The organism is Paeniglutamicibacter sp. ZC-3, assembly GCF_025847175.2.
In the GTDB taxonomy this organism is placed as follows: Bacteria; Actinomycetota; Actinomycetes; order Actinomycetales; family Micrococcaceae; genus Paeniglutamicibacter; species Paeniglutamicibacter sulfureus.
On the sequence record NZ_JAOYTG010000025.1, the window covers coordinates 1 to 56,363 of the forward strand.

Genomic DNA, 56,363 nt, shown 5'->3' on the forward strand with positions numbered 1-56,363 from the left:
CTTGGCGCACTTCGGCCAAAACTAGATTAGACATACTGATTGGTTTCCTGGTTCTCGCCCTACGCGATCGAGCTGACTTGCTCTGTCACCGTGGTACCGCTCCAGCCTGACACGTAGGGCAACGACACGTCGAGGCAGAACGTGAAGCCTTGTCGGTCTGGAATCCTTTCACGGACAAGGTCCTGGGCCACTGGTGGGCTTCGCGCTCTTCTGAGGGGATGTTCGGAGCTGACTCGCCAACTGGCTGGATCGACGGAGCGAGAGAACTGCTGGCCGAGTACCAGCTCCTTGCCGCTGAGAACACTCTGACGAAGAGGCATGCGGATCCGAAGGGGACTCTGCAGACCATGTTGGCTGGCCTCCAGGCATGCGTGGAGGGGGAAGCCGATTCCCGCGTGATGGGTCGGGTGCGCGCGGCCGTGTCCAACAGGGTGGCAAGGCGCGGCGAACCAGGCTCACTACGTCTCGCTGAGCTTCGGGCAGCGCAAGCTCGCACCGCGGCCAAACCGTCGCATGCGGCCATGGCACATGACGCCGCAGCCCGGATTAAAGCGACAGGCCACACCGGCGCCGTTGACGATCCCCTCGCGCTACTTCGAGGCACTCCCGCCGCGGCTCTGCCCTCCGTGCGCAAAGCCACCCGTCAAGCAACTCAGGCGCCGCTGCCGGATCTCCTGCGACAGGGGATCGTGCGATCGGCGGAGTTGCTGGCCGAACTGGCTCCACAGCTCACCGCCGAGACGGTGGCCTCCCGGTACTCAGACGCATCGGCCGGGGTGCTGGCCAAGCGCCTCTACCGGGCATTCGCCAACCGGCGCAGCCTGCTCTTGCTCAACCATCAGTCTCAAGTGACCATCGATGCGCTTCCCTGGTTCAACCTGTTGGAGCAGGCAGGCGTTCATGAGCAAAAACAATCCCTTGCTCACGTCCAAGGATTGGAGCTCGCCGCACTCGCCCTGGACCACTTTCCGGGAACTTTGCTTCCCAACTCCCTCATTCGGGAACTCACCCGTCTCTTCGGAATCGCGTCCAAGGGTGTTCCGCTGACCTACGAGTTGGCCTCGGATATCTTCATGGGTTCCTTCAGCCCGGTCTTCCAACGGGCAGCTCAAGAGGCCGCCACCGTGGTTGGCGACACCATCTACGCCCACTACTACGGCATCGATTACAGAGAAATCCTGGCCATGGGGAGCAGGCCCGCGACGCCTTCCCGAGCACGACGCATGCCCCGCACCGCGGTTCCGGAATTCGACACCCTTGTTCGCTCCCGCGCTGGCATCGGCCTAACCCGCTGGGACTACGATGTCGCCGCCAGCGGAAAAGCCATCGAACAGGCGCAAATCCTCACCACTCACAACCTTGCCTCATTGGTGAACGCGGGGATCTCGCTCGACTGGGGAGTCCAAGCACGCGAAGCTTGGAAAGCCACCAAGAATCACCTCGCCAAGGTGACTGGGGCAAAGCACCTGCATCACCAGAAGAATGCTGCCTACGGATGGCGGCAAACCGTCTTCTACCTCGCGCTATGCCCCGTTGAACAGGTGGCCGCCTTCATGGACGATCAGACCCTCACTCAAGGGCTGACTCCCGAAGCCACGTTCAAGGCAGAATCGATCCTCCAAGGTCTCATGGAAACCATCGAAACCGGCGCACCCGCGGAAGGTCCCTTCCTGGGCTGGGTTGCCCGACCGAAACGTTGATGACGAAGGGATCCGCAACTCCAGCGGACTTGATAGTGATGAGTTTCCGAGCTGGCGCTCGGTTTAGGCCAAGCTGCCAGCAGTTGCGAGTAATAAACTGATTCGGCGTCAGAGATTCAGAGCCCGAGTTAACGGCCTCTCGAACCATTTCCTGTCTGCGTCGAGATAGGCGCAGAGGGTCTTGACCAACGTACTGCCTGTAGAACCGGCGTCGCGTAAAGGGCCGAAGACCTTTTCAACTATTTCGTTCGCCCCGCTTTCCGAGCGTGGAGAGATCGAAAACGCAGCGTTCTCGTAGTGCACCAGGCCTTCGGCCTTGTTTCCGATGGATTCATGCGCCCATTGGGCACGCAACACCGCATCCCCTGCTTCGCTGAGGTCGGCGAGCTGCGGAGAATTCCCCGCTCTGACGTTAGGGAAGAAATGGAACGACGCCGTCAGGACGACGGCGCGCAGTTCCTTGCTTAGGACCATTTCAAGGATCCAGATACAGAATTCCCGGTTTACATCTTAGAAGATCTTCCTCAGGCGGGAGACGATGCTTTACCGTCATTCTTGGCTGGCTTGGAAGCACCGTACTTCTTCTCGTAGCCCTCACGAAGTTGGGCAACGAGAACCTTTTCCGCAGTGGTAATGGGGTCGGCCTTGCCTTGTTTTATCCGGTCCTCTAGCGCGCTGACCTGCATGGGCTCTCTAGCCATCGTGATGCACCTCCGTTTGCTCAATTGTCCCGCACGAGGGGTGGAGTGTCCACGTCGCCAACTGGGTCCCTGCTCTCCACACCTTCACCGGAAACAGCTTCGGTCACGGCAAGAATGAGTCGGTATTCAGTCCTGGTGGCTTCGGACGATAGTGCAGTCAGGGCTTCCAAACCGATGATGCGGTCAACATACTTGTCGGACCTGGCGAGCGTGAGGGCCCATTCGGCCCGGTCCCACCATTCCTGCCGTTTGGCTGCCGTGCGCGATGTCCTGGCTCCGAGCAAGGCGGCCCCATAAGCGATCCCCGCTCCCCCTAGCGCGAATATCCCGGCCACGGGAGGGCCGGACCAAAAATCTCTCCAGAAGGGATCGTCCAGGACAAATGGTGGAAACAAACGGCCGATAACCGCCCCTGCGACGGCAGCGCCAAGAAGATAACAAACGAGTTTCCACCTGGGGCCCCATGTCATTTCGAGCCCTTTCCCGCCGACAGAGCAGCCATGTGACACCTTCCCGGGATTCGCAGGTACGTGAACAGATGCTGTGTCGGCGGCCAGTTGTTTCGGCAACGTTTGGCGCAGTTGCCTGCGTTGAGCTTTCTAATGTTTCTTGAGGGCCCTCCGCCGCAGCTGGTGGAAGGGCGGCCACCCGAACACCTGGAAAGCCACCTGCCAGATGATGTCAAGCATCCACCACCGGTAGGCGCCCATGCATCGCGCGGCCACGTAGTCATAAGGGAAATCTATCTCATGCCCCCGACATTCTCGGCGGCCGAATATTAAGGAACGTGGGCTTCGCCGCGGTTCCCAGTGCGTGACCAGTCTCGCGATGATCCCCGAGATCCAACGTCGGCATCATTTCCCGCAGGGCACCGCCCTGACCTCGCGTCAGCTGCACGGAACGACTTTGGCAGCCCGGCGACTCGATGACAGCCACCGTGTGGATGGCTCGTAACTCTGCTGGACCGTTGAAAAAGTGCGTATGTCCCGGGTGTGTCTATGAGTCTTTTGCACTATGGGCACGTGGTTTGGAATATTCGGAAGATACCGAAGTCGGCGGGCATTGTAGATGCGGCAGCACTCTGCGAAGCACGTACTAGACGCATGGTCGCCGGTTCATAGATGGAAACGCCGACTTCGCGTCCTGATGAAGGGTGCTGGCTCCACGGAGGGTTTACCGAACGGTAGACGAGCGTGGTTCGGATCCCCAGTACTCTCGTACGCCAAATATTCCCCTACCAATGCGCGGTTCAACCGCAGTGAATCCGCGGTTTCTGAGCACTGCCCAAGCATTACCGCAGGAAAGACACAAGATCGATGATCGCTCGGCTGGGTCCGGCTAGTCTTCAAATGTCGGAGCGAATCACACGGCCCATCAACAGGTGCCGCCCCAGGGATTCGCATCTCTCGACGACATCCCTGTCAAGCACATCCTGGTGCACCCTGCCCGCGGGCTTCCATGCCCCGGCCACATCGAAAGAGAATCCTCCATGCGCAAGTCCCACAAAATCCTTACCGCTGTTGCCGTCGCCGGCATCGTCTTTGCCGGCGGTTCCGCCTTCACAGGAACCGGTCTCTCGACTACTGCCGGCGAAACCCAGTTCATCGGCGGACAGGTATCGCAGCAGGTCACCGGTGCAACACTGGCCACCGTGGACTACGATTTCACGAACACCACCCAAGAGTCCATCAACAAGATCAACCTGAGCTTCGCAAACACCGAAGATGGCAAGCCGGTAGTGGTCACCACCACCGGCGGCGCGGGCGGCACTTTCACGTGCGGCAATGTCGTCGCCAACGCATCCGCTTGCACATTCGCACCGACCACCACGGAGACCGGCTACACCGGACTGACCGGGCTCAGCATCACCGTCGGGGAACTCGACGCCGCATAGTCCGTCCATCGCTCATGGTCATGGTCCGCCCCCCAGCGGACCTTGACCATGAGCGATTTCTCTCCATACCAAACACCACCGACCGGAAGGAGCACGGTGCCAAGTTTTCCACGGCTCCTCGCGAGTGCCGCGAGCGCCCTCGCCGTGCTGGGCATCCTGCTGGCCGCGATTCTGTTAGGCAGTGGCCAGGCAGCGTTCGTGAACACTTACGGGGTGAGTATGAACCCCCTCTACCACCAGGGCGACCTCGTCGTCGTCTCGCGCGCCGAAAGCTACTCTGTCGGTGACATTGCCGCCTACCACCTGGTCAGCGGAGAGGTGGCGCTCCACCGGATCATCGCCGGAGATGCCAATGGCTTTACCCTCAAGGGCGACAACAACGAATCGGTCGACGTCGACCATCCCGCGGCCGTCGACCTCATCGGCAAGGCCGTCCTGCACATCCCCCACGGCGGGAAGGTGCTTCAGATACTCACCACGCCCCCTGTACTCGGCTTAGCAGCCTTTGCGCTGCTCGCCGGAGCCGCCCCCAGCCTGAACCGAAGCCGGCGTCGCCGCGCAGCAAGGAAAGAAACCATGTCGTCCAGCGCCGCCTCGCAGAAGACCCGCCACACCGTGCGTGCAATGTTCGAAGCCCCATTCACTCCTTGGACCGCCACTGCGACCGCCCTCGGCGTCGTGGCCATGGGTCTCGGGATCTGGGCATGGACCGGTCCCGCCGATGCCCCCGCACGTGCGGGGACCGAAGCGCACATGGACTTTTCCTACAGCGCAGCGGTTCCGCGCACCCCGGCCTACGACGACACCACCGTCAGGTCCCCGGACCCGGTCTTCCGGCAAGTGGCCGACAACATGAAGGTGCATTACACCTACCAAGGCCCAGCCGCGACCATTGCACCGGTCGCCGAACTGTCCACGCCCGGAGGATGGCATACCACGGTCCCCCTGGGTGACCCCACTGAGGTGAGCAGCGGAACCCACCGCGGGACCGTCAAATTGGAAGTAGCTGCTCTGGAAGAACGTGCCGCGCGGGCCGCCAAAGTCACGGGTCTGCCGGCCAGCCCCCTCACCATCATGGTGGTCCCAGCCGTAACGGGCGACGGCCAGGACTTCAGGCCGGCGCTGGAACTGTCGGTAACGCCCCTGCAGGTCGCCCTGGTGGATCCCGCCGCTCTTTCCGTCGCTGGGGAGAAGCTCGAAACCGCCGCCCCGCGTGCGCTGACACTGGGCACCTGGCAACTCTCGGCCGGAATCTCCCGCGTCATTGCCCCGGTATTGCTTCTGCTGGCACTCGCGGCGCTGATGGCGATTGCGGCGAACGCGCGCCGACGCCCTTCCCGCAGCGAAGCGGAAAACATTCGCCGCCGCTGGCCATCCCTTGTCATCCCCGTTCAGCCGGTCCCATCGGTCACTGGGCGTCCCGTCATCGACGTCGTGGATTTCCCCACCCTGGCAAAACTTGCAGAGCGCTACGGCCTGCTGGTCCTGCATTGGACCCGCAGCGGAATCGAGACCTTCATCGTGCAGGACGACAACACCACCTACCGCTACCGCAGCGGGGACGGTGTAGGAGCACAACCAGTGGCAACGCCCGCCGAAACCGCCTGAACGGCGCGTCTGCCGTAGGAAGAACTCAAGGCACAAGGCAAGCGCAGGCACCCAGCGCGACGCCAAACTAAGGCGGGACCCGATCACCATCGGGTCCCGCCTCCGCCAGTGGACCGGCGACCTCACTGCAAATGGTCCCGCACGACCCAGGTCCACGCCGGAGGCCTTGCCTCCGGCCGGAATCATCTCCATGAGGCCGGGTATTCAGCTCGGGCCGTGTCGCGGACGCGGCCGTGTAGAGGAGATGGTTCATGGCGAGGCCGTCCGGTGTCCGCAGAGCCCTCGCCGTGAGCCAGTTCAATGCCCTAGGGTCGCTCCGTGCACAGCATGTAGTTGTACTTGGCGATGGCAACCTCTTCGACAGTGCACGACGCAGCAGCAATGAAAGGCCAACTGGTTGCTCCATCGATCCGGGAAGCGCCATGATGACGCTTCTGCTAACTGAACACTGGCCCAGCATTCGGCGTGGGGTCCGCGGTGTCGCTTCGCGGTTGCCTCAACTTCAAGCCGGAAGCAAGAGCCACGCCCGAGAGCGAGCTGGCGCGCGCCCGAGTGGCTGACCCAAAACCAATTCGACTGTCCTTTGCGACACCGCAGTTCAGTGTTGCGAGGATACGCTTCGACCCTTTCGTCTAGTGGATTCAAATCAGTTGTTGTGTAACACCGAGCCTCTGCCATAGGTTCGGTGTCATGAACGCGCCGAGAAATATGGATGCTTTTGGGGAGCTATGCGATCTGGTATTGAAGATGAAAGACCTCCAAGGTTTTCTGGAAAGCCTTGTCAGCCACGTAGCCCTGGCAATGACGCGTGTCTCCGGAGTGATGGTTGAATGTTCGGTGGTTTTGCATAGGAGCAAACGACCCGTGGCAATCGCCGGCAGCAACGATCGAGTGGTTGGCCTGGACCACGTGAATCAAGCCTTGGATGCCGAAGCATGCCTCCACGCCAGGCGTAGCGGTTTGCCGATCATCCTTGCTGACTCTTCAGATTCCCGTTGGCCCGATCTGGGGCGCGAATTAACCGATCGGGGTTTCGCCGGATTGCTGGTCCGCCCGCTGGAACTGGGACCCACGGCATCTGCCACCCTCAATTTTTTTGCTGCCCGAATCGGTGCCAACAACGACGGCATCATTCTTGACGCGATGGGTTTCGCGGATCAAGGCAGCAAGGCGTTGTGCATGGCCTTGAGGATCGCGGAAGCCGAGCTGAGATCGGAGGATCTGTCGGCCGCATTGGAATACAGGACGGCCATTGACCTTGCTCGCGGCATTATTATGGCCCAGAACCATTGCACAGCCGCCGAAGCGTTCGGATTCCTTCGCAGCGCATCAAATAACCGGAACCAGAAACTGCATGACATTGCCTTGGCGATGACCTCCAGGTCCGCCCAGTCGCCTGGACTCACACACTTCGAAGCCTAAGTGGAAACACGCACGATTCAGGACCCGGAAAATTTGGTCCGAACACGAAGATCGCGCGGTTGTCCAGATCGCATACCGGTGCCACCTATCCCGGAAAAACCGTTCCTCGAGGAGAAATGAGGCAGACCGTCCCTCTCATCCGCGTTCCTCCGAATGGCGAGCCCTGCGTGACCCCTGTCCGCTGCTCCTGCCCTGTGATCGCACCGTCTGCCGTGCCATTCCGGGCCTGCTGGTTGCAGGCACGAGCATGTTCTCACTTCCACACATGCCCATGAGACCTTCCGATCTAACGGCAGCAACCGCGGTTCTCTCCCGCATCCCGGACAACCACTGGAATCAACCCGGCACAACCATGCGGCGTAGACACGATTGCGTCTCTACACTCGGGGCAAAATCGCGCTTACATGACCGCTCAAAATCCTCCACCGGGCTACTCCCGGAATCGACCAAAATGCCGGTTTGGATCAGGTTAAGCGCAGGAAAAACGCAGCTTCCCATGGGTTGGTACAGGCTTCCCTGAGGATAGCCACAGGTTCCGTCCAAACCCCGAAATGCCTTGCTATGTTTTTTTCAGCGCGGTGCACGAAGCAGTCCGATGCACCTCGCAAAACCAAAACACCACTTCATTTCAGGAGCTCCCCCATGCTGCACGTTTACGCCACCCTCCAGACCCTCGGCTTCCGCATCAAGAACCGCATCCAGCGCGACGAAACCGGCGCCACCGCCGTTGAGTACGGCATCATGGTCGGCGTCATCGCCGTCGCCATCATCGCCACGCTCATGCTCCTCGGCCCGCAGCTGAACGCGTTGTTCGTGGAGGTTAACACCCAGCTCAAGGGGATCGGAACCACCCCGACGACCCCGTAATTCCACCCCAACAACCTCACTGTGGTGGCGGGGCACCTTCGCCCCGCCACCACAGCAAGCTTCATCCACTCAAACCAGGAAGGTCCAGGCCATGACACAGCAGAACGAACGCGGTTCCGTTGCCGTTGAATTCGCCATTGTCCTTCCGGTCCTGCTCATGCTGGTCATGGGCATCATCGAGTTCGGGCATGCCTACAACGCCCAGCTCACGCTGACCCAGGCCGCCCGCGAGGGCGTCCGGGTCATGGCCATCGCGAATGATCCGGCCAAGGCGCGCTCGGCCACCAAGAATGCCGGCGCAACCCTGTACCCCGCGCTCACGGATGGAAACCTGGCTATTTCCCCCGCAGCCTGCACGCCCGGCGCCCAGGCCAGCGTCACCATCACCTACCCGCTGTCGACCATCACCGGCATCGTCTCCCCCATCACGCTCACCGGCAAGGGGGTCATGCGATGCGGAGGCTAAGGAAATCCCCGTATTCCGAACGCGGAACGGTGAGCGTCATGACGGCCCTGCTGCTGGTCGCCCTGCTCGGCTTCACCGCCCTCGTGGTGGATGTCGGAATGCTCTATGCCGAAAAGGCCCAGCTGCAAAACGGCGCGGACGCCGCGGCGCTTGCCGTGGCGCAGGATTGCGCCCTCAGCCTAGCCAGCACCAATTGCACCACCGCCTCTCCGCTGGCTGCAGGCTACGCGAAATCCAACGCCAACGACGGGCTCAGCAACATCCAATCCGTCCAGCTGAACAAGAGCGCGGGCACTGTCACCGTGACCACAGGAGCCCAACAGGCAGGCGGCGAGGCCAACAAGGTTTCGCTGTCCTTCGCGCGCATCCTTGGCTTTGACTCGGCAGAAGTCGGCGCCACTGCCGGCGCGCAATGGGGCAGCCCGGTGGCAGGTCCCACCGTTTTTCCCGCGGCATTTTCAATCTGCCAGGTCGAAAACAGCGTCGGCGGCGGTCTCCAGCGACTGGGGCTCCACGGCGGATCCTACGCCAACCCGGGGTGCAACTACGGCCCGTCCGGCGCACCGGTCGCCGGCGGCTTCGGCTGGCTGGCCCAGATTCCCGGACAATGCGGCGGCTACATCGACCTGCTCGTCCAGGAAGGCGGCAGCGCCACCGGCAACAATGAGCCGCCCAATTGCACGACGGTCTTCAACAAATGGAGCACCGAACTCAACGCTGGCCGACGTCCAACCGTCCTGCTCCCGATATTCAACCAGGTCACCGGAACCGGCTCGGGGGCCAACTACAAGATTTCCTCTTTCGCTGCCTTCGAGGTCACCGGCTGGAAGTTCTCCGGGGGGTCCTCGCTGCCCTCCGTATTCCGCAACACCTCCGCCTACGTCGGTTCCAAGGAATGCACCGGGGACTGCCGCGGCATCATCGGCAAGTTCGTCCGCTACGTGTCCCTCGACGAGGGCCACATCCTGGGACCCGTCAACAAATATGGTGCCACCGTCGTCCGAATAACCCACTAGGAGCTTTTCTTGAAATCCCGACTTCTGGGCGGTGTTGCCGCCGCCGTCCTCGCGCTACTCGGCGCCGTCCTTGTCTACTCCTATGCCGCCAACGCCGACGCGCGCGCCATGGCGGGGCTAACGCCCACCAACGTCCTGGTCGTTCGCCACGCCGTTCCCGAGGGAACGTCCGTCGCCGACCTCGGCGAATCCCTGGCACTCGAAGCCAGGCCCGCGGGCACCGTGCCCGCCGGCGCGCTGGCCGCCTTGGACAATGTCGCCGGCCAGGTGACGGCCGCGGATCTGGCACCCGGCGAGGTGCTGCTCTCCAGCCGCCTCGTCGATCCTGCTTCGCTCCAAACACCCGGCACCGTCGCGGTCCCCAAGGGCCTGCAGGAAGTCACCTTCGCCCTGGAACCACAGCGGATGGTCGGCGGCAACATCACCGCCGGAAGCACCGTGGGGGTCTTCGTTTCCTTCGACAAGGAAGGTCTCAAGGACCCGGCCGGCTCCCCTGCCACTGGCAGGGTCTTCCACAAGATGCTCGTCACGCGATTGCAGCGCGCCGACGCCACCGCCGAATCGGCGGAGGGTGCACAGCCACTGCCTGCCGGGACCATGCTCGTCTCCCTCGCCGTGACCGACCGCGACGCTTCGAAGATCATTTACTCGGCCGAATACGGCCGCATCTGGCTGACCAACGAGCCCAAGGATGCCAAGGAAAATCACCCGCCCCAACTCATGCGCCAATCGGAGGTGTACCCGTGAGCCGTTTCGTCCTGATCTCCCCGGATGCCCAGTTTGACCAGCTCGTCCGCGCCGCCGTCGAAGGCGGCCTGCACGGTGGGGTGCGCTCCTTCCTGACCACCAGCGTGCCCACCGATCCCCGGCAATTGCTGGACTCCCTGGAGCAGGCCCCCGAGGTCCTCGTCCTGGGTCCCGGCATCCCCGTCGAGGAGGCACTCCGCCTGGCCACCGTCTTCGATGTCCAGTGCCCGGGAATCAGCGTCGTCCTCGCCGCCGACTACGACCCCGAACTCGTGGTTCTGGCCATGCGCGCCGGCATCCGCGACGTCCTGGCACCCTCGGCGGACATCGCCCAGGTCGCATCCGTGCTGGACCGCGCCTGCCAGGCGCACTCGGCACGCAGCCGCCACCACCAGCCGGCGAGCGCCGAGCCGCAGGAGAAGAAGGGCCAGGTGATTGGCGTGTTCTCCCCCAAGGGAGGCGTGGGCAAGACCACCGTGGCCACCAACATCGCCGTGGGTCTGGGCAAGATCGCGCCTATGGGCGTTGTCATTGTCGACTTGGACCTGCAATTCGGCGACGTCGCCTCCGCGCTGTCGCTGGATCCCGAGCACACCGTGATGGACGCCGTGTCCGTCTCCGCGAGCCAGGACACCCTGGTCCTCAAGGCCTTCCTGACCGTCCACCCCGCCGGGCTCTACGCGCTGTGCGCATCGAAGAACCCCGCCGACGCCGACCACGTGACCAGTGGGCACATCGAGCGCTTGCTCGACCAGCTGGCCGGGGAATTCCAGTACGTCATCGTGGACAGCGCCCCCGGTCTCACGGAGCTCGCCCTGACCGCCATGGAACGCTGCACCGACGCCGTGTGGGTCAGCGGCATGGACGTGCCCAGCGTGCGCGGACTGCGCACCGGGCTCGATGTGCTCAAGCAGCTGGACATCCTCCCCGAAACCCGCCACGTGGTGCTGAACATGGCCGACCCCAAGACGGGGCTGACCATTGGCGACATCGAGACCTGGATCGGCGCCCCGGTGGACGTGAGCATTCCCCGCTCGCGGACCGTGGCGTTTTCCACGAACCGCGGCATCCCGGTGCTCCAGGAATCCAAGTCCGACCGCGCGGTCAAGGGCTTCGCCCACCTGACCCGGCGCTTCGATCCGCAATGGCGCGCCCAACCCGCCCGCAAGCTCCACCGACGGGTGGTTGTCCGATGAAACTCTCCGAGCGGCTCAGCGCCGCGGAAAACGCAGCGCCGCCGAACCGTGCCACCAGTGTCCGCCAGCCGGCCACCCAGCGCCTGGACACCGCAGTGCCCCGGGCGGCTTCCGCCCCCATGCCCGCAGCCAAGACGGTCCTGCACTCGGCCGCGCCAGCCGACATCTACAAGCCGGCCGTGCAGGCACCGGCCGCGGGTTCGGCTAGCGCGAAGTCCGCGATCGCCCACCCGGTGGATGCCTATGCCGGGCTGAAGCAGCGTGCCGCCAAGGCACTGTTCGAACGCATGGGAAGCCGCTTCAACGATTCCACCCTGACCGAGGAGGACCTGCGCGCCAGCGCCCGCGAGGAACTGGTCCAGGTCATCGACGCCGAGAAGGTCCCGCTCTCCCCCGCCGAACGCTCGCGCCTGATCAACGACGTGGCCAACGACGTGCTGGGCTACGGTCCGCTGCAGCAGTACCTGGAGGACGAGGACGTCACCGAGATCATGGTCAACCGCATGGACAGGATCTACGTGGAGCGCAAGGGCAAGCTGGTCCTGAGCGACTCGCGCTTCAGCTCCGAGGAGCACCTGCGCAAGGTGATCGAGCGCATCGTGGCCAAGGTGGGCCGACGCATCGACGAGTCCTCGCCGCTGGTCGATGCCCGTTTGGAGGACGGGTCGCGCGTCAACGCGATCATTCCGCCGCTGGCGGTCGGCGGTTCCTCCCTGACCATCCGAAAGTTCAGCAAGATCCCGCTGACGGTGCAGGACCTGATCCGCTTCGGGACGCTGACCCCGGCGATGGCCGAACTGCTCAATGCCTGCGTCAAGGCGAAATTGAACATCATCGTCTCCGGAGGCACCGGCACGGGCAAGACCACCTTGCTCAACGTGCTGTCCTCATTCCTGCCCGAAACCGATCGCATCGTCACCATCGAGGATGCCGTAGAACTCCAGATCCAGCAGGACCACGTCGTGCGCCTGGAAAGCCGCCCGCCCAACACGGAAGGAAAAGGCGAAGTGACCATCCGCGAACTGCTCCGCAACTCCCTGCGCATGCGCCCGGACCGGATCGTGGTGGGCGAGGTCCGTGGCGGCGAATCCCTGGACATGCTCCAGGCCATGAACACCGGCCACGACGGCTCGCTCTCCACGGTGCACTCGAACTCGCCCCGCGACGCCATCGCCCGCCTGGAGACCCTGGTCCTGATGGCAGGCATGGACCTTCCGCTGCGCGCCATCCGCGAACAGATCGCCTCCGCCGTGCACCTGATCATCCAGATTTCACGCTTGCGCGACGGCACGCGGCGCATCACGCACGTGACCGAGGTCCAGGGCATGGAGGGCGACATCGTCACCCTGCAGGATGCCTTCGTCTTCGACTTCGCCGCCGGCGTTGACGATGACGGGCGCTTCCGTGGCACGCCGATCCCCACCGGCATTCGGCCCACGTTCATGGACAGGTTCCAGGACATGGGCATCCAGGTTTCGCCCGCCGTCTTTGCCGGCCGGCAACACGCCGTCGCCAACGCCTAGGAGGGCGAGATGGAACTGATGATCGGATTGGCCTTCGTGCTGCTGGCCCTGGGCCTGGCACTGGGTATCGTATTTCGGCCGGCACGGGTTGCCGTGGATCGCCGTGCCCCCGTTGACGTCTCACCCACCACCGGGCTTTCCCGGCTTGCCGGCGGAACCACCGGATTCCTCGAAGCCATGCTCGCCCGGCGCAAGCTGCGGTTCTTCAGCAGCGAGGCGCTGGAAAGCGCCGGACTGCGCCTGCGCCAGAGCGAGTTCCTGGTGCTCATGGCCTCCGCCGCGCTCGTCGCCATGGTGCTGGGCATGCTGATTGCCGGGCCTTCCCTGGGCGTGCTCTTTTTCCTGCTGGTCCCGGCGTTAGGGCACCTGTACCTGCGGCGTCGCACCGCCAAGCGCCGCCACGGATTCGGCGAGCAATTGGTGGACACCCTGCAACTGCTCTCCGGCAGCCTGCGTGCGGGGCACAGCATCCTGCGCGCCATGGATGCGGCAGCCTTGGAGTCCCCGGCCCCGACGTCCGAGGAGATGCGGCGCATCGTCTCGGAAACCAGCTTGGGCAGGGACCTGCTGGCCTCGCTGAACGACACCGCAACCCGGATGCAGAGCGAGGACTTCAAGTGGATCGCACAGGCCGTGCAAATCAACCGCGAGGTCGGCGGAAACCTGGCCGAAGTGCTGGACCAGGTCAATGAAACGATCCGCGAACGCAGCGAAATCAAGGGACAGATCGCGTCCCTTGCCGCCGAGGGCAAGTTCTCGGCCTACATCCTCATGGCCATGCCCGTGGGCATCATTGCCATGCTTATGGTCATCAGCCCCGGCTACATGACCCCGCTGTTCACCCAGCCCCTGGGCTGGGTCATGATGGGCGCCTCCGTCGTCCTCATGACCGTCGGCGGGCTGTGGATGCGCAAGATCATCGACTTGAAGTTCTGAGGACCGGAAAATGCCACTTATCGTCACCGCCGGCGCGTTGCTGGTCGGCTTCGCCATGCTCTACCTCGGTCTCGCGTTCTTCTCGGTCGACCGCAAGGGCCAGGCCGCCAGCAGGGAAAACCTGCGCCGCGGCCACGACCCGGAGGAAACCGCTGCCCGGCCGAATACCGGCCTGCTGGTGCGGATCGGCAGGCGCCTCACCCCCGAGGCGTATGTTCGCCGACTCGACAAGCTACTCTCCCTGGCCGGGCGCCCCACCTCCATGCCGTTGGACCGCCTCCTGGCGGTGAAACCCGCACTCGGGTTGGCCGGCGCGGTCCTGGGGTTCCTTTTCGGCCTGGATCCGCACCCGATCATGAAGGTCATGGGCCTTGGGGTCTTCGTCGCTGCCTACTTCATCCCCGACCTGCTGTTGATCAGCAACGGCCAGAAACGGCAACAGGAATTGCAGCTTGAACTGCCCAATACGCTCGACCAGATGCTGATCAGTGTTGAGGCTGGCCTCGGATTCGAAGGTGCCGTGTCGCGTGCTGGTGAAAACGGCCGGGGACCCTTGGCGCAGGAATTGATCCGCACCCTGCAGGACATGCAGGTCGGCCGTTCACGCCGGGAGGCGTACTCCGCCCTCGCCCAGCGGACCAACGTTCCCGAATTGCGCAGCTTTGTCCAGGCGGTCGTCCAGGCGGATGCCTACGGCATCGCCATCAGCCAGGTCCTGCGGGTGCAAGCCAAGGTCATGCGCGTGAAGCGGAGGCAACGTGCCGAGGAGAAGGCCATGAAGTTGCCGGTCAAGATCCTGTTCCCGCTCCTGTTTTTCATTTTTCCCGTTCTCTTCATCGCCATCCTTGGACCGGCGGTGATCAATGCCATCGCAACGTTCAGCGGTCAATGACCCCACGGAAGGAACCTCATGACATCGTCACCCCGAGTGGGCCGCGCAGACGCTCCCGCGGGCCAACGGCCATTGGACCCAACCACAGATCAGGCGGTCTTTAACGGCGTTTACGACGTCCTGGCCAGTTGCCAAACGCAGGATTCACGCAGATTGTCCCGGTTCTCCGGATTTGCCCTTATCTTGCCCAGTCCCAGCGGATATCCTAAGGCAATGCACACTCCGCCCACCGCCCCGCTCATGGGCCTAACCGACACCATGGCAGGGGTCGCCAGAGAAGACTCGCCAATGCCCACGTTGCCATCGCCGAACGGCCAGCCCCTGGTGGATTTTGCGGTTCTCCGGGAGCTCGAGCAGCAAGTCGACGACCCTTCGATCGTCGTGGGCTTCGTGCACGACTTCGTGGATCTGTGGGAATCGCGTTATGAACGGTTGGCCCAGGCGCTGGATCCGCTTGATCCGGATACTGCGCTGGACGCTTTGATCAGCATCAGGACTGCGGCTGCCATGGCGGGAGCGGTGCGCCTCGCAGGGGACGCGCGGGAACTGGGGGAAGCGGTCAAACGCGGCGATGAAGCGGAAGCCGTCGACTTATTGCCGGGCCTCGAGGTTTGCGGTCGGCAGACCCTGCTGGAGTTGCAGGAGCGTTACCCCAAGCCGAAGGAACAGGGCTAGGGGCGAATCATTCCTCGTCCGGATGGGGTGCCGCCAGGCGGTATCCCACTCCGCGCACCGTCAAGAGCCATGGCTGGTGGCGGGCGTTCCCGCCGAGTTTTCGGCGCAGGTTCCCAATATGCACCTCGATGGCGCGTTCATCGACATCGCTGACGTATCCGCGTCCGCCCCCGCGTGGCGTCTCACCGCGAACCACCTGGACCAAATCGGATTTCGTCCGAACCGTGCCGACGTTTCTCATGAGGTCCTGCAGCAGGTCGAACTCGCTTCTGGTCAGTGATAGCTCTGCGTCGGACAGTCGTGCCGTCCGCGCTTCGCTGTCCAGGACCAGCGCACCGTGGTGAAGTGTTGAACGCTTCCTCAGCGGGGTATGCGCCGCCGGACTTTGTGTCTCGGACTCCTGGGTGCCGGCACGCGGACGTCGCAGCATCGCCGCCACGCGGGCACGTAGTTCCCGGGGACGAAACGGCTTCGTCACGTAATCATCGGCCCCGGCCTGCAACGCGGTCAGTGTGTCCGCTTCATCGTCCCTGCCCGTCAACATGATGACATAGCAGTCGCTGGCCTGGCGGATGCGGCGGAGCACTTCATGGCCGTCGATGTCCGGCAGGCCAATATCCAGAGTCACGACGACGGGGTTTTGTTCCCGGACCAGTGCAACGCCTTCGAGCCCCGTCGCCGCCGCCCTCACCTCGAACCCGGATTGTTGCAGCACCGCCACCAAGAGGTTTCGCAAATCGGCATCATCCTCAATGACCACGACGGTCCCTTGATCCATGGTCCGCTTCCTTTGCCCTAGGTGGATGCTGAATACGAAATACACCTCCCCACGGGCTACCCCTAAACAATTACCAGCCGTTCTGTGAAACTACAAGTGAAATGCGTGGTTGGCGGTCACGGCGATCCCCGGGCAATAGGGATTCGCGCCGAATCCCGCGTTCCCGCCGGCACGGTTGATCGACCGTGCCGACGGGCATGGCGCACCGATGGCCCGCCGACCGTCAAAAGCCTATGCACCCCTGGGGCCGCGGTTCTAGACTGGCCGGACGAAGGCGGTGGGCCGGGGCGTGTGATGTCCGGCCCGACGCCCCCAACTGGAGGAGAACGCATGACGAACGTGAACCCCGAAAACGCCGAGGACGGAACTTCCGGCCTGGATGACGTCATTGATCCGGAAGGCTCTGCCTTGCCGCCATCGTCCCGGCGCGGCCATGCCAAGGTCCCGGAAGGCCTGGATGACGATGACTTCGCGGCAGCCGAGCAGCAAGAGCGGGTGGCAGCCGGGCTGGAGGACTACAACCCGGCAGATGTGCCCCCGGCCGCCGACCCGGTCCCCGCCGGTTCCTCGGAGGAAGCCGAACGCGCCCAACGCGGACTGAACGACACGAGTGAAAAGGAGAATCCACATGGCTGAACGTGGAAGCGATAAGCACAGTGCGGAGCTCGACGAGCAGATGAAACAGGAAGCCGAGGGTGGCCTTAAGGGCGTCAAGCCCAGCCACCGGGAAGAGTTCCGCCAGAGCGAACCCTTCACCGACGAGACCGATCCGGCTCAAGTACAGGAGGCCACGGAGCGCGACGACCTCGCCTCGGACTCCCCCACGTCGCGCAACTCCGAATCCGGGGATGACTAAGACGGCAGGTCAATAAAATGACAGGCCAATAAAATCGAGTATGGAACGTCGGCGGGTCCCCGGGATTCTTGTGTCCCGGGGACCCGCCACGTCCAAGGCCAGGGAGCCTGGACGCTTCGACTGCCGGACCGAGAGTGCAGACGGTGCCTACGTGCCGGCGCCCCTGGCCTCAAGCACCGGGAACCCCAACTCCCAGACCGTTTCCGGGGACAGGGTCTCCTCCGCGTGCAGGGAGACCACCGCGTAGATCCCGCAGGCCTTGGCGACGGCCTTGACCCAGGCGGCGCTGTCCTCGGCCTTGCGCCCGGCATCCACCGCCACCCAGAGCTGGTCGGGCGCCAGCACCTCCAGCAGCTGCACTTGCTTTGGCAAGGCCAGCAGCGGATTGATGGCAACGGAAACCAGCAGCGGGACGCCGTCGGCCACGGCGTTGGCGCGCGCCCGCAGGATGCCGCGCCGGTCAAGGATCGGCCTGCGGGCCAAGGCCTGCGTATCGAACTTCTGGGCCAGCTCCCCCGCGTTGCGCCGCAGCGCTGTGCCCTCGTCGAGTTCGCCGGCTGCCATCCCGGCATCCCCCCAGAGTCCGATGACCACGACCAGGTCCCCGGGGCCGGCCAGCGGCGAGGGAACGATCTCGGGACCCGGCCCCGCAGCTTGCGCAGCCGGATTCCCCGGCGCACCGGACGGGTGCGTTGGTCCGCCTGCGGCGCGGGCGCCGGTTGCAGGTTCCAGGGCGAAGGCCTGGCTGTCCAACAGGCGGTCGAAGTCGGGGCGGCCGGGCAGCGGCGTCAGTCTGCCTTGGTCGGCGAACACGGGCAACTGAGGCGCCAGGCGCAGCTCGGCCTCATCCGCCCGCACCAGCAACCCGTCGATGCCGCCGGCCACGGCCGGGGAATCGGGCGTCAAGGCGGGGGCAGTGAGAGAACGTGGTGCCGGGGACGTGGGATTTCCGGCTACCTGTTCCGCAATGGGCGGAGAGGAAATAGCTGCTTTCGACAACCCGGGCTTCGATGGACGAGGTTTGGAGGCTGGCTCCAGGGCGCGCTGTGGCGCCGGTTCGTCCCCGGGCTCCAGTACGTGCCCGTCGGGTGCGTGTTCGTCCGGCACCTCGATGATGGCCTCGAGGTGCGACTTGGCCAGGAACCCGCCGATGCCGCCGACGGTGACCCGCTCGGCGGAGACGATGCGGGCATGGGGTCCGTATTCGGCCATGGCCTGCTCGTGGATGTCGGGCAGGCTGGCACCCTCAAGCCGAAATCGCATCGGCACCGCGCACCACCCCCACGGTCTCGATCTCTGCCCCGCCGGCGGTGGCCTCCTGGTAGGAGAGCACCGGAATGGAACCGGGGGCGGCGCCCAGCAGGCGGCGCACCGCCGGGCGCAGCGCCGGGGCGCAGACCAGCACCGCGGAGAGCCCGCGGGTTTCCAGCTCCCCGGCGATCTGCTTGACCGAGGCCAGCACCGCCTCCAACCGGGCCGCATCCAGCATGATCTGGCTTCCTGCCTCCGAGGGGCGCAACCCCTCGAGCATGCCTTGTTCCAGGACGGGATCGATCATGACCACGCGCAGCGTGTTCGACTCCAGGTAGCCGGCGGCGATGGCCGGGCCCAGTGCCGTGCGGGCCGCCTCGATGAGGCCTTCGGGGTCGGTGCTGGCCTTGGCGCGCAGGGCCAGGGCCTCGTAAATGCGTCCCAGGTCGTTGATGGGCACGGACTCGATCAGCAGGCCCTGCAGCACGCGCTGGACCTCGGCCAGGGACAGCGGGGAAGGCACCAGTTCCTCCACGGCCGAGGGGTTTGTTTCGCGCACCGCGTCGGTGAGCACCCGCACGTCCTCGCGGGTCAGCAGCCGTGCAGCCTGCGCCTGGACAATCGAGGATAGGTGGGTGACGATCACCGAGACCCGATCGATGGTGGTGGCCCCGGCCATCTCCGCATTGTGCCGCAGTTCGGCGGGCACCCACTTGCCGGCCAACCCGAAGACCGGCTCCACGACCGAGGCCCCGGGCAGCGAATCCAGATGCTCGCCCAGGGCCAGCACCTTCCCGCGCGGCGCGGTGCCGCGCCCGGCCTCCACCCCGGCGATCCGGATGGTGTAGGTGGCGGGGGGCAGGTCCACCGAATCGCGGGTGCGCACCGGCGGCAGCACAATGCCCATCTCCATGGCCACGCGGCGGCGCAGGGCGCGGACCCGGGCCAGCAGGTCGTCCCCTCCCCCGTTGACCACGTCCACCAGGTCCGGGGCCAGCTGGATCTCCAGGGCGTGCACCCGCATCTTCTCGATCAGGTCCTCGGTGGTTTCGGTCGGGACCACGGCGGCCTCGTTTTGCCGCGCCACTTCCGCCAGGGATTCGGACTTGGCCAGGTTGGACTTGATGCGCTGGGCGGTGAGGATCAGCAGGGCGCCGATGAGGATGAAGGGAAGCTTCGGCATCCCGGGCACCAGGGCCAGGGCGATGGCCGCGGAGCCAGAAATCAGCAGCGCGGTGCGCGACTGGGCCAGCTGCCTCGAGGCGGTGGAGCCCATGTCGGCCGAGGCGTTGGAGCGGGTCACGATCATGCCGGTGGACACGGCCATGAGCAGCGCGGGGATCTGCGTGGCCAGGCCGTCGCCGATGGTCAGCAGCGCGTAGGTGTTAAGCGCCTCGCCGATGCCCATGCCGCGCTGCAACATGCCGATGGCGATGCCGCCGACGAGGTTGATGATGATGATGATCAGCCCGGCGATCGCATCGCCCTTGACGAACTTGGAGGCACCATCCATGGCGCCGTAGAAGTCGGCCTCCGCGGCGACCTCGGCGCGGCGCTCGCGCGCCTGGGAGTCGGTGATCAGCCCGGCGTTCAAATCCGCGTCAATGGCCATTTGCTTGCCGGGCATGGCGTCAAGGGTGAAGCGGGCCCCGACCTCGGCAACGCGCTCGGCACCCTTGGTGACCACGACGAACTGGATGACGATCAGGATCAGGAAGATCACGCAGCCGATGATCAGCGAACCGCCCACCGCGATGGAGCCGAAGGCGGCAATGACTTCCCCGGCGTACCCGTTGCCCAACACCAGACGGGTGGAGGCGACGTTCAGGCCCAGGCGCAACAGCGTGGCGACCAGCAGCAACGAGGGGAAGACCGAGAAGTCCAGCGGACGCTTGACGAACATGGTGGTCAGCAGGATCACCAGGGCCAGCAGGATGGACACGGCGATCAGCACGTCCAGCAATGCGGCCGGGACCGGGACCACCAGCAGCATGATGATGCCCACCACGCCCAGCGGCACGGCGATCTTGGAGAGTGAAGCAAATTTCATTGAGGTCTTGCTCCTTGGGACTGGGCGGTTGGCCTGCGATTGGTGGTGGCCGGGGATGAATTCTTGGAAAGGCGGAAGGGGCCGGGCGTCATCAGGTGCCGGCCCTTCGTCCGGGGCCGGGGTTGGCGCTCGCTGTCGCCGCCACCGGCACGGTGTGGACGCCGGCGGCGTTGCCGCGGGCCTTGAGCGCCATGACGAAGGCCAGCACACGCGCCACGTCATTGTAGGAATCGGCGGGGATCTCGTCCCCGATCTCGCACACCTCGTGCAGGGAACGCGCCAACGGAATGTCGCGCACCATGGGCACTGACTTCTCGGCAGCTTCCTCGCGGATGCGTGTGGCGATGTTGCCCGCGCCCTTGGCCACGAGGCGAGGTGCTGACTTGCCCGGTTCGTAGCGCAACGCAACGGCGACGTGGGTAGGGTTCACGACCACCACGTCGGCGTCGGCGATGGCCGCGATCATGCGGTTGCGGCTCATGGCCATCTGCCGGGACCTTCGCTGGGACTTGATCAACGGGTCCCCGTCGGTGCGCTTGTTCTCATCGGTGACTTCCTTGCGTGTCATCCGGGTGTGCTTGCGGTTCCGGCGCATGACCACCAGCACGTCGATGGCCGCCAGCACCAGCCCGGCGATGACCGAGGCGCGGATCAGCGAGGAGGCGCCGTCCGATCCGGCGGCCAGCAGCGAGGACAGCGACAGGGAGCCCGATTGCAGGAGCAGCGGCATGAGGGAGGCGACGACGAACCAGAGCACCAGGCCAATGACGGCGACCTTCAGCAGGGCCTTGAGTCCCTGCCAGAGCGCCTGGAGCCCGAAGACCCGCTGGACGCCGGTGACCAAGTTCAGGTTGGCGGGATCCAGCTTGAACTTCTTGAAATTGATCCCGCCCTGCAGCGCGGCAATGACCACCACGACCACCAGCACCACCACGAAGAGCGGCAGCAGCGTGCCGGATAGCGAACCCAGCCCGGTGCCCAGCGCGTCGACGGCGGCCTCGGGGTCGGGGGCGGCAATGATGCCGCGCACCGCCTCCAGCTGGGCACGGCCCGCCGTCTCGGCGGCCACGAGCACCCCGGGCAGCATCAGGGCAGCTGCCCCAATGCCCAGCCACGCGGCAAGGTCCTGCGAGCGAGTCATCTTGCCCTTCTCGCGCACCTCCTTCATGCGCTGGGCGGTGGCCTTTTCGCTGCGCTCCCCCGAATCCTGGCTCACGCTCCGCCCACCCCCGAAAGCAGGGACAGGGCTGCCCGCACCAGCGAGGAGACCAGTGCGGGCAGCACCACGAACACGGTGCCGACCAGCGCGAGGGTCAGCATGATCTTCAGCGGGAAGCCCATGGCGAAGGCGTTCAGTGCCGGGGCGGCGCGCGTCAGCAGGCCCAGGCCGATGTCGGCCAGCACCAGCACCACCAGCAGCGGGCCGGAGATCTGCACGGCCGCCACGAACATCTCCCCCACCGCGCCGACCAGGGATTCGGCCACGTAGGGCAACCCGATGCCTCCGCCCAGCGGGATGACGGCAAAGGAGCGGAAGAGTCCGGCGAGCACCAGCTGGTAACCATCGGAGGCCACCAGCAGGGCCAGTGCCGCGAAGTGGAAGAAGCGGGTGAACTGGGCGCCGTTGATCATGGACTGTGGGTCGAAGCCCTGGGCCATGGCGAAGCCGCCGAAGAGATCGATGAGGCTGCCGGCGGACTGGATGGCGGAAAACACGACCATGACCATGAAGCCCATTGCAGCCCCTGCCACCAGTTCGGCAACGATGGCGCCCAGGAACGGGCCGGTGTCCAGGGATTCGTAGCCGGCGCCCAGTCGCGGGGTGACGGCCAGGGCCAGCCCGATGCCGAGCATGCCCTTGATCCGCAGCGGGATGGCGTTGTGCGAGAACGGCGGGGCGATGACCAGGAACGCGGTGACGCGCACCGCGGCGAGCATCATGACCTCCAGCCAGGCCAGCGGCACGGTGGCCAGCATGTTTAGCCGCCTCCCAGCAGGGCCGGGATCTTCTCGAAGAGCTCGTGGGTGAAGAGCACCATTTCGGAGATCATCCAGTGCCCGCAGACCAGCAGTGCGATGGCGACGGCGGCGGCCTTGGGGACGAAGGAGAGGGTGATTTCCTGGATTTGCGTCATTGACTGGAACAGGGAGATGGCGAAGCCCACCACCAGCGAGGTGATGAGCACCGGGGCGGAAAGCTTTGCGGCCACCAGCAGCCCGGAGAAGCCGATGTCCAAGACGGCGTTGGGATCCATTAGCCACCACCGATCCGGTAGGAACCGATGAGCGCTGTGATGACCAGGCCCCAGCCGTCCACCAGGACGAAGAGCAGGATCTTGAAGGGAAGGGAGATCATCACCGGCGGGAGCATCATCATGCCCATGGACATCAGCGCCGAGGAGACCACCAGGTCGATGACCAGGAAGGGCACGAAGATCACAAAACCGATGATGAAGGCTGCGCGCAGCTCGGAGATCATGAAGGCGGGGATCAGCGTGGTCAGCGGGACGTCGGCGGGCGTGGCGGGGTTGGGCATTTCCGCGGCCCGGGTCATCAACGCGATGTCGGCCTCGCGGGTGTGCGCCAGCATGAATTCGCGCAGCGGCACCACGCCGACCTCGAGGGCCTGGGTGAGGTCGATGGACCCGTCCAGGTAGGGCTGCACGCCTGTCTCGTTCATGGCGGTGAGAACCGGGGCCATGATGAACAGGGAGAGGAAGAGCGCCAGGCCGGCCAGCACCTGGTTGGGCGGGATGGTGGGCAGCGCCAGGGCATTGCGGGTGAAGGCCAGGACCACGAAGATCTTGGTGAACGAGCTCATCATCAGCAGCAGGGCCGGGGCCACCGAAAGCATGGTGATGGCAATGAGGGTGACGATGGCGGAGCTGGGGGTGCCGTTGGGTCCATTGATTTCAACGGACAGCCCGCCGTTGTCCCCCGGGTCCCCGGGTTCAACGGGCGCGGCAAGGGCGGCGGAGGCACTGATCCAGGAAAGGGCAAGCAGCAGAGCCAGCAGCAACCCGGCCAGCACTGCCATCCGGGCGCGGGAGGGCAGGGAAGTGCGAAGCGATCTCATGCGCCGCGGCCAGACCGGACGGCGGCAACGGCCCGGCGCCAGGTGTCAGGCGACAGGATCGATCCGGCAAGCGCTCCCGAAGGCGTGGATGAAAGCACAGCCGGCGTACCTTGGTCATTCACAGCCGGCCCGTTCGTGCCGGAATCATTGGCCGGCATGCTGCCCTGCCGCATGGAATTCAGGCTCGCTGCGAAGGCGCGCGAGCGCTCGGCCATGGTGGGCTGAGCGCCGACCTGTTCCAGGGCATCTGTTTCCACTGCCTCGGGGGCTTCGAAGGAATCGAGCACGCTGATCGAGGACTCGGCCACGCCCAGCAGGTAGCGCCGGCCTTGGACGTCAAGCAGCACCACGGAGGACTTCGGGCCCAGGCCCTGGCGCTCGACCACGGAAAGCTGCGAGGCACGCGGGGAACCAAAGCGCGTCAGCACGCGCTTGCGCAGGTAAAACAACAATCCGAAGACCGCCGCGAGCGAGACAATCACCCGCAATACCAAGAAGAAACTTTCCAAAACTACGCCAGGCCCTCGTTCACATCAAGGATCTGGGTGATGCGCACCCCGTAGTCCTGATCCATGACCACGACCTCACCCAGTGCGATGAGCCTGCCGTTGAGCAGGATGTCCGCAGGCGCGCCGGCGGAGCGGTCGAGCTCCACTACGGCACCGGGTTCCAGGCCCAGCACATCGCGCACCGACATGCGGGTGCGCCCGATTTCCACGGTCAAGGCCATTTCAACGTTGTTGATGCGTCCCAGTCGGCTGGCCACGTCCTCGCGTCCGTCGAGGGCGGATCCTGCGGGCAGCTGGTTGGGCTCGTTGTTGCGGATGCGGATGGCAAAGAAGCCGATTTCCTTCCCGGCGCTGTGAAGTTCAAAGCACACGGTCTCCGCGTCCCCGAGCATCGCATCTGCGTGCACCGCCGAATCGGTGGAGAGCACGCCGGCTCCCAGCACGCCGGTGGCGGCTTCGAGGGCAGGCCGCAGGATGTCGGCGGCGGACACCAGCGAGCCGGGTCCGCCCGGGGCACCTCCCAGCATCGGGGCGGCCACCGAGAGCAGCACGTCGGCGGAGTGCTGGCCGACGAAGCTGGCGGCCACCAGTTCGCCGGACCCTTGGAGCATGGAGGCGTCGCGTGTGCCGGAGTGCAGCACCGCGGTGACCGGCGAGGTGGTGGGCAGCATGCCGGCAAGTGCTTCCGCGGCAGCCGAATACAGCGCCGTCGAGTGCAGGACCGGGATGGATGTTGGTTCGGGGCTCAAGAGAGGCTCTCCTCGGTAGAAACGACGACGGCGGCGATCCGGCCGCTGCGGGTGCCGGCTGCGGCGGTGCCCAGGCGGCGCCCGTCAACAGACAGCTCAAAGGGGCGGTGGACGGGGTGCGGCAGCGGCAGCACATCTCCCACGGCAAGGTTCAGGATGGTGCCGGGGGTGACGAAGCTGGGACCCAGGGCCAGTGCCACGTCCACCGGGACCCCGGCGATGGCCTCGGTGAGCAGTTCGGCTGCGTTCTCAACTGGCGTGCGAGGATTGGTTTCGCCCAGTTGCGGCAGGAGCATGTCCGCGGGCACCGCGACCGACGCCAGCGTGGTGCGCTCGCCCACGCGCACGCGCAGCCAGGCGGCGATGACGATCTCCGACTTGGTGGCTGCCTGCGCGAACTGCGAGTTGTGGTGGATTCCGACCACTGCGAGCTGGCGCTGGAGCAGGGCACCGAGTGAGTAGTGCAGGTCCTCGAGCGCCTCGTCCATCAGGCCGCGCACCAGTGTCTGCTCGATCCGGGTGTACTTGCGTTCGGGAACCTCGGTAGCGATGGGACTGCCGAGCATGTGCGAGACCCAGTTCAGCGCGTCCGCGGCGGGGAACTGGATGACGGCGCGCGCTCCGTGCCCCTCGGCCTCGCAAAGGACCATGGTGGTGGCCGGCGGCAGGCCGGCGACGTAGTCGTCGTAGGACTGCATCTGGACCGATTCGAGGGTTACCTGTGACATGACCCGGATCTTGGCCGTCAGCTGGGTGCCCCATTGGCGGGCAAAGGTCTCGAAGGCCAGCTCGAGCACGCGCGCGTGCTCGCGGGCCAGTGTGGTCGGGCGGCGAAAGTCATAGACAACGGCGGCGGCCGGGTCGGGGGGTGTTGGATTGGGCGCACCCGCATCGGGGCGTCCCGCAGGCATGAGCGTCACTGGCACCACTATCGGCAGGCGATGGCCGATCGGTAAGCCGCTTGAGGCAAATATCCGTCCAGAAATTCCCTGCAAACGTCAGTAGTCGACTGACTAGGTAGTTTGCGTGAACTGACCGCTGATCGGCTCAGGCTGGTTGTCAGCGCCCCCTTCACGCCCACGTTTGCAGAACCGCGGTCCAACCATTTCCATGAAGTCGGGTGTCGAAACAACGGACTCGGGATCTCTGTTGACTGCGCAGTATCCGGCCTTCTGGCCGCGGGGATGTCATCGAACACCGCGTCACCGCCTTGGATTCGCGCATGGCTGCCTTTCGGTCGAAGTAGGGTCGTTTGCCATGGATGAAGTGGAGCCGTAGTGGGCAGAGAGTCTAAGCTCGACAGTGTTCACGTAGCGGATTCCAGCGCATCGAAGAGGAGAGGTCCAAAGTGACCAACATTTACGAGGGATTTATCGTCCAAGAAACTACCCCGCAGGCGTTCGCCCTCGTGGAGTCCTGGAACTCACGCGTGGCGGATCTCAAGAATCTTCCTGAAGTCGATCTGGCTGAGGCCGTCAATGAACTCAAGGATCACCACCTCGAGATGATTCGGGCACTGGGCCGTATCGAGCAGGCTGTCAACACGAACGCAGGCAAGGTCATAACGGCCTAGCCGTGGGGAAAGGCCGCACCAATCGGCCCCGCCCATATGACTCACTGCTGAGAGATCCAGTGCAGACTGCTTCCCATGTCACGAGTAGTGAGCGTGCCTGCAGAATTGTGTCACTTTGTCTGCTCGACAACCAGCACACCCTTGCCGGCAGATAGTCGGATTCGCGAGCTTGGCAAAGCCCGCCGGGGGTTGCGACGAACTGAGCGAGTTAACAGGAACGGCAGATAGCTTGGACTGTGGGTCCTGTACGGGAATCACTTTTCAAAGACTTGGAGGCTGATCATGAGTAAGCGTCGTTACTACAGCCAAGGTCCACGCATTCCGCTTCTGTGGCAGAACATTGGTTTGGGGATTTTGGTTCTAGCGGTTATTGGGATTGCTGCTTACCTGATCGTTCGGTGACTGCAAGTCCAAACAGATTTTTCACCATGGATTGAGCAGCGATCGAGGATTGAACAATCGCGGAGGATAGTGCATTGGAACCCACCTATCCTGCAGGACGAATTCCTCCCCGGTGGCAGTCAATGTGTCGCCGGTCTTGCGGACATGCGACCCCGCTGGACCGCGCTGGACCGCGCCGCGAGTGCACAATCCCGGCAGATAGGTGACGTGGCTGGGCTCACGCCAAGGGTTCTGATGGACCATATGTCGCTACGTGGCCTGCACAGGGTGAACCGCGGGGTGAAAGCCACTTGAATGGCAATCCGGTGTACCACAGCTCACATACTGTTGGAGTTTCAATCAACATCTTGTGGGCAAATTATGGGAAATCGTCGCTATTACGATCAGGGGCCACGAATTCCGGTGTTATGGCAGAACATTGGCCTTGCGGCACTCATTGCCGTCGTAATCGGATTGGCCGCATACGCTTTCTCTTCGTGAGAGCGGCCCATTAATGTCTAACACGGACTGATCGCCCGCACCATCTGCACGGTTGTGGGGACAGTTCCTTCCGATCGGAACGCAACTGGTCGCCCGTATCCAAAAATGCACACTCGTAGGGCTGCCCCGCATGAAATATCCCTGAAGCTAGCTGTGCCCCACGCACTCCGGATCGGGGACGGAAATGACGCGAACGTCGCCAGCCCGGATACAGGTGCAAACCACTGCATGACCCCGCGCCCGGGCATATTCACCGCTGAGCTTCACGATACCGGTGGCCTGTGTCGCGGTTCTTCGCTCGGCCTGCGGTTCATCATCCAGATGGAAGACATGGATGAACATGGCTGCCAGAGTCGTTCGCCGGGGCATTCTGGAATGCGCTAGGACACGCTCTTCCATTAGACCTGAATGCACTTTGTTTCCACGGTGTCTCAGCATTGGCCACCAGCCACTTCCCCAAAAGTGATCTCAGAGCAGCCCCGCGCGAATTCCCCAAACGACGCGATTCCGCTCCCTTGGCATCACCCTACGACACCATGAGGGGAAGTAGAAGAGAGAAACGTGCCGGTGCAGGGTTCTTCCAAGGTCTTAACGCTCTGGAAGACTTCCGACCCGGCAATGTCGCGGGCAAGCCACGTGACTACGGGTTCTGCTTCAGCAGGCGTCGGACCGACTCGGGCTGGTTGGACAGCACCACAATGTCGACACGGCGGTTCAGCGACAGGTCCTTGTTGCCTGGGACCGGACGGGCGTCCCCGTAGCCGACCGAGGAAATCCGCGAGGCCTTCACGCCACCGTCCTCGACCAGCGAGCGCAGCACTCCGGTGGCTCGGGACGCGGAGAGCTCCCAATTGGTGGGGTACGGCTTGACGGGGCGGCGCTCGTCCGCGAAGCCCTCCACCTCGAAGTAGCGCTTCGTGGGGGCCAACACAGGGGCGATGGCGTCGATGATCTCGCGGGCATTGTCGGTGAGCTCCGCGCTATTGGGCACGAAGAAGGTTTCCGCACTGACCAAGCGCACGGTGAGGCCCCGGTTGTCGATGGAAAAATCTGCAGCGCCAGCGTGCCCGGAATCCTTCAGCCGCTTCTGGATGCGTTCCTTGAGCTCAATCAGTTCGGACTGTTCGTCCTGGGCCAGGGCCAACAGGGCTTCCTTGGTCTGCCCGTCGATCTGGCTGCTGGCCAGCAATCCCTCGGTGCCCACCAGCTCGGGCGGGACCACGACGCCCTCCGCGGTGTCCGCGGTAACGCTTTGTTCGGTGCCGAAGCCGGTGGCCAAGGAATTCTTCAGTTTCGTGTACTTGTCCTGGTCGACAGTGGACATCGCAAAAAGAACGATAAACAGGCACATCAGCACCGTGACCATGTCCATGTAGGAGGCCATCCAGCGCTCGTCCGGACCGTCGTGCCCGGACTCTGCCGGCTTGCGGCCCTTCCGGCCCCCGCGCCGGCTACTGCTGCGGCCGCCACTCACGCGGCTTCCTTGAAGTCATCAAGCATTGCCTTCTCCGTGACCTTCCCGGACTTCTTGCCCAGCGCGTGGGGCGGGACCATGGCCTGCAGTTTCTCTTCGAGCAGGATCGGCTGGCTTCCGCCTTGGATCGCCAACACGCCCTCCATGGCCAGGGTCATGCTGTCGACTTCGAGTTCCGAAAGACGGCGCAGCCGCGCACCGATGGGAAGCCAGATGAAGTTGGCCGAGACCAGTCCCCACAGCGTGGCTACGAATGCGGCGGCAATCATGTGCCCGAGTTCGTCGGGCTTGGAGAGGTTTTCCAGCACGTGGGTCAGCGAGACCACGGTACCGATAATGCCCACGGTGGGGGCATAGCCGCCCAGGGTGGAAAAATACTTGTGCGCAATCGCATCGGTGCGCTCGCGGGTGGAGATCTCATCCTCGAGCTGGTCCCGCAGCTCGTCCCCGTCCATCCCGTCGGCCATGGACTGAAGGGCCCGGCCCAGGAACGGGTCCTTGGTTTCCCTGGCCTCGGATTCGAGGGCCAGCAGGCCCTCCTTGCGTGCAAGGTCCGCCAGTTCAACCAGACGGGTGATCAGCTCCCCCACCGGGGCGATCTTGCCGCGGAAGGCAGAGGGCAGGGACTTGAAGGCAATGATCGTGTCACTGATGGTGCCGCTGGCGATGCCCACGGCGATGGTTCCGAGGAACACGATGATCATGGGGGCCGGAAGCAGAATCGACGAGACGTTGGCGCCCTCCATGAAAAGCATGGTGAACATGGCGCCGAAGGCCAGCAGAAGGCCAATGATTGTTGCTGGATCCACTTGGGGGCGTCCTCTTTATCGATGCGTCAGGGGCGGAACGGATGGTTGCGGCTGCTCATAGTTCCGCGCCAGCGAGACCACCCGGGCACGATGTCCCGCCACCAGGGCGATGATTTCCTCCATGGTCTCGGTGACCACGTACTTCGCGCCGTTGACCATGAACACAACGGTGTCGGGGTTTTCCTGGATCCGCTCGATGAGGTCGGCGTTGATCGCAAAGCGTGTGGCGTTAAGCCTGGTTACAACGATCATTGAAGCACCCCGTCCTTTCAGAGGAGCACTCTCGGCAGAAAGGGCGGCGCCGTTAGCCAACGGCGCCGCCCACCTACCCCCGGCTTACCGTTTACGGTCGGCCGGGATCTGATTATTTCGCTGCGGCGAGCTGCGCTTGGCCGAGCATGTCATTGCTGACAGCGGTCGTCCCGCCGAGCACCACGAGCTTGCCCGGGTTCAAGCGGGCGAGCTCACCTGCCACCGTGGTTGGAAGGGTGCCGGTGGCGGGCACCAGCAGGATGGGTCCGTCCGTGTACGGCGAAATGGACAGGGCGTCTACCATGCTGGCTGCGTTGGCCAGGTATACGGCGGCGACGCCCGGCTCGGCGTTGATCTGCGAGATGAGCACGGCGGTCTCGTACTTGTTCGCCCCGCCGATTCGCTCAACGGGAACCGCCGCCGGTTCGGGGCAGGCGCCAACGAGCCATCCGCCACCCGAATAGACCTGGCAGGTGCCGTCAGCGGCCAGAGCGGTTGTGGTGCCGATGATTCCGGCGGCGGTGAGGGCGAGTGCGGCAAGTCCTGCGGTGGTCTTTTTCATGGCGTAATCCTACTTTGTCGTAGATGAAGGTGACTCTTTGTGGCCGCCGTTGCCATGGAAGCAACCGTGGACTGATGTGCCGAACAACCCTGACCCGCGGGAGGCAGTCGCAGAAGCAGTTGGTGGATCGCGTGGGTGGCACCGTTTACCAACGGTGCCACCCCTATGCCTGCTAACGCTTGAGGTTGGCCAGTTCCTGGAGTACCTCGTCGCTGGTGGTGATGATGCGGGCGTTGGCCTGGAAGCCGCGCTGCGCAACGATCAGGTTGGTGAATTCCTGGGAGAGGTCAACGTTGGACATTTCCAGCATGCCGCCGGAGATGGTGCCCATGCCCGGGTCCCCCGGTACGCCGTATTCGATGGCGCCCGAGTTGGCGGTGACGGTGTAGCCCGATCCTCCGGTCTTCTGCAGGCCGCCGGGGTTGGCCACGGATCCAAGGGCAATCTGGGCAATGGCCTGCTGGGCGCCGTTGGAGAAGGTCCCGGTGAGCGTTCCGTCCGAGCCCAGCGTGTAGGACTCGAGGGTTCCGGCGGAGCGGCCGTTCTGCTCGGCGATCGACACGGTCTTGAGCCCTGCATAGCCGGTAACCGCGGACAGGTCCACGGCGATGCCGCCGAGGTTCATGGTCCCGCCGTTGAGGGTTCCGTCGCCGGCGAGGGCCAGCGTTGCGGTGCCGGTGGCTCCGGCGCCGTCGTTGCCCGCGACATTCCAGCCGTTGGCGGTGCGTGTGAAGGTCATGGTCATGGTGCGACTGGTGCCGTCCGCAGCGAAGATCTCCTTGTCCTGCACGATGGATTCTCCGGTGGCCGTTTCCTTGGGCAGGTTGCCGGAGAGCCCGGCGGTGCTGGTGCCGACACCCGGTGCGAGCAGGTCCCGCGGCAGGGCGACGTCGGTCAGGGCGCCGCCGGTGGCCAGCTGCCCGCCCTGGGCCATCCAGCCCTGCACGATGCCGCCGTCGGCGCTGGTCAGCCTGCCGTTGGCATCAAATTCGAAGGCACCGGAGCGGGTGAGCGAGGTGGCATTCCCCGAGCGCGTGGCGAAGAATCCTTCACCGGCGATCATCATGTCCGAGGAACGTCCGGTGCTCTGGGCGGATCCCTGGCCGAAGTTGGTCGAGATGCCCGCGACCTGCACGCCCAGACCGACCTGGGCGGGGTTGCGTCCGCCGGCGTTCTCGCCCGGGGTGGTGGCGCCCTGGGTCATTTGGGACAGGGTGTCCTGGAACTGGACGGAGGAAGACTTGAAGCCCGACGTGTTGACGTTGGCAATGTTGTTGCCGGTGGTGTCAAGCATGGTCTGGTGGGCGCGAAGACCGGAAATTCCTGAATACAGTGAACGAAGCATGGTGGATGTCTTTCTGCGTTGAAGGAAATTGGGTGGAACAAGAAAACTTGGGGCGGACGCCTAGGCGCCCAGGGCATCCGGTTCGGTGGTTTCAGGCACCGTGTCCCCGCCCTCGGACGAGGTATCCGGCGTCGTGTCCTGTTCCGGCTCGGGAACCGGCGCGGCGGGTGCCGCGATGCCGATGATCTGCGCGTAAGGGATCTGCTGCTCCCCCACCGTGACCACCGGGGCACCCTGCGCAAAGGACACCGCGGTGACCACCCCGGTGATCGGCGGTTCCCCGGCAGTGGTGATTTCCTGACCAATCAGCGAGGATGCCGCCAGGCGCTGCTGGATGTCCAACGAGGCTTCCTGGGTGGCGCTGAGGGTGTTCATGCGTTCCATGGAGGCCAGCTGGGTGGTCTGGGAAATCATCTGGTTGGTGTCCATGGGCGAGCTCGGGTCCTGGTTGGCCAGCTGGGTGACCAGCAGGTGCAGGAACACTTCTCCGTCCATGGCCTGTTTGGGGGCACGAACGGGCGCGGCTGTTGCCCCGAATTGCGTCGCTTCGATGGGTGGCACTGTCATGGGGGGTGTCCTTCCTAGGCCATCACGTCGAGATGGGCAGTGTCGTGCAGGGAAAGGGCGGTTTCCCGCCCCGGTGTTTCGGGTGCCGGTTCGCCGCGGGTGCGCATTCCCGGGGAAGGTGCGCCGGTGAAGGAACGTGCGTCCCCGCCGCCCGCGTTCTGGCTGCCGGTGTGGCCGCCAGGAGTGGAGGAGGAATCCGTCCCGGTCGACAGCATGATGGTTCCTGAGCCCGTGGCGGCCAGTTCACGGCGCAGTTCCGGCAGCATGGCACGCAACGCCTCGCGGCCGGCGTCCGTGGGGGCCGATAGCTCCATGCGGATGCCTTCACCGCCCAGGAGCGCCTTGACGGTGATGGGCCCCAACGCCTCGGGAGCGATGTTGACACTCAGTGTTCGTTCCCCGTTAGGCCCTGCAGCAAGGCTGGCGATGGGCCCGAGCAATTGCCGGTGCAGCGGGGCCGGTGTCTGGGTCCGCTGTAAGGGCATGTCCACGGCGGAGGACTCGAGCGGCTCCACTGCCGAGATGGCTGCATCGCTGGCGACGCCGGCCGACGCCGTCGCTCCAGTAGCAGCCATCCGGGCATCGCCCTGGCCGGCGACCGCTGGAATCGGCTGGGAGCCTGAGTTGAATACAGCCGGTATCTCTTGCGTTCCGGCCAGTGCCGTGGCGGCGTGGTCGGCCGGGGATTGTCCCCCAGTCTCCGGTTCAAGTTGCGCATCAGCCGAGGTGGAATTAGGTGTGGTGATCTGGCCTTGGGCTTCGGTGGCTGGCACCGCCACTTCGGGTTGGCGAGTGAGTGTTGCCGCCTCATTTGTGCCAGCACCAAATGCAATAGCGGTTCCGGTGGGTTCAGATTCACTTGACCCAGCGAGTGCTTGCGGTGAGGGTGTCACGGCAACTCCGGAATCGTCAACGGTGGCCCCGGGCGTGGGTGCCACAGGTAAGGACGCGCCGCCTTCCTTCAGCGGGAGAACCAACAAGGGCGCCACCGCCACGGGCAACTGCGTACCTTCCGGAGGAGCAACAGTTCCCGGTGTCGGGATGACCAGCCACGGCGCGACGGCAACAGGCAACGATGTCCCGTCAGAGCCAGCGGTCTGTTCAACGGAAACGGATTCGGTGACTGTACCGGATCCCGCGGGCAGCGCGGCAGGAGCCGACAGCGCCGGGTGCTGCGCCCGCTGGTTCATCACGGCCCCTGCATCCGCTGTTGAGGTATTCGATGTCCGTGCAGCAGGTGCGCCGGTTTCCGGGGACTGCGAGCCAACGAGGGATGCTTCCGGGGTGTCGATTGCCGGTTGCCCATTTTCTGGATTCGCCGGTTCGGCATCTGTTGCCCCCACGCCGGTTGCCACAGATGCACCCGAGTTACCGGATACAGGCGAGCCGGGAATCATGGAGGCAAAGACCTCGGCGAACTGACCGGAAGGAGAGGCACCCAGGTCCCCGGATTTCGCGGAAGCCGAGGACACAGGGGCAACCGGCAGTGTGGCGTGAGTGGACGGGAAGGGAATCATGCTCCACTCACCGCAGTCGAGAAGAGAGCGCGCTGCGCTGCCGCGGTGAGCTCGGCCTGATGCGTCGCAGCAGACGCCGTGGCGGCGGCAGGGGTCTTGGCCTCACCTGCCCCGACGGTTGCGGAAGGCACAATGCGGCGAATGGTCATGATCGTGGCATCGGTTTCAAAGAGTTTCCGGATGCTCACGCTTTCCCCCGGACGCGGGGCATGAATCATCTTGTTGTCTCCCAGGTAAATGCCAATATGGCCACCTCCACGGGTGACAATCAGGTCGCCGGGCTTGGCCTTGGCCAAGGAGGGAACCTCGGTTCCTTCCTTGGCCTGTTGCCGGGCTACCCGGGGAAGTTCCACGCCCAAATCCCTGAAGGTGTGCTGCACGAAGGAGGAGCAGTCAAGGCCGATCTTGGGGTTGTTACCGCCCCACACGTACGGGATGCCCAAGTACTTCTTCGCGTTCTGCACCACGTCGGAGCCATCCACGCCGTCGGCCGTTGCCGGAGGCTCATTGCCCACCGATTTGGATTTTTCGACTGCCGAACCGGACCCCGACGCCACGGTGGGTGCAGGTGCCGGTGATGCGGTGACGGGGCTTGCCGCCACCGAAGGTGCCATCGCCTGTTGCAGTGCCTGGGTGAACGCGGCCGGAGTCGTAGGCAGTGCACCCGAGGTTGCACCGAGCCCCGGGACGGTGCCGGCCAAAGCAGCAGCACTCGCGGAACCGGCTGGCGATGCCTCGACCTTCGCGGGTGCCGGGGTTCCGCTGACGCGCGCCAGTGTTGATTGGATAGCGCCAATACGTGTTGCCATGCCATCAAAACTCACGGTGTCTTCCCTTCAAAGGCGCTGGTGGCTCCCAAGTCGTCAAGGAGCAATTGTTCACGGGAGAGGGCTTCAGTTCGTACCCTCACCTCATGGCGGTCGGCCAGCTTTTCCAGGGCCTTGAGCTCCTTGCGGGCCTGGCCATGGGTTTCCCGGGCTTCTTCAGCTTTCCCGTCCAAGCTGGAAACCAGCGTGTCCAGTTCCAGCAGCATGCCGCGCGTGGAGGCACGCGAGGCAACCAAGGCCATCAGCGTCTCGCTGTCCACCGGTGCCCGCTCGGGAGCCGCCATGGCATCGCGCATGGCGTTCCGTTCCATGGTCCGCTGGCGCAGGCTGCGGTTGGCTGCGGCGAGGTCTCCCGCCGCCTTGGTCTCCTGCAGTCCGCGCAGGCGCAGCAGCCCCGAAAGTGCAAATCCCCTGGACATCAGGACACCCCCATGGTTCGTAGCAATGCTTGAAGTTCGGCCCAGGACTGCCCGCTGGGCACCGGCTCCTCGAGCCGTTGCTGCAGAAATCGATTGATCGCGGCCTCGTGATCGACGGCCGCGTCCGCCAACGGGTTGCTTCCACGCTGGTAGGCCCCGACATCCAACAGATCCTGCACGGCACGGCGTGCGGCCATGACCTTGCGCAGGGCGCCCGCCGCGGTGGCCTGTTCACGGCTGGTCACCCGGGAGGCGACGCGCGAAACCGAGGCCAGTGCGTCAATGGACGGGAAGTGGCCGGATATGGCCAGTTTCCGATCCAGGACAATGTGCCCGTCCAACAGCGAACGGGTCGCATCGGCGATGGGTTCGTTGTGGTCGTCCCCGTCCACCAACACGGTGTAGATCCCGGTGATGGAACCGGTCGAGGACGTACCTGCACGCTCAAGCATCCGGGCCAGCAGGGAGAAGGTGGAAGGCGGGTAGCCGCGGGTTGCCGGAGGTTCCCCGGCCGAAAGCCCGATTTCACGTTGGGCCATGGCCACACGAGTCAGCGAGTCCATCATGAGCAGAACCTGCGCACCGGATTCGCGGAAGGACTCGGCAATACGGGTGGCCACAAAGGCCGCCCGCAGGCGCATGCGCGCAGGTTCGTCGGCGGTCGACACCACGACGATCGAGCGGGCCAGGCCCTCGGCTCCAAGGTCTTCCTCAAGGAATTCCCTGACCTCGCGCCCGCGCTCCCCCACCAAGGCAATGACATTGATCTGGGCCGAGGTGCCTCGGGCAATCATGGACAACAGCGAGGACTTGCCGACTCCGGATCCGGCGAACAACCCGATGCGCTGGCCGGCACCCACCGCGGTGAGGGTGTCCATGACGCGGACACCGAGTTGCAGCGGGTTGGTGATCCTGCTGCGTTCCAGTGCGGCTGGTGCCTGGTGCTCCATGGGAACCAGGGTGTGCTCCCCCAGCGGGCCATGCCCGTCAATGGGCTGGCCCAGCCCGTCCAGCACCCGGCCAAGCAGGCCAGTGCCGACGGGAATGTAGGCGGCAGATCCGCTGCTGTGCACGAAGTCGCCGACCCTGATGTCATCCATCGGCCCCAGCGGCATGCAGTGAAGCGTGTCGCGGCGGGCGGCAACCACTTCTGCGGCAACCTTGTCGTCCCCGATCTCCAGCACCGTGCCCAAGGGCGCGTTCAAGCCCGCGACCTCAAGCCCCAGCCCGACCACCGAACTCACCACTCCCATCCTGACGGGCTCGGCGGCTAGCAGTGCTGCGTCAAGGCCGGTCCAGGACCGTGCGTCCACGCTCACGGGGTTGCCCCACGCAATGCGGCACAGGCTCGTTCTAGGGCCGTGGAGATGCGAGCGTCAAGGAATCCTTCGTCGAATGCCGTCAGTGCATCCCCGCGGGCAAGTACGGGATCGGCAACCAGCGCGATCCCGGTGCCCGGAACCTTGTCCAGTTCCAGCAGGGCCAGATCCTGCGGGTTCATGCGGACTTGGCGAACCGTGGTCTCGTCGATGCCAGCCATGGCGCGGTCCAAGGCTGCCTTGGCGCCGAAGCGGTCATTGGACAGTTCCTTGCCAATGATCTTTTCTGCCAACAGCAGAGCGGATTCCACCAGGACGGTGGAGGCTGCCTCCAGCACCGGGACTGTGCGGGCATGCAGGGCCGTGGCCGCCGCACCCAGGGCGCGCACCGCCTCGGCGTGTTCGGCAGCGCGCGCTGCATCGGTATGGGCCGCTGCCCGCGCCAGCTCCTCGCGCTGGGCCCGGGCTACGGCCTCGGCGGCACGGATGCCTTGCGCGTAGCCCGTGGCGTAGCCATGGGCTTGTGAGGTTCCCTGCTCGCGCCGGGCGGATTCGGAAATCTCCAGGGCACCGAAGTGCGCCGGTTCAAAGGCTGCCGGGTCAGAGGACATAGTCTTCCTCGTCGCCGCGCTTGATGGTGATCTCGCCGCTGGCCTCCAGCGCCCGGATGGACTGGACCACGTCGGCGCGGGCCTCCTCGACCTGGGAGACACGCACCCGACCCATGGAGGAGATCTCCGCATCAAGGATTTCCTTGGTGCGGTCGGAGATGTTGGCGCGGATGGTGTCCTCGACCTCGGCTGCGGCGCCCTTGAGGGCAAAGGCCAGCGTTGCCGCATCGACGCCGCGCAACACCCGCTGCACGTCACGGCGGTCGAACTTGACCAGGTCCGCGAAGGAGAGCATGCGTGAGCGCACTTCCTCGGCCAGCTCCGGATCGTGCTCGTCCAGGGACGCCAGCAGGTCCTTTTCCACGGTGATGTCAGAGCGGTTCAGGATGTCGACCAGCGGCTGGATGCCGCCAACGGTCTCGAGCGGTTCGTGGGACGTAATGACCGATCCGGTTCGTTTCTTCAGTTCCTCGGCCACCACGCGCACTGCCTCGGGCACGGCGGTGCCCATGGTGGCCAGGGCCCGGGCGGACTCGGTGCGCAGTGGCGCCTCGAATCCCGCCATCACCGCCGAGGCCACCTCGGGGCGCAGGTGGGCCAGGACCAGGGCGATGGTTTGCGGCAGTTCCCCGTCCAGCAGCGAGCCGATGTGAGCAGGTTCGGTGCCTTCAAGGAATTCAAAGGTCATCCCGGCCATGGAAGAGGACAGCCGGTTCATGACCGTGCTGGCCTTTTCGCTGCCAAAGGAGGCCTCGAGCAGACCCGCGGCCATGTCCCGCCCGCCGCGCGCGCTGGGTTTGCCGGAAGTTGCAAGTTCGTGGATTTCACGGACGGTGTCTTCCACTAGGGAAGAATCCACTCGGCGCAGGCGCACGATTTCGGCGGCGATCTCATCTGCCTCGAACTCGGTGAACTGGCGCATGACTTCCGCCGCATTCTCCTGGTCCAATTGCATGAGCATGATGGCGACCTTTTGGGTGCCTGTCAGCTTCCGGGGCGTCCCGGCTCCTTGGGCCATTATTCGGTCCCCTTGTCATCCATCACGGAACGCAGGTAGTCGGCCATCTTGGCCGGATCCCGGGCCGCCAGTGCAGAGAGTTCCTCGCGCTTGACGTGGTGCGGGGTGACCAACTCTGCCACCGGGGCGGTGGCCGGAACCTGGCTGATGGCCATGGTGTTCGGTGACGCGACTTCTGCCGCCGTCGGTGCCGGCGGCAGCGACGTGAATTCGCGGAACTCGCCGAGGTCAACCGGTTCGCGGTTCTGCTTGTTGCGCCTCACGTAGAGTGCGTAAACCACCGCCAGGATCAGTGCCAGGCCAATGACCCCGGCAATGATCAAGGTGCGCTGGAGCTCCGCGGTGCGGGCTGCCTCCTCCGCGGCGGCTGCGGCGGCGAGCGCTTCCTCCGCGGCTGCGGCGCCGTCGGCGTTGAAGGGCACGACCGAGACGTTGACGGTGTCGTTGCGTGCTTCGTCGATACCTGCTGCGGTGCTGACCATCTGGGTGATGTCGGGGATGCTCAGGCCCTGGGTGGCTGCCGAGTTCAGGGCCACCGAGACGCTCTGGCGGTTCAGGTTGCCGGAGGGAATCAAGCGGTTCTCGGTCACCTTGTTCACCGCATTGGTGCGTTGGTTGTCGGTGGAGGTGAAGGTTCCCTCGCCGTTCTCGCCGCCGGGCACCGCAATGTTGTCCGGGCCCAGCACGCCTGCGCCGGCCCCGCCGGTCCCCTCGTATTCCTCTTCCTTGACGGATTCGGTCAGCGCGGGTTCGCCTTCGGGGTTGGTGAAGGATTCCTCGGTGCGTTCCGCCGATTCCAGGGACAGGTCTGCTGCCACGGCGACCGTGGCGTTGCCGGGGCCGACCACGCGGTCAAGCATGGCCTGGATGACTCCGGCAACCCGGGTTTCGTAGTCGGCAGCCTGCTTCTCGGCGCCGCCGGTCAGTCCGACCCCTGCGGCGGAAAGCAATTTGCCCGTCGAATCCACGACCGAGATGTCCTCGGCCTTGAGTCCGTCAACGGCGGCGGAGGTCAGGTGCACGATGGCCTGGACCTGGTCGTTGCCCAGGGTCACATTGGGCTTGGTCTCGACGAAGATCGAGGCGGTGGGATTGGTCTTGGAATCCACGAACACGGTTTGCTCGGGAATGGCGAGCTTGACCGAGGCAAGGTTGACCCCGTCCATGGCCTGGATGGTGCTGGCCAGTTCGCCCTCGAGCGCCCGCTTGTAGGTGACGGACTGCTGGAATTCGCTGGAGGTCACGCCCATGTCATCGAGCAGGGAGTATCCACTGGTACCGGCTGTGGGCAGCCCGGCAGCAGCGGCCTTGAGACGCGAGTCGTAGACATTGGCCTCGGGCACCAGGATGGTGCCCCCTCCCCCGGTAAGTTCATAGGGAACCGAATCGGCCTTCAATTGTTCTACGACACCGGCGGCGTCTTCCGGGGCAAGGCCCGTGAACAACGGCGTCAGCTTGGGTTGGCTCATGAAGGAAACCAAGGCAATGGTTCCCAAGGCCAGGACGGCGATGCCGATCAAGGCAATGGTGCGTTGTGCCAGGCTGAAGCCGCGCACGGCATCCGCGGCCTTGGCCAGCGGGGCTGGAACGTTGGCCACTAGGCTTGCATCCTCATGATCTCGTTGAAGGCCTCAACGCCACGGTTGCGGAAGGTGGAAACCATTTCCAGGGCAACGGCCGAACGAGTCGAGGCGAGGGTGGCGGCATGGATATCCGTCAGGTCCCCGGTCACGGCCTTGATGGAAAGATCATTGGAGGCGGCCTGCAGGGACTGGACCTGGTCCACTGCCCCTCCCAGGGCATTGGCAAAAGCCGATCCGTCGGTGGCGGGTGCACCGGCCGGCTTCAGGTATCCGGTGGGCAGGGTGGGGCTGACGCCCGCTACGGGGCCGATTTCGAAGGCCATTACTGGTTGCGTCCGATCTGCAGTGCTGCCTGGTATGTTTCCTTGGCGCGGTCCACAACCGCGGCGTTGACCTGGTAGCCACGCTGGGCCATGATCAGGGATCCCATTTGCTCGGACATGTCGATATCCGGGTAGCGGACATTGCCTTCCTCGTCCGCCAACGGGTGGTCCGGTTCGTGCACGATGCGCCCTTCGGCGTCCCCGAACTCCGCACCCGCGACATACACGCCGGTGTTCTCGGCACCGGCCTGGGCCAAGACGTAGCGGGCCCGGAAGGCTTCGCCGTCCGTGGCAGTGGCGGTGTTCGCATTGGCCAAGTTGTCGGAGACGGCGTCAAGCCATTTGCGGTGCACGGTCAGTGCGCTGCCGGCGATTCCGATGGCGTCAAGCATCAGTTGCTCCGAAGGGCGGTGCGGATGGAGTTGAACGGCCCGGAGGCGGCCTGCGTGGCGAATTGGTAGCGCAAGACGGTGTCGATGTTGGAAAGCGTCTCGGTGTCCAGATTGACGTTGGATCCGTCGAGACGTGTGGGCTCCAGAGATGCGGAGGTGGACGCCGTGGCCTGGCCGTTGCCGTCGGCCACGGACTTGGCCAGGGCCGATTCAAACTCAACACGGCGGGCGTGATAGCCGGGCGTGTTGACGTTGGCGATGTTGTTGGCAATGGCACGCTGGCGCAGTGCCAGGCCATCCAGGGCACTTTCGATCGCCATGGACGTGACGGAATTGAACACGACGAATCGCTCCAAGGTCGTTTCGTGGCCCATCCGTGGGCTCAAAAGGAAGTGAGCTATCCGTGCTCAAAATAGACAATCGGCTACCCGGCGTTGGCCGTTAGCTGTTTGGGCTATCCGACCGAATCCAGGTAAACGGAGGTCACTGCCGAATCTCGTGGAACCGATGAAACGGCACGGAGCTGCCGTGCGGCTTCGTCGCGCCGTTCCCCCAGGACCGGGGTGAGCGAATCCATTTCCGCAAGTATCGCTCGCGCCCGTGGGCCCAGCTCCGGTGGCAATTCGCCCATGCCGGCCGGCGGGCTCCATGAAGCGTGGGGCAGCTCGAGCAAGGAAGCGTCATCCGCGCAAGATTCGCGCAGTTGGGCCACCTGGTCCTCCAAATCGGCGAGGAAGCGTTCCCATGGGACCAAGTGCCCGGCGGATTCGGGCTGATTAGCCAATGTGGACGCCACCGGTGCTGGGGGCAGCCGGGGCGGAAGCTGCCTCGTGCCAGGTTTGCCGCAGTGGCTCCATGATGCCGATGGCCTGTCGCGTCAACGCCGGGTCGCGCTTGACGTTCGCATCAATGAGCAGCTGGGTGGCGAAGGCGTAGATGCTGTGGAGCGCGGTTGCCCCCGACCAGGCCTCGGAGTCCAGGCTTGAGACCAGTTCGGAAATGATGGCCTGGGCATGCACCAGGTTTTCCGAGGACACTGCCCAGTCCGCTGCGAGTTGCGCTGCTTCGGCACGGTTCAGGTCCACCAACAGGCGGTCGTAGAGCATGGTGAGAAGGCGCGCCGGGCTGGCCGAAAGGATTGCTTCGCGATTGAGTTGGGCAAGTTTCTGGGCGGGGTTCATCATGACTGCTTCTGCGTTGTCGGGAGCGAGGCCAATTGAGAGGCAAGATACGACGATTGTGAATTGAGATTGCTCATTTGAACTTCGAGAGCCGAGTAGATCCGCTTGAGCGTGGCTTCCCGACTGTCCAGGCGCCGGTCCCAGTCCGAGATCTGGTCATCAAGACGGGTCACGACCGATTCCTGGCCTTTGATCCGGGAGGTGATGACCCCGTCGTATTTGTCGGACATGTCCGTCGACACCGCGGAGACCCGGGAAGAGATGGTCTGCAGCACCGTTTCGACCCGGGCTGGATCTTCGGCCAGGGCCTGGGAGAACTTTTCGGAATCGAATTCGAGCTTGCCGTCCTTGGTGATGGAGATGCCGATCTCGGAAGGCGACTTGCCGTCAATCGGCGAGATCGCCGCGTCCATCACCCGCTGCTTCACCATCCGCGCCGTGCTGTCACCGGTGAAGATCATGCCCTTCGTGGCACCGCCGCTTCCGGAAGTGACCGCCGAGTTCGTGGCAATAAAGCTGAAGAGGCCGTTGAGGGAATCCACCAGGTCCGAGGCAACCTTGGAGGTGGCTTCGCCGTCGCGTTCCACGGACACGGTGACTGGATCGGTGGAAACCTTGGAGACGGTGACATCGACGCCCGGCAAGAGGGAGGCGAAGGTGTTGGTAGTGGAGCTGACGGATTGCTCGGCGGCGGTTCCGGCCCAGAGCTTGACCTCGGCGTCCTGTGCCGCGCGGATTTCCGTCATCGGAACCGCGGTCCCGGAAATGGTAAAGGAGTTCGCTGCACCGGATTCGCCGGAGGAAAATTGGACCCGGTATTGGTCCACGCCGCTCGCGTCCTTGCCGGCGGAAACCTTGACCGCCTGCACGCCGCTATCCGAGGCATTGACAGCCGTGACGATGTCATCGAGTGAATTCGATGGTGCCGTGATGAGCGTTTCGGTGCCGTCGGCGGCGGTGATGGAGAAGCTGGATTCGGTCCATTCGGTGACCGGGTCGGAGACCTGGAGCTGGCTTTGGGCCAACTTGGTCACCGTGAGGTCCAGGGATCCTGCGCTTGCGCCGGTGGTGGTCGTTACGGTCAGTCCCTCGGAGCTTCCCGAGGTGCTGAAAAGCTGCAGCGATTCGGGCTTGGCCAGTTTGGTGGTCAGCGTGGCGAGGTCGGCGACGCGGGTGTTGAGCGCCTGGAGGGCCGACACCATGGTCTGAGTCGCGCTGACCTTGTTTTTCAGGATGTTCTGCGGGATCGCCTCCACCTGCATGAGGGATTTGATCAATGCCGTGGTGTCCAGCCCGCTGGCTAGTCCGTCGAGTGCCAGGCCCATGTTTTCTCCGCTTCTACCTATGGTGTGGATACCGCAAATCTCCCGCGGCAGGCAAGGGACTCGAAGAGTCGATGCCTGCCACGGGAGATCGTTTGCTGCTTGGCGCGGTCCCGGACATCATCAATGCCCGGGAACGCCGGTTGCTAAACCGTTATGGTGCTTAGCCGAGAAGCTGCAGCACGCCCTGGTTGGCCTGGTTTGCCTGCGCGAGCATGGCGGTTCCGGCCTGGGAAAGGATGTTCGAACGGGTGAAGCTGACCATTTCGGAAGCCATGTCAACGTCGCGGATGCGGGACTCTGCAGCCTGCAAGTTCTCGCGGGAAACATTGAGGGTGTTGATGGCCGACTCGAAGCGGTTCTGGTTGGCACCAAGATTGGCACGCGAGGTGGAGACGTTCTTGATCGCCGTGTCGATGGATTCGATGGTCGTCTGTGCCGCGGTGGCGTCCGTGACAATGAACCCGGCAGCGTCAGCCGAAACCGTGCCACCCATCATGGTCACGACGCCCGAAAGCGAAGTAGCCAGGCTGTCGAGGGAAACGGTGATCTGCGATGCTGCGTCGCCCTCGGCACCGACCTGGAACTTGAGCGACGCAGGACCGGCAACCGCACCGCCCTGGAACAGGTTGATGCCATTGAAGTTGGTGGATTCCGAGATACGCGAGAGCTCCGAGCCCAGCGCGTTGGCCTCGGCCTTGATGGCGGTGCGCGAATCGGCGTTGTTCGAGTCGTTGGCACCCTGGACGGCCAGGTCGCGCATGCGCTGCAGGATGGAGTGGACCTCGGTCAGGGCGCCTTCAGCGGTCTGGATGACCGAGATGCCGTCCTGGGCGTTGCGGGCAGCAACGGTGAGGCCGTTGACCTGCGAACGCAGGCCCTCGGAGATGGCCAAACCTGCTGCGTCGTCGGCTGCGCGGTTGATGCGCAGGCCCGAGGAGAGCTTCTCCAACGACTTGGAAAGGTCGTTCTGCGTGCTGGTCAGGTTGCGGTGTGCGTTCAGTGCCGCGATGTTGGTGTTGATCTGCATACCCATGGTGAATTCCTCCGTGAGACGGGTGTCTGTAACGAGGTCCGTCCGTGGACCTCAATCACCGACTATCGGCACCCGAGCATCGCTGGTTAGCGATAGGAAGAAGTTTTTCGGGCCTGTTATGCGGAGGGTGAGACGACGTTGCCGGCCATCCGCACGATCCCGCCGGACACCCGCTGGCCAAATTCCTTCAGGTAAAGTTCGCGTCGCTGGGTCGCGGCCCGGGTCATGGCGGTTTCCGGTGCTGGTGCCTGCTCCGACACATATCGCGTTTGCAGACCTTCATGAAGCAGCTTCATGGCGGTGGTGCGGCGTTGGGAGATCGCCGAATGGGTGACACCCATTTCGGCAGCAAGCTCTTTCACCGTCGATCCCTTGAAGTAGATGCGCTCAATGATGACACGCAGGTTTTCCGGCAACGCGGCAACGGCATCCCGGATTACCTTGGTGTGCTCGGTCTCGAGCAAGGCCTCTTCAGGAGTCTCCGTGCCTGAGACCAGGTAATCGTTCATAGTGTCATCAATTGATACGACCGTGCGGGCCGAATCGCTCAAGATTGCAAGGGTTGATGCCTGGTCCATGCCGAGGGCGTCGGAGAGTTCGGAAACGGTGGGGGTTCGCCCCAGTGCTGAGGTCAGGGATTCCTGGACCGTACGCGTCTCGGTGATTTTCTTTCGCGCGCCCCGGGTGGCCCAGTCGTTGGATCGCATGTCGTCTGCAAATGCACCAAGGATGCGCCGGCGCGCGTAGGCCCCGAAGGGGACGCCCAGAGAGTCGTCAAAGGCATCGGCGGCCGTAATGAGTGCAATGGCACCCACCGAGGCGAGGTCCTCACGGGAAAGGTGGGTCGCCTTGGCACATAACTCTGCCGCCAGATATCCGACCAAGGGAAGGTTCTCTATAACCAACTGGTTGCGTGCCTGTCGCTCCACCCGGATCGTCCTTGTCAATTTGAGTGATGATCAAGCCAAGAGCTATTGCCAGTGGCCACGTCTGTTTTCCCCAAAAAAACAATTTCCCCAACGAAGATAGTAGCCCGAGTATCCCCAAAAAGCGGACATGAATGCACCCCAATTTGAAGATGTACAACTAACGTTCACTTTGGACCGGCCGATAGACTGAAATAACTGGGGATATTTGGGGGCACAACAGTCTGGAGAGATGGATACATGGGAACCAATGAGCTTTCGGCCCTGTTGTGGAAAGAACGGGAACTACTCGAGTTGCTTCACTTCAAGTTGGAGGAAGAGCACTTGTTGCTGGTCTCCGGGAAGTCGCAATGGATTCCGCTGGCGACGCGGGAGATCGAGAACATTCTCGAGAAGGTCCACGCCGCCGGTCTTGCGCGCGCCTTGGAAGCGTCACAGCTGGCATCCACTTGGGGAATTGACGCGGCTTCACCTTTGACCCGGATCATTGAGGCTGCGCCTCCTGGTCCATGGAATGAGATCCTCACCGCCCACCTGACTGCGCTGCGCAACACCACGGCTGAAATCACCCGGCTACGGGACGCCAATGAACAGTATCTGCGTGCGGCCTACCGCTCCACCCAGGAAACGCTGGCGAACCTGGGTGAAGACACCTCGCTATACGGTCCTTCCGGAACATCGGCGGCACACAATTCCGGTGCACACATCATCGACACGAATCTATAGGGAACTGACATGAGTACGTTCAGCGGACTGAATACGGCCATGTCCGGCCTCAACGCGGCGCGCCTCGCCATGGAGACTGCCGGAAACAACCTGGCCAATGTGGGCACCGCGGGTTACACACGGCAGCGGGCCGACTTCGTCTCTGCAGGTTCCGTCGCTTCCACCGGCTTGCTCGCTTCGCGCCCCGGCGTTGGCCAGGGAGTGGTGCTCACCGGAATCGCCCGGCTCGCCGACGCGCACCTGGATGCCCGCGTGCGCGGGACCGTGGCCCTGGCCGCGCAGTCCGACACCCGTGCCGAGGGCCTGACAAACCTCGAGGGAATCCTGCGGGAACCAGGCGAGAACGGCCTGTCCTCACTGCTCAATGAGTTCTGGGCCGGCTGGGAAGACGTGGCCAACCAGCCAGGCGAATCCTCCCCCGCAGCCGTCCTGCTGGAGCGGGCCAAGGCGGTGGTTAACCGCATCGGCCAATCCCACACCGAAGTAACCGACCAATGGTCAGCCCAACGCCAGTCCCTGGACACCATGGTCAATGACGTCAACAGCGCGGCGAGCACCATCGCCGGGCTCAATGCCCAAATTCGTTCCGCGGTCGCGGCCGGTGGGGCCCCGAACGCCTTGCTGGACCAGCGCGCCGTGCTCACGCAAGCCATCTCGGAACTCTCTGGCGCGACGGTTCGCGAACTGCCCGATGGCACCGTTGACGTGTTGATCGATGGCAACGCCTTGGTCACCGGCTCAACGGTGCGCCCGTTGGAGGTCACCGGGTCGGCTACGTTCGCTGGCGGCACGGCCCCGGCGCTGCAGTGGGCCCACCGCCCGGGACAGTCCGTGGCTTTGCAGGCAGGCCGCATCGCCGGCACTGTTTCCCTTCTCGCACCGGCCGATGATGCTGGAACCGGCGGACCGCTGGCCGAGGCAGCGAAGTCGTTGGACGCGATTGCAGAGAAGCTGGCCACCACCGTCAACGCGGCGCAGGCCAACGGCAAGACCGTGGATGGCAACCCCGGTCCCCCGTTCTTTGAAATCACCGATTCCAACAATCCGGCACGCTCACTGACGATGTTGGCCACCGGGGCCAAGGACCTTGCCACCGCCGGTACAACCGGTGGCGCGCTCGACGGCTCCAACGCAACGGAAATGTCCAAGCTGGGTGGCTCCGCCGACGGTCCCGACTCACTCTGGGCCAATATGGTCATCAAGATCGGAACCGCGACCAAATCCGAGGCCCAGCAGGCAGTCTCTTCCGCCGTTGCCGCTGCCGGCGCCGTCAACACCCAGCAATCGGTCTCCGCTGTTTCCATCGATGAGGAAAACGTAGCCCTCATTGCCAATCAACACGCCTTCCAGGGCGCCGCACGGGTCATGACTGCCATTGATGAAATGCTTGACACACTCATCAACCGCACCGGGCTCGTTGGACGATAAAGGAGAAGGCCCATGACTCGAATCACCACCGCATCGCTGACCACCAACACCGAGCGCAACCTGCAGGCAGCCATGAACCGGCTCGCCACGATCCAGAACAAGGCCGGCACCCACAAGGAAATCGGCCGGCCCAGCGACGACCCTGCCGGCACCGCCAATGTCATGGCTTTGCGGACGCAGCAGCGCCAGAACGAGCAGTTCTCCCGCAACGTGCAGGATGCCAACGGCTGGCTCTCCACCACGGACCAGGCGCTGACAACCGCCACCGACATCCTCCAGCATGTTCGCGACCTCACGGTCAAGGGCGCCAACGACGGCGCGTTGCCTCCGGATGCCAAGGAAGCCATCGCCTTGCAACTCGACCAACTGCACGATGCCCTGCTCAATACGGCAAACACCCAGTTCATGGGACGTCACGTCTTTGCCGGGACATCCGACCAAGCCAGTGCAGTGGATAGTGCCTATGGGTTCTCGGGCACCAGCGGTGTGGAACGCCGCATCGGAACGAACTCGAGCGTCCGAGTGGATGCCGACGGAGCCCAGGTATTTGGAGAGGGCAACACGAGCGTGTTTCAACTGATCAAGAACATCGTCGCTGATCTGCGCGCCGGAACCAATATTTCCTCCCACATCGGCGAGCTCGATGCGAGCCTGCAAAGGGTCCTGGGATCCCAGGCATCTATTGGTGCCAGCCACGCAGCGGTCCTCGCCGCCGACGACGCATTGCTCGCCGACTCCGTTTCCTTGGAAGCAAGGCGAAGCGGCATCGAGGACATCGATTTGGGTTCTGTCATTCTGGAACTCAAGACCCAAGAGGTTGCCTACCAGGCGGCTCTGTCCGCGGCTTCGCGCACCTTGCAGCCCTCCTTGATGGACTTCCTGCGATGAGCCGCGTCTTGGTTCCGGCAGCGGCCTTGCCCGGCTTCCCCGAAGCCACCACGCTGTCCCTGGAACCGGTGGAGGGAGCACTTGGCTTGTACGCGTTGGCCTCTCCCCAAGCAGCCGGGCTTCGCCTTTTCGTGTTGGATGCGGCGCTGCACCTGACCGACTACAAACCCGTCTTCACCAACGAACAAATGGCACTGGTGGGAGACCCGGAGCCCGGCTCCCGCGGCGTCTTGGTAATCGTCAATACCTCCGACCATCAAGCCAGCGTCAACCTCTTCGCTCCGCTGGTGTTCAACGCCGACACGGGCAGCTGCGCACAGGTCATCCTCGAGGGCCAGGACTGGCCCATTCGCTCGGCACTGCCCCTCTAAGGTTTCGGTTCCGGAGCAGGCTTCCCGCCACACGCCGTTCGCGCTCATACGCGCTCACCCAGGGGGCATCATGGATGGCGTTGCTCAATGCCGGGGTACCCCACTCCCCCACAAGCCTGTTCTCCGTGAACCACGGCGCTTACGATTGGCAATACGCGCGGACCAGTATTTTCTGGCCCGCCGGCAGCTGAACCAATCCTCGCTTGGGGGGTCGGATTGTGGCGAGACCTTGGGGTTGGGCCACCCACGTGCACGGGGACACACGTGTGCGTCACTTGCCGCCCGTGCATTCGGGCTTGATCCGGTGTGCGCCACCGTGCACCGCCATCTTGAGACAGGATCAATCCTCATGGCTCGCAGAAGACAATTTCGTTTCCTCACCGCACTGGGCATCGGCGCCGCGGCGCTTGCCCTCACGTTCACCGGCATCGCCCCGGCCACCGCCACTGCCTCCCCAACCAAGACCCAGTCCAAGGTCACTGATTACGTCAATCTCGGCGATTCATATTCCGCCGGTTTCGGTTCAGGGATCCCGACCCAAAACCCGATGATGCCGCCCGGCTGCCTCCAGGGAAGCGGACCAACGCACGTCACGTCGTTGGACGCCCGGCCCGGGATCAACCTCACCGCCAATGCCGCCTGTGCCGGCCTCACCAACGCCCAAATCGCCGGTACTGTGCCGCTGCTGACGCCCTACCTGGCCGGTGCCGAATTGGTGACCCTCACCCTGGGCGCCAATGACCTCGATATCAGAGGGCTCGTAACGGCCTGCAGCGCGCTGGGAAGTGATGCTGCCTGCGATGGTGCCTTGCGCCTGGGAAATCTGGCCATCCCAACGATCGGGGCATCCGCGCACCAGACCCTGCGCACGCTTGACGCCGCCACCCGCGGCAAGATCCTGGTTCTTGGCTACCCGCGACTGTTCACCACCTCAAACGGGGACCAGCAGCTCATCACCGCCAAGCGCGCCAAACAACTGAACCGATTGGGTGATGCACTCAACCTGGCCATCAAGAATGCCACGAAGCGTACCAGTGCCAAGTTCGTTTCGGTCACCGGGGCATTCAACAACCACGGTCTGGGCGCAAATAAGCCATGGATCTACTTCAACCAGGTGGATCTGGCTGATCCCTTCAATTTGCACCCCACCACCACCGGTTACCTTAAGGGATACTACCCAGCGGTGAAGCGCCACCTCTGAGAGAGGCAATCGCGCTCATGCGTCTCGAACCGGCCCACCCTCGGAATCACACAAAGATCTATTGATGAAACAAAAAACCGCTCGTATCCGGCCACTGTGGCCGGATACGAGCGGTTTAGTTTGCGAGGATTAGCGCCTTAGGTGCCGCATACCTGCTCGCGTCGTCAGCACATCGTCGAATTCAGCATCTGCGGGTATGTACGTAGCCTCTGAAGCGTTGCCGTCCACGTGGACAACGGCCGCAGTCTGTGGCTCGACACTGCGCATCGGAGCCTGCACCGGAACGGCATTCTTCAGGCGACGGCTCGGCTTGGCCTTCTTCGTCGAGTCCGCCAGTGGCTCATCGGAGGCGTAGTAGTACTGTCCGTAGTAACCGTAGTTGGCAGCTGACGCACCCTTGGTAGGCACCTGGTTCAGGACGAATCCTAGGACCCTTGCCCCCACCTTGTGCAAATTGCTCAAGGACTTGGCAACCTCATCGGTGGATGTCGAGTCGGCCTTCACAGCGACCAGAACTCCGTCGACAAGGTTACTCAATACAGCCGCATCCGTAACAGGGAGAAGTGGCGGTGCATCGATAAGAACCAATGCATCGCGGCTCATGTCTTCGAGCAGGGAGAGCATTGCCTGGGATCCCAAAAGCTCCGAAGGATTCGGTGGGATTCGTCCGGCCGCGAGAATCGACAACGTTGGAATGGGTCCATAGGGCTGGAGAACGTCATCCAGCGTCGCGTGGTGGCTGAGCACATCAGTGAGCCCTGCCCCACCCGGAAGACCGAAGACGTCGGTGACCACGGGGCGGCGCAAGTCGGCATCAACAAGAATCGTGGGGCGGCCGGTGGACGCAATGGCGATCGCCAGGTTCGCAGCGACGGAAGATTTTCCTTCGCCGGGGACTGATGAGGTCACGAGGATTACCCGTGCCGGCTTGTCCACATCAACGTAGGTGAGGTTGGTACGCAGCTCGCGGAGGGCCTCGGCATATGGGTGCGAGGCACGGTCGTCATGGTCCAAGGCGCCGGTTTCGATGGTTGTGCGGTTGTTCACCAAGCGGGGGTCCAACGGGATCGTGCCGATCACCGACGTGCCAAGTTTCTCGAGATCCTCGACGGATCGAACACGGCGGTCCAAATGCTGCCGGAGCAAGGCATATCCGACACCGAGCGCCAACCCGAGCACAGCCCCAAGAGCTATGGCTAACTTGGTGTTGGGCGATACCGGCGCAGTCGGAATTTCGGCATCCACCAGTGGAACAAATTGAACGATTGAATCCTTGTTCGATGATCCGCTGGCAAAACCGGATTCAATTTCCGTGACTTGTTCTGCAAGTGCATCGACCCAGGCGTTCGCGGTCTTCTGCGCCAAGACGGGATCGGCATTGGTGATACTCAAACGTACCTCGGCGGTGCCGGTAGGCAGATCGACTGCGAGCTGCTCCAGAAGGTGCTCAGCACTTGTATCGAGTTCCAGATCATCCCGCACACGTTCGGCAACGGTGCGCGTTGCAGCAATGCTCTTATAACTAATAGCCCGCGACTTAGCCAAGCTGTCACCTGACAGAGCCAAGGCAGCAGTGTCCGCTCCGCTGGCGATAACTAGGCCGGATGCTGAGGCAGCATATAGAGGCTGCTGCGTAAAGGTCCAACCGAAGGCGCAGATAATGGCAATCAGGACGACGCTCGTAATGCTTCGCCAAAACGTGCGCAGCATTCGCAGATATTGCCTTAAATCCGGGCCGTCCGCTACATTCTCTTCAAGATGTTCCACTGATTAGTGCTCCCGGTAAATTTGCGCGCAGTCGAAAAGACTTTGAGGGTTTGCCTCAATCTTAGCTGGAATTGATGCACAGTTTGGACATTCGGTTCCTGACGGCACAAGATAGACATGACGTGATGCAGCTGTGATTACATCCACCAGCTTCACGAGTAGTACCTCCGGTGTGTTAATCTGAGCTGCTCATCCATTGCATTCGATCAAAGACTGACCAGATTGACTAAGATCAAGTCATGATCAGGATCCTCACAGTCTGCACCGGAAACATTTGCCGTTCACCATATGCTCAGCTATTTCTTCAAAGCGAGCTAGACCGTATCTCCCCCGGCTCATTCACTCTTCGAAGTGCCGGCTCCCACGCGTTGGTGGGACAACAAATGGATGAGCGATCCTCAATGAAGCTGCGTGACGTCGGCGTGGCAAGCGATGGATTCGTGGCAAGACAACTCAGCGAGGATGTCGTTGTCGGCAGCGACCTTGTACTTGCCTTGACCGATGAGCACCGAAAGAGCATCGTAGCGATGAGCCCGAGGCTGCTCAAGCGCACATACACCGTTCGGGAATTTGCGGCCGTACTGGAGGAATTGGCGACCATCCCAGGCCACATCTTGCCCAAGGGAAACGATTCAGTTTCTGTGGATACACGCTGGGCCGCATTACTCAAGGCAGCCCAACTAGCGCGGCATTCGGCGCGCATGAAGTTGGGAGGACAACTGGATGTCGTTGATCCTTATCGTCAAAGCGATCCGGTGTACGACAGGATGGTTGATGATCTGCTTCCGTCTCTCAGATCAATCGTTACCTTCGAGGCCTTTCACGCAACCAAGAAGTAAATAGAAAAGTCGTCGCGGTAGTGCCCAAACGCGACTGTCCACGCCAATTCCTTCCGGACGCCAAACACTCCTCTGCTTTACAGCAGGCGCAAGCGGGCGCCGTTCGGTCGCATGGCCATTACGCAGAGGATGGCGTGCGTTGCGCGCGCGTAGGCCGTACAGCGCGCTATTTCCGTTGACGCCAAAAAGATGAAACTGGTCAGGGAAGACAGAACAAGGGCATCGAATGATGCCCCACCGGAGACCCTGAAGCGGCTAAGGTCGACGACTTCATCGACCAAGACAAAGTCATGACCCACCCTACGGCGTCCATGACATGGGCACCAGCTCCGGCCGGGTGTCGGTGGACATCGACCACGACACTGCCGCCTCCACCGTCAGCACCTTCCTCCTGCCGGGACACCACCGGACGCCCCACCCGGAAGCCAATCGGACGCTGATCACCGCAGACGACGGAGGATCCAACGGCTACCGCACCCGGTTGTGTAAGACCGAGATGGCCGCTATGGCTGCCAAATAGCCGCTAGAGGGTACTTCTGTTCCGGCTTGTTGGTGTGTGACATGAGATCGGTTGCCTGCCCACGAAGTGGTGAGATTCAGTGTCTACGATGAAGCGAGATTTCACACCAAGTTGCCAGAACACCGGTACCGTCAGCTATTTGGCACCCTGGCCGTTGAAACGGGTATGGACATCACCGTATGCATTCTGCTGCCGGACAACAGCAAGTGGAACTAGATCGGGCAGAAGCCCGCCTCCCGCAGCTCCGCTATTTGGAGCGGGAGGCACGAAGTCATCACGAAATCCATTGCCGCAACAACCAGAAAACCGGAATCACCTCCAAGCAGAATTGGACACCGGAATCTAGCCCACCGGTGTGCAAATACCCGACAGGGAAATGCCGGAGGTAGAATCCAGCGGCACGCTGAAGCAGGAACGAATGGCACCCCAAGTGGAATCACACCCCGAAAACCGGCGACACTCAAACTAAATGATCAGCGAGCCCTTAGATTTTCGCGACAGTGCTCTCGCGCGCCGCTTGGAGTGCGGTTTCGACCACGAGGAGAGTACGTTGGCCTTGTTCCAAGGTTACGATGTCGGAGGGCTTGCCCAGGACGGCGTCGCGGAAGTTCTCGTGCTCGACGCGCAGGGGCTCGCGTTTAGCGAATGCGTACCGGGTGATGTTTCCTTCGGAAACTCCGCGGAAGGATGAGACGGACTCCCATTCCAACGGGATAGTGCCGTTGGCGTAGAACGTGAGATCACCGGTGGCCGTGTCAGCGACGAAGGCGCCCTTCTCACCTGTGACGACCGTAAGGCGTTCCTTCATCGGACTGAGCCAGTTCACGAGGTTGTTCACGATCACGCCTGAGCGGGTACGCCCGGTGATTGCAATCATGTCTTCATGCTCACGTCCGCTCTTAAACGCGGTCTGTGCGAATACAAACTCGTACTCGGATTGCACCACCCATGCGGTGAGGTCCACGTCATGGGATGCTAGGTCCTTGGCAACCCCAACGTCCGAGATTCTGGCTGGAAACGGTCCCTGCCTGCGGGTTTGCACCTGATACAGGGCACCCAACTCGCCCGCTTCGATCCGGCGACGCAACTCCTGCAACGCGGGGTTGAACCGTTCAATATGCCCCACGGCACCGACCAGACCCGCATCACGGAACGCATCAACCATGCGTTGCCCCGCCTCTAGCGAATGTGCGATGGGCTTCTCCACCAACGTGTGGACACCCGCCGCGGCAAGCTTAAGCGCGGCTTCCTCGTGGAACGCGGTCGGCACCGCCACCACTGCGATATCAATGCCTGCTGCAATCAGCGCGTCAATATCGGGCAGGACTTCCAGGTCCCCGGCGACCCCGTGTGGGTCACCACCTGGATCGGCAATCGCAACGAGTTCTACCCCCTCGATTTCCCGTAACACCCGGGCATGGTGCCGGCCCATCATGCCCACGCCAAGAAGGCCGGCGCGAAGTACTGGCATCAGACGCCTGCCTTTACCAGGGTGTTGACGGCGGTGACGATACGGTCTAAGTCATCTTGGATGAGTGCCGGGTGAACAGGGAGGGAAACGACCTCGCGGGCCGCCTGTTCCGTCTCCGGCAGGTCCAAGCCGGGGGCGTATGAGGCAAGGGATGGCAGGCGGTGGTTCGGGATCGGGTAATAAACTCCCGCCCCCACGTTGTGTTCGGCCTTGAGCGCCGCAACGAACCCGTCCCGGTCCTCCGGAACCCGGATCGTGTACTGGTGATACACATGCACCGCACCATCAACCACCGGGGGCACGGTCACACCTTGCAGGTTCGCATTTAGGAACTCCGCATTGGCCTGTCGAGTCTTCGTCCAGGCATCAACCTTAGTCAGCTGTACCCGGCCGATCGCCGCGTGAATGTCGGTCATCCGGGCGTTGAACCCAATGATCTCGTTCTCGTACTGTCGCTCCATCCCCTGGTTGCGCAACAATCGGAGGTTTCGAGCGATCTCGTCGGTGGCGGCGGTAACCATGCCGCCCTCGCCGCTGGTCATGTTCTTCGTCGGGTACAGGCTGAACATCGCGAACTCACCAAACGATCCCACCGGGCGCCCATCCAACATCGCACCGTGCGCCTGCGCTGCATCTTCGTAAAGTGCGACTCCATGCTTCTTGGCAATTGCCTGGAGCTCGCGCATTCGTGCCGGGTGCCCATACAGGTGCACCGGCATGATTCCACGGGTTTTCGAGGTGATCGCCGCTTCGACAGCTATCGGGTCAAGGCTGAAAGTTTCTGGCTCAATGTCCACGAAAACTGGTGTTGCGCCGGTCAGCGCCACCGAGTTCCCCGTCGCTGCGAACGTAAATGACGGCACAATCACCTCATCCCCTGGCCCGACACCGGCCGCAAGTAACCCAAGGTGCAAGCCAGCGGTGCCGGAGTTCACGGCAACGGACAGGCGGCCGGGAACGAAGTGGGCAGAGAATTCTGTTTCGAACGCCGCGACCTCCGGCCCCTGCGCTACCATCCCGGTCCGCATCACTCGGTCAACCGCAGCCCGCTCATCATCACCAATAATGGGCTTTGCAGGGGGAATGAAATCGCTCATACGTTCTCCTTGATCAAAGTTTCGTCTGTTTCTACATAACGATCACCAGTTACCGGGCAGACCCAACTACCATGTGCATCGCCAACAACAAGAGGATGTCCAGCCTCGCCGACCCACCCCAATCGCCGTGACGGAACCCCGGCCACCAGCGCATAGGCGGGTACATCCTTTACGACGACCGCACCTGCGGCGACAGTCGCCCAAGCACCAATGGTCACCGGGGCCACACACGTAGCGCGTGCCCCAATCGACGCGCCGCGCTCGATGGTCACCCCAACAGGCTCCCAATCATGCGCACTTTTGATAGTGCCATCGGGATTGATCGCACGCGGATACGTGTCATTGGTCAACACAACCGCAGGACCGATGAACACACCATCGGCAAGCCGAGCGGGCTCATAGACGAGCGCATAGTTCTGAACCTTGCAGTTGTCACCCATGACAACACCGGTGCCCACATACGCGCCACGCCCGACGATACAGTTTGTGCCCAATTGCGCACCCTCACGCACCTGCGCGAGATGCCATACCGATGAACCAGCTCCAATCACGGCATCCGCCGAAACATCGGCAGAATCAACGATTCGAACAGAGGAAGGGTCAGTCACGATTGCTGACTCCGATCAGGAAAATGTCTAGTCGCATTTGTTTACGCGTCAGCGTTAACTGGCACGGATGCCGTGCCCACTACGATCCTGGGAGTGCCGACCCACTGGGAGCCATCCGTAGCGTTACGTCCGTCGACCAGCAGCTTCACACCTGGTAACTGCGCTGGAGTGAGCTCGCGGTAATGTGCGTGGTCTGTCTGCAGAATCGCAAGATCGATTTCTCCACCAATCTCATACGGTTCGAACCCGAGAGAACGGAGTTCGTCGTCACTGTAGAGGGGGTCATGGACGCTGACTACTGCACCACGCTCGCGCAATGCCTCAACCGTCGGGAAAACGCCGGAGAACGCAGTCTCCTTCACACCACCGCGGTAAGAGGCGCCAAGCACGACGGCCCTCTGACCCTCCAACGATCCAAGCACCCCTTCGGCTTGCTTAACCAGTCGCTCCGGCATCGACGCATTCAACAATCGTGCGGTGCGCACGATGTCGGCGTCCGGGTCCGTCGTCAAGTACAACCGCGGGTACACCGGGATGCAGTGCCCACCTACGGCGATCCCTGGCCGGTGAATATGGCTGTACGGTTGCGAGTTGCAG

60 protein-coding genes and 1 pseudogene (1 of these 61 running past the window's edge) are annotated in these 56,363 nt (G+C 63.4%); 23 read left to right on the plus strand and 38 right to left on the minus strand.

From position 1 onward, the window contains the following. Positions 1–149: 149 nt before the first annotated feature. Positions 150–1,700: a hypothetical protein gene (locus OIU93_RS18345; RefSeq protein ID WP_264271503.1), complete on the plus strand. Its 1,551-nt coding sequence runs from the start codon at positions 150–152 to the stop codon at positions 1,698–1,700. A 108-nt stretch (positions 1,701–1,808) separates the two neighbouring features. On the opposite strand, the gene OIU93_RS18350 is transcribed toward OIU93_RS18345, so the two are convergent. Both OIU93_RS18350 and OIU93_RS18355 read right to left on the minus strand, forming a co-directional pair. Then, positions 1,809–2,174 carry a hypothetical protein gene (locus OIU93_RS18350; protein ID WP_264271505.1) on the minus strand — a complete coding sequence of 122 codons (366 nt, stop codon included), beginning with the start codon at positions 2,172–2,174 and terminating at the stop codon, positions 1,809–1,811. Positions 2,175–2,224: 50 nt separating this feature from the next. Beyond that, a complete protein-coding gene (locus OIU93_RS18355) occupies positions 2,225–2,386 on the minus strand; it encodes a hypothetical protein (protein WP_264271506.1) in 162 nt (53 codons plus the stop codon). Between the two features lie 1,504 nt (positions 2,387–3,890). On the opposite strand from OIU93_RS18355, the gene OIU93_RS18360 reads away from it, so the two are divergent. From OIU93_RS18360 to OIU93_RS18415, 12 genes are all read left to right on the plus strand, one after another. After that, positions 3,891–4,295, plus strand: coding sequence for a hypothetical protein (locus tag OIU93_RS18360; protein WP_264271507.1), 405 nt, complete (start codon positions 3,891–3,893; stop codon positions 4,293–4,295). Positions 4,296–4,343: 48 nt separating this feature from the next. Then, positions 4,344–5,903 (plus strand): S24/S26 family peptidase, encoded by a 1,560-nt coding sequence (locus OIU93_RS18365; protein ID WP_264271508.1) that lies wholly within the window; start codon positions 4,344–4,346, stop codon positions 5,901–5,903. Positions 5,904–6,593: 690 nt separating this feature from the next. Then, positions 6,594–7,325: an ANTAR domain-containing protein gene (locus OIU93_RS18370; RefSeq protein WP_264271509.1), complete on the plus strand. Its 732-nt coding sequence runs from the start codon at positions 6,594–6,596 to the stop codon at positions 7,323–7,325. A 642-nt stretch (positions 7,326–7,967) separates the two neighbouring features. Continuing rightward, positions 7,968–8,192, plus strand: coding sequence for a Flp family type IVb pilin (locus OIU93_RS18375; protein ID WP_264271510.1), 225 nt, complete (start codon positions 7,968–7,970; stop codon positions 8,190–8,192). A gap of 91 nt (positions 8,193–8,283) precedes the next feature. Continuing rightward, positions 8,284–8,658 (plus strand): TadE/TadG family type IV pilus assembly protein, encoded by a 375-nt coding sequence (locus OIU93_RS18380; protein ID WP_264271511.1) that lies wholly within the window; start codon positions 8,284–8,286, stop codon positions 8,656–8,658. Between the two features lie 29 nt (positions 8,659–8,687). Next, the gene (locus OIU93_RS18385; protein WP_372342965.1) at positions 8,688–9,674 is read left to right on the plus strand and encodes a pilus assembly protein TadG-related protein; all 987 of its coding nucleotides are present in this window, start codon (positions 8,688–8,690) and stop codon (positions 9,672–9,674) included. Between the two features lie 9 nt (positions 9,675–9,683). After that, positions 9,684–10,421: a Flp pilus assembly protein CpaB gene (locus OIU93_RS18390; protein WP_264271513.1), complete on the plus strand. Its 738-nt coding sequence runs from the start codon at positions 9,684–9,686 to the stop codon at positions 10,419–10,421. Next, positions 10,418–11,617 carry an AAA family ATPase gene (locus OIU93_RS18395; RefSeq protein ID WP_264271514.1) on the plus strand — a complete coding sequence of 400 codons (1,200 nt, stop codon included), beginning with the start codon at positions 10,418–10,420 and terminating at the stop codon, positions 11,615–11,617. Before OIU93_RS18390 ends, OIU93_RS18395 begins: the two co-directional genes overlap by 4 nt. Then, positions 11,614–13,140, plus strand: a complete 1,527-nt coding sequence (locus tag OIU93_RS18400; protein WP_264271515.1) for a CpaF family protein — start codon at positions 11,614–11,616, stop codon at positions 13,138–13,140. Before OIU93_RS18395 ends, OIU93_RS18400 begins: the two co-directional genes overlap by 4 nt. A gap of 9 nt (positions 13,141–13,149) precedes the next feature. Next, positions 13,150–14,076: a type II secretion system F family protein gene (locus tag OIU93_RS18405; RefSeq protein ID WP_264271516.1), complete on the plus strand. Its 927-nt coding sequence runs from the start codon at positions 13,150–13,152 to the stop codon at positions 14,074–14,076. Positions 14,077–14,086: 10 nt separating this feature from the next. Then, positions 14,087–14,968 (plus strand): type II secretion system F family protein, encoded by an 882-nt coding sequence (locus tag OIU93_RS18410; RefSeq protein ID WP_264271517.1) that lies wholly within the window; start codon positions 14,087–14,089, stop codon positions 14,966–14,968. A 213-nt stretch (positions 14,969–15,181) separates the two neighbouring features. Continuing rightward, on the plus strand, positions 15,182–15,643 hold the full coding sequence (locus OIU93_RS18415) for an Hpt domain-containing protein (protein WP_264271518.1): 462 nt from the start codon (positions 15,182–15,184) through the stop codon (positions 15,641–15,643). Between the two features lie 7 nt (positions 15,644–15,650). On the opposite strand, the gene OIU93_RS18420 is transcribed toward OIU93_RS18415, so the two are convergent. Continuing rightward, positions 15,651–16,421, minus strand: a complete 771-nt coding sequence (locus tag OIU93_RS18420) for a response regulator transcription factor (protein WP_264271519.1) — start codon at positions 16,419–16,421, stop codon at positions 15,651–15,653. A gap of 330 nt (positions 16,422–16,751) precedes the next feature. Here OIU93_RS18420 and OIU93_RS18425 point away from each other — a divergent pair, with 330 nt between their 5' ends. Next, the gene (locus OIU93_RS18425) at positions 16,752–17,057 is read left to right on the plus strand and encodes a hypothetical protein (protein WP_264271520.1); all 306 of its coding nucleotides are present in this window, start codon (positions 16,752–16,754) and stop codon (positions 17,055–17,057) included. After that, complete coding sequence (locus OIU93_RS18430; protein ID WP_264271521.1) at positions 17,050–17,277, plus strand: hypothetical protein; 228 nt, start codon at positions 17,050–17,052, stop codon at positions 17,275–17,277. Before OIU93_RS18425 ends, OIU93_RS18430 begins: the two co-directional genes overlap by 8 nt. A 147-nt stretch (positions 17,278–17,424) precedes the next feature. Here the strand turns inward: OIU93_RS18430 and OIU93_RS18435 are convergent, their stop codons facing one another. The 9 genes from OIU93_RS18435 to OIU93_RS18475 all read right to left on the minus strand — a co-directional run bounded on the left by OIU93_RS18435 (position 17,425) and on the right by OIU93_RS18475 (position 25,823). Beyond that, complete coding sequence (locus tag OIU93_RS18435; RefSeq protein ID WP_264271522.1) at positions 17,425–18,540, minus strand: hypothetical protein; 1,116 nt, start codon at positions 18,538–18,540, stop codon at positions 17,425–17,427. Then, positions 18,524–20,578, minus strand: a complete 2,055-nt coding sequence (locus OIU93_RS18440; RefSeq protein WP_264271523.1) for a flagellar biosynthesis protein FlhA — start codon at positions 20,576–20,578, stop codon at positions 18,524–18,526. Before OIU93_RS18440 ends, OIU93_RS18435 begins: the two co-directional genes overlap by 17 nt. A gap of 91 nt (positions 20,579–20,669) precedes the next feature. Next, a complete protein-coding gene (locus OIU93_RS18445; protein ID WP_264271524.1) occupies positions 20,670–21,794 on the minus strand; it encodes a flagellar biosynthesis protein FlhB in 1,125 nt (374 codons plus the stop codon). Further along, entirely contained in the window at positions 21,791–22,555 is a 765-nt protein-coding gene (locus tag OIU93_RS18450) for a flagellar biosynthetic protein FliR (RefSeq protein ID WP_264271525.1), read from the minus strand. Before OIU93_RS18450 ends, OIU93_RS18445 begins: the two co-directional genes overlap by 4 nt. Positions 22,556–22,557: 2 nt before the next feature. Next, entirely contained in the window at positions 22,558–22,833 is a 276-nt protein-coding gene (fliQ, locus tag OIU93_RS18455) for a flagellar biosynthesis protein FliQ (RefSeq protein ID WP_264271526.1), read from the minus strand. Then, positions 22,833–23,654, minus strand: coding sequence for a flagellar type III secretion system pore protein FliP (fliP, locus tag OIU93_RS18460; protein WP_264271527.1), 822 nt, complete (start codon positions 23,652–23,654; stop codon positions 22,833–22,835). The genes fliQ and fliP overlap by 1 nt, the downstream gene beginning before the upstream one ends. Then, positions 23,651–24,136, minus strand: coding sequence for a flagellar biosynthetic protein FliO (gene fliO, locus OIU93_RS18465; protein ID WP_264271528.1), 486 nt, complete (start codon positions 24,134–24,136; stop codon positions 23,651–23,653). Before fliO ends, fliP begins: the two co-directional genes overlap by 4 nt. Before the next feature lie 29 nt (positions 24,137–24,165). After that, the gene (gene fliN, locus OIU93_RS18470; protein ID WP_264271529.1) at positions 24,166–24,912 is read right to left on the minus strand and encodes a flagellar motor switch protein FliN; all 747 of its coding nucleotides are present in this window, start codon (positions 24,910–24,912) and stop codon (positions 24,166–24,168) included. Continuing rightward, on the minus strand, positions 24,909–25,823 hold the full coding sequence (locus OIU93_RS18475) for a flagellar motor switch protein FliM (protein WP_264271560.1): 915 nt from the start codon (positions 25,821–25,823) through the stop codon (positions 24,909–24,911). Before OIU93_RS18475 ends, fliN begins: the two co-directional genes overlap by 4 nt. Before the next feature lie 437 nt (positions 25,824–26,260). Here OIU93_RS18475 and OIU93_RS18480 point away from each other — a divergent pair, with 437 nt between their 5' ends. Further along, entirely contained in the window at positions 26,261–26,485 is a 225-nt protein-coding gene (locus OIU93_RS18480; RefSeq protein ID WP_217389489.1) for a hypothetical protein, read from the plus strand. Between the two features lie 1,522 nt (positions 26,486–28,007). Here OIU93_RS18480 and OIU93_RS18485 read toward each other — a convergent pair. The 21 genes from OIU93_RS18485 to OIU93_RS18585 form a co-directional block, all read right to left on the minus strand. After that, positions 28,008–28,841 carry a flagellar motor protein MotB gene (locus OIU93_RS18485; RefSeq protein WP_264271530.1) on the minus strand — a complete coding sequence of 278 codons (834 nt, stop codon included), beginning with the start codon at positions 28,839–28,841 and terminating at the stop codon, positions 28,008–28,010. Next, positions 28,838–29,650, minus strand: a complete 813-nt coding sequence (locus OIU93_RS18490) for a motility protein A (RefSeq protein WP_264271531.1) — start codon at positions 29,648–29,650, stop codon at positions 28,838–28,840. The genes OIU93_RS18485 and OIU93_RS18490 overlap by 4 nt, the downstream gene beginning before the upstream one ends. Positions 29,651–29,665: 15 nt before the next feature. Then, complete coding sequence (locus OIU93_RS18495; RefSeq protein WP_264271532.1) at positions 29,666–29,902, minus strand: flagellar FlbD family protein; 237 nt, start codon at positions 29,900–29,902, stop codon at positions 29,666–29,668. A 112-nt stretch (positions 29,903–30,014) separates the two neighbouring features. After that, a complete protein-coding gene (locus tag OIU93_RS18500; RefSeq protein ID WP_264271533.1) occupies positions 30,015–30,464 on the minus strand; it encodes a cell wall-binding repeat-containing protein in 450 nt (149 codons plus the stop codon). Positions 30,465–30,636: 172 nt separating this feature from the next. Next, on the minus strand, positions 30,637–31,809 hold the full coding sequence (locus OIU93_RS18505) for a flagellar hook protein FlgE (protein WP_264271534.1): 1,173 nt from the start codon (positions 31,807–31,809) through the stop codon (positions 30,637–30,639). Positions 31,810–31,869: 60 nt separating this feature from the next. Then, positions 31,870–32,376, minus strand: coding sequence for a flagellar hook assembly protein FlgD (locus tag OIU93_RS18510; protein ID WP_264271535.1), 507 nt, complete (start codon positions 32,374–32,376; stop codon positions 31,870–31,872). Positions 32,377–32,390: 14 nt separating this feature from the next. Next, positions 32,391–32,951 (minus strand): flagellar hook-length control protein FliK, encoded by a 561-nt coding sequence (locus OIU93_RS18515; RefSeq protein ID WP_264271536.1) that lies wholly within the window; start codon positions 32,949–32,951, stop codon positions 32,391–32,393. A gap of 938 nt (positions 32,952–33,889) precedes the next feature. Beyond that, a complete protein-coding gene (locus OIU93_RS18520; protein ID WP_264271537.1) occupies positions 33,890–34,702 on the minus strand; it encodes a C40 family peptidase in 813 nt (270 codons plus the stop codon). 11 nt (positions 34,703–34,713) lie between these two features. Continuing rightward, a complete protein-coding gene (locus OIU93_RS18525) occupies positions 34,714–35,139 on the minus strand; it encodes a flagellar FliJ family protein (RefSeq protein WP_217389482.1) in 426 nt (141 codons plus the stop codon). Further along, positions 35,139–36,392 (minus strand): FliI/YscN family ATPase, encoded by a 1,254-nt coding sequence (locus OIU93_RS18530; protein WP_264271561.1) that lies wholly within the window; start codon positions 36,390–36,392, stop codon positions 35,139–35,141. The genes OIU93_RS18525 and OIU93_RS18530 overlap by 1 nt, the downstream gene beginning before the upstream one ends. 62 nt (positions 36,393–36,454) lie before the next feature. Further along, positions 36,455–37,069: a FliH/SctL family protein gene (locus tag OIU93_RS18535; protein WP_264271538.1), complete on the minus strand. Its 615-nt coding sequence runs from the start codon at positions 37,067–37,069 to the stop codon at positions 36,455–36,457. Beyond that, positions 37,059–38,087: a flagellar motor switch protein FliG gene (gene fliG / locus OIU93_RS18540; protein ID WP_264271539.1), complete on the minus strand. Its 1,029-nt coding sequence runs from the start codon at positions 38,085–38,087 to the stop codon at positions 37,059–37,061. Before fliG ends, OIU93_RS18535 begins: the two co-directional genes overlap by 11 nt. After that, on the minus strand, positions 38,087–39,685 hold the full coding sequence (fliF, locus tag OIU93_RS18545; protein WP_264271540.1) for a flagellar basal-body MS-ring/collar protein FliF: 1,599 nt from the start codon (positions 39,683–39,685) through the stop codon (positions 38,087–38,089). The genes fliG and fliF overlap by 1 nt, the downstream gene beginning before the upstream one ends. Continuing rightward, the gene (locus tag OIU93_RS18550) at positions 39,685–39,993 is read right to left on the minus strand and encodes a flagellar hook-basal body complex protein FliE (RefSeq protein WP_264271541.1); all 309 of its coding nucleotides are present in this window, start codon (positions 39,991–39,993) and stop codon (positions 39,685–39,687) included. Before OIU93_RS18550 ends, fliF begins: the two co-directional genes overlap by 1 nt. Continuing rightward, the gene (locus tag OIU93_RS18555) at positions 39,993–40,388 is read right to left on the minus strand and encodes a flagellar basal body rod protein FlgC (RefSeq protein WP_264271562.1); all 396 of its coding nucleotides are present in this window, start codon (positions 40,386–40,388) and stop codon (positions 39,993–39,995) included. Before OIU93_RS18555 ends, OIU93_RS18550 begins: the two co-directional genes overlap by 1 nt. Beyond that, complete coding sequence (flgB, locus tag OIU93_RS18560; protein WP_264271563.1) at positions 40,385–40,726, minus strand: flagellar basal body rod protein FlgB; 342 nt, start codon at positions 40,724–40,726, stop codon at positions 40,385–40,387. The genes OIU93_RS18555 and flgB overlap by 4 nt, the downstream gene beginning before the upstream one ends. A 113-nt stretch (positions 40,727–40,839) precedes the next feature. After that, positions 40,840–41,169 (minus strand): hypothetical protein, encoded by a 330-nt coding sequence (locus OIU93_RS18565; RefSeq protein ID WP_264271542.1) that lies wholly within the window; start codon positions 41,167–41,169, stop codon positions 40,840–40,842. Next, positions 41,162–41,569 carry a flagellar export chaperone FliS gene (fliS, locus tag OIU93_RS18570; protein ID WP_336245109.1) on the minus strand — a complete coding sequence of 136 codons (408 nt, stop codon included), beginning with the start codon at positions 41,567–41,569 and terminating at the stop codon, positions 41,162–41,164. The genes OIU93_RS18565 and fliS overlap by 8 nt, the downstream gene beginning before the upstream one ends. Then, positions 41,566–42,891, minus strand: coding sequence for a flagellar filament capping protein FliD (gene fliD / locus OIU93_RS18575; RefSeq protein ID WP_264271543.1), 1,326 nt, complete (start codon positions 42,889–42,891; stop codon positions 41,566–41,568). The genes fliS and fliD overlap by 4 nt, the downstream gene beginning before the upstream one ends. A gap of 160 nt (positions 42,892–43,051) precedes the next feature. After that, positions 43,052–43,924 (minus strand): flagellin, encoded by an 873-nt coding sequence (locus OIU93_RS18580; RefSeq protein ID WP_264271544.1) that lies wholly within the window; start codon positions 43,922–43,924, stop codon positions 43,052–43,054. Between the two features lie 116 nt (positions 43,925–44,040). Continuing rightward, on the minus strand, positions 44,041–44,853 hold the full coding sequence (locus tag OIU93_RS18585) for a sigma-70 family RNA polymerase sigma factor (protein WP_264271545.1): 813 nt from the start codon (positions 44,851–44,853) through the stop codon (positions 44,041–44,043). A gap of 237 nt (positions 44,854–45,090) precedes the next feature. Between OIU93_RS18585 and OIU93_RS18590 the strand changes: the two genes are divergently transcribed. The 5 genes from OIU93_RS18590 (at position 45,091) to OIU93_RS18610 (ending at position 49,464) form a co-directional block, all read left to right on the plus strand. Beyond that, positions 45,091–45,576, plus strand: coding sequence for a flagellar protein FlgN (locus OIU93_RS18590; protein WP_264271546.1), 486 nt, complete (start codon positions 45,091–45,093; stop codon positions 45,574–45,576). A gap of 9 nt (positions 45,577–45,585) precedes the next feature. Next, entirely contained in the window at positions 45,586–47,004 is a 1,419-nt protein-coding gene (flgK, locus tag OIU93_RS18595; protein ID WP_264271547.1) for a flagellar hook-associated protein FlgK, read from the plus strand. A 12-nt stretch (positions 47,005–47,016) separates the two neighbouring features. Then, positions 47,017–47,892 carry a flagellar hook-associated protein FlgL gene (gene flgL / locus OIU93_RS18600; protein ID WP_264271548.1) on the plus strand — a complete coding sequence of 292 codons (876 nt, stop codon included), beginning with the start codon at positions 47,017–47,019 and terminating at the stop codon, positions 47,890–47,892. Next, positions 47,889–48,263, plus strand: coding sequence for a flagellar assembly protein FliW (fliW, locus tag OIU93_RS18605; protein WP_217389468.1), 375 nt, complete (start codon positions 47,889–47,891; stop codon positions 48,261–48,263). Before flgL ends, fliW begins: the two co-directional genes overlap by 4 nt. A gap of 349 nt (positions 48,264–48,612) precedes the next feature. Next, positions 48,613–49,464, plus strand: coding sequence for a GDSL-type esterase/lipase family protein (locus OIU93_RS18610; protein ID WP_264271549.1), 852 nt, complete (start codon positions 48,613–48,615; stop codon positions 49,462–49,464). A gap of 129 nt (positions 49,465–49,593) precedes the next feature. Here the strand turns inward: OIU93_RS18610 and OIU93_RS18615 are convergent, their stop codons facing one another. Next, complete coding sequence (locus OIU93_RS18615; protein ID WP_264271550.1) at positions 49,594–51,231, minus strand: polysaccharide biosynthesis tyrosine autokinase; 1,638 nt, start codon at positions 51,229–51,231, stop codon at positions 49,594–49,596. A gap of 239 nt (positions 51,232–51,470) precedes the next feature. On the opposite strand from OIU93_RS18615, the gene OIU93_RS18620 reads away from it, so the two are divergent. After that, positions 51,471–52,070, plus strand: a complete 600-nt coding sequence (locus OIU93_RS18620; RefSeq protein ID WP_264271551.1) for a low molecular weight phosphatase family protein — start codon at positions 51,471–51,473, stop codon at positions 52,068–52,070. Positions 52,071–52,371: 301 nt separating this feature from the next. Further along, positions 52,372–52,590: pseudogene (locus OIU93_RS18625) on the plus strand (ISAzo13 family transposase); the annotation flags it as partial. 484 nt (positions 52,591–53,074) lie between these two features. Here the strand turns inward: OIU93_RS18625 and OIU93_RS18630 are convergent. The 4 genes in view from OIU93_RS18630 to OIU93_RS18645 are tightly spaced (at most 41 nt apart) and all read right to left on the minus strand, a layout consistent with a single transcriptional unit that may run on beyond the window. Next, the gene (locus OIU93_RS18630) at positions 53,075–54,061 is read right to left on the minus strand and encodes a Gfo/Idh/MocA family protein (protein ID WP_264271552.1); all 987 of its coding nucleotides are present in this window, start codon (positions 54,059–54,061) and stop codon (positions 53,075–53,077) included. Beyond that, positions 54,061–55,158 (minus strand): DegT/DnrJ/EryC1/StrS aminotransferase family protein, encoded by a 1,098-nt coding sequence (locus tag OIU93_RS18635; protein WP_264271553.1) that lies wholly within the window; start codon positions 55,156–55,158, stop codon positions 54,061–54,063. The genes OIU93_RS18630 and OIU93_RS18635 overlap by 1 nt, the downstream gene beginning before the upstream one ends. After that, positions 55,155–55,766, minus strand: coding sequence for an acyltransferase (locus OIU93_RS18640; protein ID WP_372342966.1), 612 nt, complete (start codon positions 55,764–55,766; stop codon positions 55,155–55,157). The genes OIU93_RS18635 and OIU93_RS18640 overlap by 4 nt, the downstream gene beginning before the upstream one ends. 41 nt (positions 55,767–55,807) lie before the next feature. Further along, positions 55,808–56,363, minus strand: partial view of a nucleotide sugar dehydrogenase gene (locus OIU93_RS18645; RefSeq protein WP_264271554.1) — the 3' end only. The gene runs 761 nt beyond the window's last position; only the last 556 of its 1,317 coding nucleotides appear in the window; its start codon lies off the right edge, out of view; the stop codon is at positions 55,808–55,810.

Bases quoted from the DNA above. Each gene is read 5' to 3' on its own strand.
- OIU93_RS18350 (WP_264271505.1), bottom strand. From the start codon at position 2,174: ATGGTCCTAAGCAAGGAACTGCGCGCCGTCGTCCTGACGGCGTCGTTC.
- OIU93_RS18355 (WP_264271506.1), bottom strand. From the start codon at position 2,386: ATGCAGGTCAGCGCGCTAGAGGACCGGATAAAACAAGGCAAGGCCGAC.
- OIU93_RS18360 (WP_264271507.1), top strand. From the start codon at position 3,891: ATGCGCAAGTCCCACAAAATCCTTACCGCTGTTGCCGTCGCCGGCATC.
- OIU93_RS18365 (WP_264271508.1), top strand. From the start codon at position 4,344: ATGAGCGATTTCTCTCCATACCAAACACCACCGACCGGAAGGAGCACG.
- OIU93_RS18370 (WP_264271509.1), top strand. From the start codon at position 6,594: ATGAACGCGCCGAGAAATATGGATGCTTTTGGGGAGCTATGCGATCTG.
- OIU93_RS18375 (WP_264271510.1), top strand. From the start codon at position 7,968: ATGCTGCACGTTTACGCCACCCTCCAGACCCTCGGCTTCCGCATCAAG.
- OIU93_RS18380 (WP_264271511.1), top strand. From the start codon at position 8,284: ATGACACAGCAGAACGAACGCGGTTCCGTTGCCGTTGAATTCGCCATT.
- OIU93_RS18400 (WP_264271515.1), top strand. From the start codon at position 11,614: ATGAAACTCTCCGAGCGGCTCAGCGCCGCGGAAAACGCAGCGCCGCCG.
- OIU93_RS18405 (WP_264271516.1), top strand. From the start codon at position 13,150: ATGGAACTGATGATCGGATTGGCCTTCGTGCTGCTGGCCCTGGGCCTG.
- OIU93_RS18410 (WP_264271517.1), top strand. From the start codon at position 14,087: ATGCCACTTATCGTCACCGCCGGCGCGTTGCTGGTCGGCTTCGCCATG.
- OIU93_RS18415 (WP_264271518.1), top strand. From the start codon at position 15,182: ATGCACACTCCGCCCACCGCCCCGCTCATGGGCCTAACCGACACCATG.
- OIU93_RS18420 (WP_264271519.1), bottom strand. From the start codon at position 16,421: ATGGATCAAGGGACCGTCGTGGTCATTGAGGATGATGCCGATTTGCGA.
- OIU93_RS18425 (WP_264271520.1), top strand. From the start codon at position 16,752: ATGACGAACGTGAACCCCGAAAACGCCGAGGACGGAACTTCCGGCCTG.
- OIU93_RS18430 (WP_264271521.1), top strand. From the start codon at position 17,050: ATGGCTGAACGTGGAAGCGATAAGCACAGTGCGGAGCTCGACGAGCAG.
- OIU93_RS18435 (WP_264271522.1), bottom strand. From the start codon at position 18,540: ATGCGATTTCGGCTTGAGGGTGCCAGCCTGCCCGACATCCACGAGCAG.
- OIU93_RS18440 (WP_264271523.1), bottom strand. From the start codon at position 20,578: ATGAAATTTGCTTCACTCTCCAAGATCGCCGTGCCGCTGGGCGTGGTG.
- OIU93_RS18450 (WP_264271525.1), bottom strand. From the start codon at position 22,555: ATGCTGGCCACCGTGCCGCTGGCCTGGCTGGAGGTCATGATGCTCGCC.
- fliQ (WP_264271526.1), bottom strand. From the start codon at position 22,833: ATGGATCCCAACGCCGTCTTGGACATCGGCTTCTCCGGGCTGCTGGTG.
- fliP (WP_264271527.1), bottom strand. From the start codon at position 23,654: ATGAGATCGCTTCGCACTTCCCTGCCCTCCCGCGCCCGGATGGCAGTG.
- OIU93_RS18475 (WP_264271560.1), bottom strand. From the start codon at position 25,823: ATGCCTGCGGGACGCCCCGATGCGGGTGCGCCCAATCCAACACCCCCC.
- OIU93_RS18495 (WP_264271532.1), bottom strand. From the start codon at position 29,902: ATGATCGTTGTAACCAGGCTTAACGCCACACGCTTTGCGATCAACGCC.
- OIU93_RS18500 (WP_264271533.1), bottom strand. From the start codon at position 30,464: ATGAAAAAGACCACCGCAGGACTTGCCGCACTCGCCCTCACCGCCGCC.
- OIU93_RS18505 (WP_264271534.1), bottom strand. From the start codon at position 31,809: ATGCTTCGTTCACTGTATTCAGGAATTTCCGGTCTTCGCGCCCACCAG.
- OIU93_RS18510 (WP_264271535.1), bottom strand. From the start codon at position 32,376: ATGACAGTGCCACCCATCGAAGCGACGCAATTCGGGGCAACAGCCGCG.
- OIU93_RS18515 (WP_264271536.1), bottom strand. From the start codon at position 32,951: ATGGCTGCTACTGGAGCGACGGCGTCGGCCGGCGTCGCCAGCGATGCA.
- OIU93_RS18520 (WP_264271537.1), bottom strand. From the start codon at position 34,702: ATGGCAACACGTATTGGCGCTATCCAATCAACACTGGCGCGCGTCAGC.
- OIU93_RS18525 (WP_217389482.1), bottom strand. From the start codon at position 35,139: ATGTCCAGGGGATTTGCACTTTCGGGGCTGCTGCGCCTGCGCGGACTG.
- OIU93_RS18530 (WP_264271561.1), bottom strand. From the start codon at position 36,392: ATGGGAGTGGTGAGTTCGGTGGTCGGGCTGGGGCTTGAGGTCGCGGGC.
- OIU93_RS18535 (WP_264271538.1), bottom strand. From the start codon at position 37,069: ATGTCCTCTGACCCGGCAGCCTTTGAACCGGCGCACTTCGGTGCCCTG.
- fliG (WP_264271539.1), bottom strand. From the start codon at position 38,087: ATGGCCCAAGGAGCCGGGACGCCCCGGAAGCTGACAGGCACCCAAAAG.
- OIU93_RS18550 (WP_264271541.1), bottom strand. From the start codon at position 39,993: ATGGCCTTCGAAATCGGCCCCGTAGCGGGCGTCAGCCCCACCCTGCCC.
- fliS (WP_336245109.1), bottom strand. From the start codon at position 41,569: ATGATGAACCCCGCCCAGAAACTTGCCCAACTCAATCGCGAAGCAATC.
- fliD (WP_264271543.1), bottom strand. From the start codon at position 42,891: ATGGGCCTGGCACTCGACGGACTAGCCAGCGGGCTGGACACCACGGCA.
- OIU93_RS18580 (WP_264271544.1), bottom strand. From the start codon at position 43,924: ATGGGTATGCAGATCAACACCAACATCGCGGCACTGAACGCACACCGC.
- OIU93_RS18590 (WP_264271546.1), top strand. From the start codon at position 45,091: ATGGGAACCAATGAGCTTTCGGCCCTGTTGTGGAAAGAACGGGAACTA.
- flgK (WP_264271547.1), top strand. From the start codon at position 45,586: ATGAGTACGTTCAGCGGACTGAATACGGCCATGTCCGGCCTCAACGCG.
- flgL (WP_264271548.1), top strand. From the start codon at position 47,017: ATGACTCGAATCACCACCGCATCGCTGACCACCAACACCGAGCGCAAC.
- fliW (WP_217389468.1), top strand. From the start codon at position 47,889: ATGAGCCGCGTCTTGGTTCCGGCAGCGGCCTTGCCCGGCTTCCCCGAA.
- OIU93_RS18610 (WP_264271549.1), top strand. From the start codon at position 48,613: ATGGCTCGCAGAAGACAATTTCGTTTCCTCACCGCACTGGGCATCGGC.
- OIU93_RS18620 (WP_264271551.1), top strand. From the start codon at position 51,471: ATGATCAGGATCCTCACAGTCTGCACCGGAAACATTTGCCGTTCACCA.
- OIU93_RS18630 (WP_264271552.1), bottom strand. From the start codon at position 54,061: ATGCCAGTACTTCGCGCCGGCCTTCTTGGCGTGGGCATGATGGGCCGG.
- OIU93_RS18635 (WP_264271553.1), bottom strand. From the start codon at position 55,158: ATGAGCGATTTCATTCCCCCTGCAAAGCCCATTATTGGTGATGATGAG.